Source organism: Acidaminococcus sp. HCP3S3_H5 (genome assembly GCF_052122235.1).
In the GTDB taxonomy this organism is placed as follows: Bacteria; Bacillota; Negativicutes; order Acidaminococcales; family Acidaminococcaceae; genus Acidaminococcus.
In genome coordinates, this window is record NZ_JBQKCS010000004.1 from 1 (window position 1) to 57,328 (window position 57,328).

Consider the following 57,328-nt stretch of genomic DNA (forward strand, 5'->3'; position numbering starts at 1 on the left):
CGATAGCTAAGGGGATCCACCTGTTCCCATGCCGAACACAGCAGTTAAGCCCTTATACGCCGAAAGTACTCGACTGGAAACGGTCCGGGAGGATAGGGAGCTGCCGGTTAGAAAAATTCCGCATCTGATGGATGCGGAATTTTTTTGTGTCAGCGGCGGATAGATACCAGATGCGGGGGCATCTGCTTTTGAAGTTGCGGTCCTTTGGGCGGCCGGGACGGGCTTGCCTGGGTTGAGCCTCTACATCGTTGGGGTCATTGATTTCAACGGAAACCACAGGAACGGGATTGTCGATGGATCCGTTCCTGGGACCAATGGTTCTACAGCCCGACACCAACGTGGTAGGGGCGTGCCGGAGGCCCGCCCGCCCCGGCCGCCTATTTTTTTCATTCAAAATCCATAGCCTGCAAGGACATTGGAAAAACAATAAATCACCTTTTATTTTATATATTATAATTATATCTTATTAAGTGTAAATACCACAGACAAATTAAAACAATATACCTCTTCAAGAAAACAACAGAATAAAAACTTTACAAAACTCTTGAAAAACAGAACGAAAAGTAGTATAACAATACACGTTACTTCCCATAGCAGGGTAGAAGAGTAGGAATGCAGGGAAGAGAAATCTGTTGATTGAAGTGGGGTTGGTATTATGTGGTATTACAACTTCGCCCTGGCTTTTGTAGCTTGTGGTGTAGCTTACATTATCGGTGAACTGGTGTCACATTGGTCCAGGGCATGGGTGCCTTCCGTATTCGTTACGGCCTGTGTGATGCTGCTGGGGTATTGGACCATTTTCCCGAAAGAACTGGTCACCAATTCCGGATTGATGCCTTTTGGCAATACCATTGGCATTTTCCTGCTGCTGGTCCATATCGGTACCATTATCAGTCTGCAACAGCTGATCAAGCAGTGGAGAACCGTCATCATCTGCCTGTTCGGCCTGTTGGGCATGTGTGTCATCGGGTACTATGCAGGCTCCCTGATGATGGACCGGACCTTGGTCATCGCCGGGATTCCTCCTCTTACCGGGGGAATCGTTTCCACCACCATCATGCAGAAGGCAGCCTTGAAAGCCGGTCTTACGGAAGCTTCCGTATTTGCCGTGGCCACCTACTGCATCCAGGGCTTTGCCGGATATCCTTTGACAGCCTTCTGCCTTCACATGGAAGGGAAACGGCTGCTGAAGCAATTGCGGTCCGGTGAAGTGGTGCTGACTCCGGAACAGATCGAAGCCAACTCCCATGTGGGCATGTCCGCCATGGCCAGTGAAAAGGAACAGCGGAAAACCCTGCTGCCTCCGCTTCCCAAGATGATGAACACCCCTGTGATGATTATGACCAAGATGGGTCTGGTGGCCTGACTGGCCATCATCATGGGGAAAGTCACTCCGGTGAACGGCGCTATCTGGGCACTGGTCCTCAGCGTGGCCTTTACCTACATCGGGTTCCTGGATCAGAATGCATTGACCCGGGCCGGCTCTTTCTGGATCACCACCTTTGCTCTGATGATGTTCGTGTTTGACGGACTGAAAAACTGCACTCCTGATATGCTTTCTTCCCTGATTGTTCCCATGATCATCCTGGTTGTGGTCGCTGTGGTGGGCATGGCGGTATTTGCTTATGTGATTTCCAAGCTTATGAAGGTTTCTTTCCCTCTGGCGTTTGCCAACGGTCTGACTGCATTGTACGGTTTCCCGGCAGATGCCCTGCTGACGGAAATGACCTGCAGCACCCTGGCTGCCAACAGCGAAGAACGAGGCTATCTGATGGCCAATATCTTTCCCAGCATGATCGTAGGGGGATTTACATCCGTGACCATTACTTCTGTAATGATCGCCGGATATTTTGCAACGCTGTTCTGATTGTCTGATTGATAGATGCATGTCCTGATGTATGAAAAATAAGGAGACGGTAAAGATGGATATGAAAACAGTTGCACAGAAATACAGTGATTATCAGGTTCAGATGAGACGGTATTTTCATCAGCATCCTGAACTCAGTGAAAAGGAATTCAATACCAGCAAGGTCATCAAGGAAGAGCTGGATAAGATCGGTGTATCCTGGGTTCCTTGCGGACTCCAGACCGGTATCCTGGCTACCATCAAAGGGGAAAAGCCCGGGAAAACCATCCTGCTCCGGGGCGATATTGATGCCCTGTCCGTTACGGAAGATACTGGTCTTCCTTTTACCAGCGAAAATACCGGTGTAATGCATGCCTGTGGTCATGACTGCCATATTTCCATGATGCTGACGGCTGCCCATATTCTCCAAGATATGAGAAAAGACTTGTGCGGCACGGTGAAACTGGCCTTCCAGCCGGCAGAAGAAGTGGCTACCGGTGCTCCTTCCATGATTGAACAGGGCGCCCTGGAAGGTGTGGACGGCTGCTTTGCCATCCATGTGTGGTTCGATGTGGATGCCGGCCATGTTTGCTGTGACGCAGGTCCCCGGATGGGCGGCGCCAACAAGTTCACCATTGACATCAAAGGCCGGGGCGGCCATGCAGCCACGCCTCAGGAATGCATTGATGCGGCAGTGGTCCAGGCCGCAGTGATCAGCAACCTGCAGACCCTGGTCAGCCGGAACTTCTCTCCCATGGATCCGGTCGTGGTTACGGTGGGTGAAGTCACCGCAGGGGAACGGTGGAACGTAGTGGCGGAAAACGCCCATCTGGCCGGTACCAGCCGCTGCTTCAGCAAGGAAATCAATGCCCAGCTGCCCAAGCTGATCGACCGGGTGGCCAGTGAAACGGCTGCCGCTTTTGGAGCCAAGGCAACCACCAAGAATATTGTCCTGTGCCCGCCGGTAATCAATGACCAGCATATGGCTCAGGTGGTCCAGGGCGCAGCCCGGGAAGTCATCGGATCCGATGCGCCGGTTTCCGAACCGGGGACCATGGGCGGCGAAGATTTCGCCTTCTTCATGGACAAAGTCCCTGGTGCCGTAGCACTGCTGGGTATCCGGAATCCCAAGTGCGGGGCTATCTATCCTCAGCATTCCTGCCATTATACGGTAGATGAAAGTGCTCTCTTGGGCGGTGCCATGCTGTATGCCAAGACGGCCATGGACTTTAATGCCGGGAAATAAGGAGGTTCGGCCATGCTCAATCTGTCTGATGAGGAAATCATTGAGGGAATCCTGAAAGAGTTCGCCGGTCTGGCTGCTCATCCCCGGAAGTCCGGCCATGAAAAGGCCGTCAGCGATTATCTGGCGTCCCGGCTCCGTGCGTTGGGAGCCCAGGTCCATCAGGACAAGGTCAACAACATCATTGCAGACGTGCCGGCTTCCAAAGGCTGTGAAACGGTGCCCCGTACCATTCTCCAGGGCCATATGGATATGGTCTGTGTGGCAAAACCGGGGGTGGCGTATGATCCATTGAAAGATCCCATCCGGATGATCCGGGAAGGGAATATCCTTCGGGCAGATGGCACCAGCCTGGGAGCTGATGACGGCATTGCCGCCGCCACCTTCCTGTTCCTGCTCCAGCAGGATTTTGCCCATGGGCCCCTGCGTCTCATCTTTACGGTGGATGAAGAAGTCCATATGACCGGATCCATGAATCTGGATCCCCGTTGGCTCCAGGATGCTCAGTATGTGATCAACTGCGACAGTGAAGCCGCAGATCAGATCGTGGTGGCGTCCGCCGGCAGTGTCCATGTGGATTTCACCCGGAAGCTGACGAAAGAAGACAATCCCTATGACGGGGCACTGGAAATTGCTGCCAATGGGTTTGTGGGCGGCCATTCCGGGGAAACTATCAACAAAGGGAAGAGCAATGCCATCAAGGCACTGGCCATGGCACTGGAACGGATGGAACAGGCGGGGATTCCATACCGTCTGGACGATCTTTCCGGGGGAGCGGCAGCCAATGCCATTCCGTCCCAGGCCCGGGCCCTGATTGCCCTGCCGGCGGACAAAATGGAACAGGCCGGCAGACTGGTGGCCGAAGAAAAGGCCAGCCAGCAGGCTGTTTATGGGGATGTGGAAAAGACGTTGGATCTTACGGCCCAGAAAGTGGAAAATCCCCGTCAGGTATGGTCTGAAGAAGATACGGCCCAGGTGACGGATCTTCTGGTGCTGCTCCATACGGGAGTCTTTGCCATGAACCAGCAGATGGCGGAACTTCCGGATCTTTCGGCCAATATGGGGACTGTCAAAGTACAGGATGGATCACTGGATCTGGAATACTTTCCCCGTTCTTCTTCCAATGAAAGACTGGAGGAATTTGTCCGGACCATGCCGGTCTTTGCCAAAGTCACCGGTTTTGCCGTAAAAGTGGGGACTATTTTCTCGGCCTGGACGGAAAATCGGAACAGTGTCCTGCGGCCGGCCATGGAACGGGTCCACGAAGAAGTCATGGGACGGAAATCCAAGATCGTGGCCATGCACGGAGGCCTGGAAACCGGATTCTTCTACAAGGCCAATCCCAAGCTGGATCTGGTTAGCGTGGGGCCCAATACTCACGCCATCCACAGCGCCGATGAATCGGTGGAACTGGAAAGTACTGCCAAGGTGGCCCGGATCATCGTCGGGACACTGACGGAATTGACGAAATAAAAAAGGGGCTGCTGCGTTCGCAACAGCCCCCTCTTCAGGTCTCGAGACTCGAAACCGAGCCGCTATGCGGCTCATGAGGCCGGGGTGTTGCACATAACGTGCAGCACCCTCTTATTTTCTATTGGCTATCTTCACCAGGCTCAGCATCACCGGCACTTCCGTCAGGACACCGACGGTGGTGGCCAGGGCGGCGGGACTGGTGACTCCGAACAGGGCAATGGCCACGGCTACGGCCAGTTCAAAGAAGTTGGAGGCACCGATCATGCCGGCAGGGGCCGCAATGCTGTGGGGCAGGTGGAGCAGATTGCTGGCTCCATAGGCAATGGCAAAGATCAGATAGGTCTGGAGCACCAGGGGAATGGAAATCAGCAGGATATGGAAGGGATTGGACAGGATCACCTGGGCTTGGGAACTGAAGATGATGCACAGGGTCAGCAGCAGGCCCCAGGTGGTGGCCTGATCGAATTTGTGGACAAAGACCTGGTTGAAATAGGCTTCCCCTTTCCGGTGGATCACTGTGATCCGGGTCAGGATCCCTCCCGCCAGGGGAATCACCACAAACAGGAAGATGCTCAGGAACAGCACACTGTAGGGCACCGTTACATGGGATACGCCAAGCAGATATTTGACAATGGGCACGAAGGCCACCAGGATGATCAGATCATTGGTAGCCACCTGGACTACCGTATAGGCCGGATCTCCTTTGGTCAGAGTACTCCAGACAAAGACCATGGCAGTGCAGGGGGCGGCCCCCAGGAGTACGGCTCCTGCCAGATACTGGGTAGCCAGGTCCCGGGGAATGAAAGCCTGGAACACCTGATAAAAGAAGAAGGCGGCCAGGCCGTACATGGTAAAGGGTTTGATCAGCCAGTTGGTGACCCAGGTGACAAAAAGTCCCTTGGGATGCCGGCCCACTTCCCGGATGCTCTGGAAATCCACCTTCATCATCATGGGGTAGATCATGATCCAGATCAGGATGGCAATGGGAATGGAAATCCCGTCAATCTGCATCCGGTCCAGGAACCGGGGCACAGCCGGCAGGAAATGGCCCACCAGTACACCGGCCACCATACAGAGAAATACCCACAGAGAAAGATATCTCTGGAACGGGCTGATGCCCATCTTGTTTTCCATTTGGCTCATAGTGTTTCCAACCCCTTTCCTTTTTACCGCTCTACTGGGATACTGTGTTTTTCCAGGGTGTCCAGTACGGCGGAAATCCGCAGCAGTTCCGGATCAATGGAAGGACCGCAAAGTCCTGTAGGGCAGCACATGGCCTGTTCAAAAATCTGCACCTGTTTTCTTTCCATAATAGCTTCCTCCCAAAAAAATAAATTTATAGATTGAAATTTATCAATTCATTAACGCAAAAAATTTTACTGGCATCTGGGACAGCTGCATTCTGCCGGCTTGAAGGACGGGGTTTCCCGGAACAGGTCCCGGATCAGGGCTTCCAGTTCCCGGGCTGTTTCCCGGTTCAGGGTATAGTAGACCCATTTGCCTTCTTTCCGGCCGGTGACCAGCCCTGCGTCACACAGGATCTTCATATGATGAGAAAGGGTGGGCTGGGACAGATGGAGATTTTCCAGCAGTACGCAGGCACACCGTTCCCCGCCCTGGAGCAGTTCCAGGATGTGGAGCCGGTTTTCATCGCCCAGGGCCTTGAACAAACGGGCTTTAAAAGCAAGATTTTCCATCTGACAGCCTCCTTTCATATTGATAAATTTAAATCTGTTATTTGCAGTATAGAGCTTTTCTTCAGAAGTGTCAAGATGCAGGAAGAGGATACTGCTTCCTTGTTGCTTTTTATTCTTTTGGTCAGTATACTGTTTTCGTATAAAATCCCATGACCATAAAGTATTTGTATTGTGGCGGCCATTCTTTTATGCTATAGACAGGCAAGTACAGAATTAAAGGAGTGAAAAGTACGGTGAAGAAGAACGTTTCCATAAAAAAGAGCCGGATCCTTATGGGGTTCCTGGCGCTGGCAGTGGCCCTGGTGGCCGGTGTCTGGCATTTTTCTCCCTGGTTCCGGACCTGGGCCCTGGGAAAAGTGGACCAGGCCCGGGGAGCGGCCATCCATTATGATCTGCTGGACCAGGTGGAGGCCCGGAACATCCGGCAGGTGATGACGGCGGATCCCTCCCGGAGCCGGGTGATCCAGTGGCAGTCGGATTATCCGGTGAAAGAAGAACCGGTGCTGGAATACCGGAAGGCCGGAGAAAGTTCCCTGACAGCCGATTCGGTGACAGAAGAAAAATTCACGGACGGAGACAAGGACACCTGGATCTATACGGCCCGGTTGGAACAGCTGGAACCGGGACAGGCCTATGAGTACCGGATCCGGGCGGGAAAGAAGGCCACGGAGTGGATGCCTCTGAAAGCCTTTGCCGGCAATACCTTCAAGGCCCTGATCTTCCCGGATTCCCAGTCGGCGGATTACAGCGTGTGGAAGGCTGCCGCCCAGCCTGCCTGGCAGCGGAACCCGGACGCCAGTTTCTTTGTGAACATGGGTGACCTGGTGGACAACGGGGAAGACAGCAGCCAGTGGAACGCCTGGTTCGGGGTGGTGGAACCCATGGCGGAAAAAATCCCGGTGGCGCCTTTGATGGGGAACCATGAAACCTACGACCTGAACTGGAAGGTACGGATGCCGGAAGGGTATCTCCACCGGTTCGCCCTGCCGGACAACGGACGGGAAAAATACCGGAACCAGTTCTATTCCTTTACCGTGGGGGATGTGCATTTTGTGGTGCTGAACACCCAGAACGAGGAACTGAAGGAATGGGAACCGGATCTGGCCCGGGACCAGGAGGCCTGGTTCCAGGAAGATATGGTACGGAACCGGGGCAAATGGAATATTGTGCTGATGCACAAGGACCCCCTCCAGTATGCCTTTGATCCGGCAACCCGGCCGGGACGGGACCGGGCGGAAGGGTTCTCTCCGGAAGGAAGGGAATGGATGCCCCTCTTTGACCGGTACGGGGTGGACCTGGTGCTCAGTGCCCATCTCCATACCTATCGGAATCGGGGAAAGATCTACGATTTCCAGCGGGCAGATCACGGACCTTCTTACATCATTACCGGCGTGGCTGGAGACGTGCGGTATCCCAGCCTCTGGAAGCGCCATGCCTTGGATGTGACCCTGGCCCCCCAGCCGGAAACGGACAACTACCTGGTACTGGAAAAACAGGAAGACCAGCTCCGGATCCAGTGCTTCCTGCCCGACGGGACCCTGGTGGATACGGTGACTATTGGGAAAAGTGAAGAGTGAAGAGTGAAAAAGGGGGTGCTGCACAGGCAGCACCCTCCTTTTTGTCAGCGGCCAATGGTCAGTAAACCGCTGACGGTACGGGAAAAAGTGCAGACCCGTGGCTTTCATGATATAATAGAGAATCAATAGAAAATGAGGGGGAAGACTCCATGAAAATGAAATTTACCAAAATGCACGGCTGCGGCAACGACTATGTTTATGTGGACTGCATGGACCGGATGCTGCCCAACCCGGGGAAAATCTCCGAATATGTGAGCCGCCGGCGGTTCGGCATCGGTTCTGATGGACTGATCTGCATCTGTCCTTCGGACAAGGCGGATTTCCGGATGCGGATGTTCAATGCGGATGCTTCCGAAGGGAAAATGTGCGGGAACGGGTCCCGATGCATTGCCAAATATGTCTATGACAAAGGGCTGACCCACAAGGATACCATCACCCTGGATACCCTGGGGGGTATCAAGACCATCCATATGACCGTGGAAAACGGCAAAGTGGTCCTGGCGGAAGTGGATATGGGAAAAGCGGAGACCCGGGTGGCCGCCATTCCCATGGACTGGCCCGGGGCAACCTGTGTGGACCAGCCGGTGACTTTTACCCGGCCTGACGGCATGGAACTGACTGTCCGTGGAACGGCTGTTTCCATGGGAAACCCTCATTTTGTCACCTTTGTGGATGATGTGGAAACGGCACCGGTGGAAGAAGTGGGCCGGATCATTGAAAATTCGCCGCTTTTCCCGGAGCGGACCAATGTGGAATTCGTCCAGGTGGTGGATGAAAACTATGTGAAGTTCCGGGTTTGGGAACGGGGCAGCGGGGAAACCTGGGCCTGCGGCACCGGGGCCTGTGCCGTAGGGTATGCCTGCGTGGCCCTGGACAAAGCCGGCAGACGGAATGAATTCCTGAAGGTGGAAGCCAAAGGGGGCCTGCTCCAGGTCCGCACCGGAGAGGGAGATGCCATGACCCTGAAAGGACCGGCTGTAACGGTCTATGAAGGGGAAATCGAAATCCCGGAAGAAATTTTGGAAGAAAGTTTGAAATAATTGACTTTCCTCCAGGGCTACTTTACAATAAATAAAGGTTCCTAAGAGGAATACATTCTTTTGCATTAAAGGAGAGTCAGATATGGCGTTAGTGAATGGGAATTTTGCGAAGTTAAAGGAAAGCTATCTGTTTTCAGATATTGCTGCACGGGTGAAGGCTTTTACCGAAGCCCATCCGGAAAAAAAGCTCATTAAAATGGGCATCGGGGATGTTACCCTGCCCCTGGCTCCTTCTGTGGTGGAAGCCATGACCAAGGCCGTCCAGGAAATGGGCCACAAGGAAACCTTCCGGGGCTATGGTCCCGAACAGGGTTATGAATTCCTTCACGAAGCCATTGCCAAATACTATGCCCGTCACGGGGTCCAGCTGGAAACCAAGGAAATCTTCGTCAGCGACGGAGCCAAAAGCGACTGCGGCAACATCACTGACCTGTTCGATGACAGCAATGTGATCCTGGTTCCGGATCCGGTGTACCCGGTATATGTGGACACCAACGTGATGCGGGACCGGAAGATCCTGTACATGAACGGGACTCCGGAAAACGACTTCCTGCCCATGCCGGATCCGGCTGTGAAGGCGGACATCATCTATCTGTGTTCCCCCAACAACCCCACCGGGGCTGCCTACAACAAGGAACAGCTGAAGGAATGGGTGGACTACGCTCTGAAGAACGACGCCATCATCCTGTATGATGCGGCTTACGAAGCCTTCATCACCAACCCGGATATGCCCCGGAGCATCTACACCATCCCTGGCGCCAAGGACTGTGCCATTGAATTCTGTTCCTTCTCCAAGACTGCAGGGTTCACCGGTACCCGCTGCGGCTACACGGTGGTGCCTCTCCAGCTGACCCGGAAATCTCCGGAAGGGAGGGAAATGAGCCTGAACAAAATGTGGCTCCGCCGGCAGACCACCAAGTTCAATGGTGTGAACTACATTGTCCAAAGAGGGGCGGAAGCTGCCATGTCCCCTGTGGGCGAAAAGGAATGCGGGGATATGCTGGCCTACTACCGGGAAAACGCCCGGATGATGATGGAAACCTTCGACAAGAAGGGCTACAAATACTATGGGGGTGTGTATTCTCCCTATGTATGGATGAAGTGCCCCAATGGCATGGGCAGCTGGGAATATTTTGACCACCTGCTGAACGACCTGGCCATTGTAGGGACCCCCGGCGCCGGTTTCGGCACCATGGGCGAAGGGTATCTGCGGCTCAGTGCTTTCGGTACTCACGAAGGCACCAAAGAAGCCATGGAACGGATCGAAAAAGACAATATCTGATAAAAAGAAGGGTTGGATCCAACATGAAAAAAATCATTCTAATGCTGACGGCAGTCCTGTCTCTGGGTATGGCCAGCCTGGGCTTTGCCAGCCCGGCCAGTGACCTGCTGGCTCAGGAAGAAACTACTACCAGCAATGTCATCAAACTGATTCAGGGGAAAGGCCAGCTGGCAGAAGTTTCCACCGGTTTCTCTCCGGCTCTCCAGAAGAACTTCAACGCTGCCGCACTGGACAACATGAAAAAAGGTGTAACGGAACAGCTGGGTGGCATCAGCAATCTGAAACTGGTCCGTCTGGACAAATTTGCTGACGCAGACCGTCTGGTGTATATCGGCGATGCCAAAAAGGCTCCCAATGTGCAGATGACCTTTGTGTTCAGCGTCAAAGGCAAAAAGGCCGAACTCCAGGGCCTGAACCTGATCCCTGTGGAAGTGAAACAGGTACAGAACAACCAGAAAGAACAGGCAAAATAATAGGTGCCGCACAAGAGACCAGTGACAAAAAGGGACTGTGAAAAAATGATTTCTCATTTTTTCACAGTCCCTTTTCCTTACCGTATCGTTTTCAGTTCTGTCCAGTACTTGTCATACAGGGTGATTCCGTCCCCCAGGTCGTGGAGCCATTCGCCCTCTTTCAGGTGGGTGATGGCGGTGTTCAACATGGGGTCTGCCAGGTATTCTTTGGAATGGTACTTCCGGGCATTGCTGTTGGGATCGTTGTAGCCGATGGCTTCGTAGTTTTTGGCACTGACCTCCGGATCAAACAGGAAGTTGATGAATTTCTCCGCCAGTTCCTTGTGTTTGGCCCCTTTGGGAATGGCCAGGGTATCCGCCCACACCAGGGTCCCTTCCTTGGGAATCACGAACCCCAGGTTGGGGTTCTCCCGGTAGCTGAAGGAGGCATCCCCGGACCACATGGTGCCGATCCAGCCTTCTTCGGCAATGAATTTCTGCTTCAGGCTGTCCGTATCGTAAGCCAGCACATCGGGGGCCAGGGCCTTCAAATCCTGGAAAGCCTTGGCCAGCTGGGCGGGATCCGTGGAGTTGTTGGACCAGCCGTTCTTCTTCAGGGCCATGCCGAACACTTCCCGGCTGTCGTTGAGCAGGATTACCCGGCCCTTGTAGGCGGGATCCCACAGATCGTTCCAGGAGGTGGGCGGGGTTTTGATGTATTTCTTGTTGTAGACGATTCCGGTCATACCCCAGGTGTAGACCACGGAATAGTCTCCCGTAGGATCGAACTGGGGATGCTGGAGGGTGTCCATCATGTTCCGGGTATTGGGGATGGCGTCCTTATCCAGCTTTTCCAGCATGTTCAGTTTGATCATGGTGGACACCATATAGTCGGAAGGCTGGATCAGATCGTACTGGGCGCCACCGGCCTGGAGTTTGGCCAGAAGCTCCTCGTTGTTGGCGAACACGTCGTAGTTCACCCTGCAGTTATATTTTTGTTCAAAGGCTTTGATCATGTCCGGGTCGAAATTGTCCGCCCAGCTGAAAATGTTCAGCACCTGTTTCCCGTCATCGGCGGGCTTTTTTTCACTGCTGCAGCCGGTAAGAGCAAGCACCAGGGGCACCAGACACAGGACCAGGAGCCAGGAAAGTTTTTTCACGCAGCATCAGTCCTTTCGGGAAGAATGGTAGCCCTTTTTCTGCAGCAGCTGGGAAATCACCACCAGGGAGACGGTAACCAGCATCATGCAGGTGGACAGGGCGTTAATCTGGGGAGAAATCCCCCGTTTGACCATGGCGTAAATGTACAGGGGCAGGGTGGTGGAATTGGGCCCGGCCACAAAGAAGCTGATCACGAAATCGTCGATGGACAGGGTGAAGGCCATCAGGGCACCGGCCACCACCCCGGGCAGGATCATGGGGAAGGTTATATACCGGAAGGCCTGCCAGGGAGTGGCATACAGATCGCTGGCCGCTTCTTCCAGGTCCTGCCGGCAGCCTTCCAGCCGGGCTCCCACGGTGATGATCACAAAGGAGAGGCAGAAGGTGATGTGGGCGATGATCAGGGTGGTTTTTCCCAGTGGGATCCCGGTCTGGGAGAACAGCACCAGCAGGGACAGCCCCATGACGATTTCCGGGATCAGGATGGGCAGGTACAGCAGGCTGTTGATGAGAAATTTGCATTTGTACTGGTACCGGTGGAGGGCCAGGGCCGCCAGGGTTCCCATGACGGTGGTGACCACTGTGGTGATGGAGGCGATGAGCAGGCTGTTTTCCAGGGCTTCCAGCACCCGGTCATTCTGGAGCAGGGATGCGTACCATTTCAGGGTGAACCCTGTCCACACCGCATTGATCCGGGAATCGTTGAAAGAGTACAGGGACAGGATCAGAAGGGGCAGGTACAAAAAGGCCAGGATGGCCAGGGAATAGGACAGGAGGGTGGCGTTACGCCAGCTTTTCTGCATGGGACTTCCCTCCTTTCTGGGCTTCCAGGGCTTTGTAGTACAGGGCAATCATCACCAGGGAGAGCAGCGCCAGGATAATGGACAGGGCGGATCCAAAAGGCCAGTCCCGGGCAGCCAGGAACTGGTTCTGGATCACGTTTCCCATCAGGGCGCTTTTGGCACCTCCCATAATGTCCGGCACCACGAACATCCCCAGGGAGGAAATGAACACCAGGATGGAACCGGCGGCCACCCCCGGCAGGGTGAGCGGCAGGGTGATCTTACGAAAAGCGGTGAAGGGAGCGGCCCCCAGGTCACTGGCGGCTTCCAGCAGCCGCTTGTCCATCTGTTCCAGAGAAACGTAGATGGGCAGTACCATAAAGGGCAGAAGGGCGTAGACCATTCCCAGCATCACGGCATAGTTGTTGTAGAGCAGGGTCATGGGCACCTGGATCACTCCCAGGTGGAGGAGGAAGGTGTTCACCAGCCCCTGGGCCCGGAGGATGATCACCCAGGAATAGGAACGGATCAGGAAGTTGATCCAGAAGGGGATCATTACCAGGATGATTCCGGCCTGCTGCCATTTTTTGGGCAGCACCATGGCGATGGTATAGGCCACCGGATAGCCCATGGCAAAGGTGAACAGAGTGGTGATGAGGGCTGTGGCCAGGGTGGAGACGAAAATCATCAGGTACAGAGGTTCCAGGAACCGGGTATAGTTGGCCAGGGTCCACTGGAACACCACCTGTCCGTAGGCTGTGCGGGAGGCAAAGGATACGCCCACCACGATCAAAAGGGGCAGGGCAAAGAACAGGGTCAGCCACCCCATGGCCGGCAGCACCAGCAGTTTCCCCCGCTTCATTTCGTCACCTGGACGCCGTCTTTGGCGTCCCAGCTGATGGCCACCCGGTCATCCACTTCCCATTTCCGGTATTCATCATAATATTGGTAGGCAGTGATGATTTCCCGGGTGGAATCCAGCCGGATGAACAGCTTGTCCAGGGTGCCGCAGAACTGGATCTGTTCCACCGTGCCGGTGTGGGCAGGCTGGGTTCCGGCAGCTGCGGCTTCTTCCAGGCTCCGGACATTGATGAACTGGGGCCGGACGGAAAGGAGACGGCTGTCATCCCCGGGCACCGGGAAGAAGTTGTTCTCCCCGATGAAGCTGGCGGCAAACCGGCTCCGGGGATACTGGTAGATCCGGGCCGGGGGATCGTCCTGTTCGATCTTCCCGCCGTTGACGATGATGACCCGGTCGCTCATGGTGAGAGCTTCCTCCTGGTCATGGGTCACATAGATGAAGGTGATGCCCAGCCGCTGCTGGAGGTTCTTCAGTTCCAGCTGCATGGTTTTCCGGAGCTTGTAGTCCAGGGCACCCAATGGTTCGTCCAAAAGGAGCACTTTGGGGTTGTTCACCAGGGCGCGGGCAATGGCCACCCGCTGCTGCTGACCGCCGCTCATCTGCTGGGGCCGGCGGTAGCGCAGCTCTTCCAGTTGAGTCAGCTGGAGCACTTCGGCCACCCGTTTCTGCTGTTCTTTCTGAGGGACTTTCTTCATCATCAGCCCGAAGCGGATATTTTCCTCCACGGTCATATGAGGGAACAGGGCATAGTGCTGGAACACCATATTCACGTTTCGTTTATAGGGAGCCAGACGGGTTACGTCTTCGTTGTCCAAAAAAATATGGCCCGCCGTAGGCGTCTCCAGACCGGCGATCATGCGCAGCATGGTGGTTTTCCCACAGCCGGAAGGGCCTAGAAGGGTCACGAATTCCCCGTCATAGATTGTCAGGTTCAGGGTAGGGATGATCAGGTTGTTTTCAAATTCCTTGGTGATTCCAACCAGACGAATCATTTCTTTCATCTTTGATTCTCACGACCTTTCTGCAGTTTGCAATCTAATAATTATAGCATGTTTCCTTTCTGAGGAATACAGGAAAAACAGGAAATTTCCCCGGAAAAAAACGGGGAGAAACGGGAAAAAACTTGCGTTTTTTTCCGTTTTGTAGTAAACTATCAAGGCTGAATGTGAATTTGGCACTACCGCCCGGAGAGGTTCCCAAAAACTCCGGAAGGAGTTACCGTATTCGGCGAGTCTTGGAATGAGGGAGGTGCAGAATATGTACGCTATTATCCGTACAGGTGGCAAACAGTACCGCGTCAGCGAAGGCGATGTACTGAACGTTGAAAAACTGAACGTTGAAGAAGGCCAGGAAGTCGTTTTTGACGAAGTTCTGACTGTTGTCAACGATGGCGATGTGAAAGTAGGGGCTCCTACCGTAGCCGGCGCCAAGGTAACCGCCAAGGTTGCCAAACAGGGCAAAGCTGATAAGATCTTTGTTTTCAAATACAGAGCTAAATCCAACTATCGGAAACGTCAGGGTCATCGTCAGCCGTTCACCCAGGTTGAAATCACTTCTATCGAAGCCTAAGCCATGATTGCCGTAGACATTTACTACAACAGCCGTGGCAGAATCAGACGGTACAGGGTATCGGGGCATGCGGAGTACAGCCCGGATGGGTTCGACGAAGTGTGCTATGCTGTATCGCTGAATACTCAGGTGGCCGCCAATGGCCTCAATGAAGTCCTCCATCGGAAGGTGGACTACTCCATTGACCAGGAAGACGGCAGCCTGGCTGTAAGACTGGTGGATGAGCCTGATGCGAAGACGGATGCAGTGCTGAAGACCATGGTCTGCGGCCTGCGCCATCTGCAGAAGACCTATTCCCAGGATTATCTCATGATCAAGGAACACAGGAGGTGAACATCGTGTTCGAATTAATCCTTCAATTACACGCTCATAAGAAAGGGTCCGGTTCTACCCACAACGGCCGTGATTCCAACGCACAGCGCATGGGGACCAAAGCCCATGACGGTCAGCTGGTAACCGCAGGTTCCATCATCGTCCGTCAGCGCGGCACCCGTTTCCATATGGGCCAGAACGTTGGCATGGGCAAGGACTACACCATCTATGCGAAAGTGGCCGGCAAGGTTGCTTTTGAAAGATGGGGCAAAGACCGCCGTACCATCAGCGTTTACCCGGTGGAAGCCGAAGCTTAAAGACCAGAAGGGCTGCCGCATTGCGGCAGCCCTTTTTTTCATGGAAGGACGGGAGAACATGGAGGAAGCCCTGCGGGAACAGGTCCGGGACTTTGCGGCCCGGGGCCTGAAAAGCCTGGAACAGGAAGACATGCCCGATGCCCGGGGAAATCTGGCATTCACCCGGGAAGCCCTCCGGGACCGGAAGGCGGCTGAAAGCAGCTGCAGCCGGGAGGAAATGGCAGTCCTGGACCGGGTGCTGAAGGAAGTGGAAGCCTTCCCCAAACTGGCGGCCAATGCCCGGGATTCCCTCCTGGACCTGGAAGGAGTCCGGTGCTTCGGGGCCGGCCGGTTCCTGATTTTCTACCGGTACAATTCCAATTACGGGCTGGTGACGGTGATCCGGCTGGCCCTGGACCGACCGGAGTGGAAGGAACTGATCCGGGACGGGAAAAAATTCCATTAAAAAAGTTTCACAAAAAAATCATAAATAAATTTGGCGATAGCCCTTATATTATGGTATAATTATCGTCCATGAAGTTTGCTAAAGCAGGATTATATAGGTTTCGCGAGTGCTCAGTGGTTGGACATCGCGTTCCCGCTCAAGTGAGGAGAGGAGCACGAAATGCTGACTGAGAGACATTGCAGGATACAAGGCTGATCAATCTTGATTGTGTTGACTGCCTTGTTTTTTTGTGTGTGATAGATTTCTTGGTACTTTCTTCGAAATACCTGCCTAGAGAAAAGGAGTGAGAGACCACATGTTTAAGCCGGTACATAATGGCGACCGCATCCGGTACAGTTATGCTCGGATCAAAGAAGTCCTGAAGATGCCGCATCTGATTGACCTGCAGAGAAAATCTTATGAGTGGTTCATAAGAGAAGGGCTGCACGACGTGTTCAAGGATGTTTCTCCCATCAAGGATTTTACGGACAACCTGGAACTGAGTTTTGAAAACTTCACCATCGGGGATCCCAAATACGATATCGAAACCTGCAAGGAAAAGGATGCCACCTATGCGGCGCCTCTGAACGTGGATGTACGGCTGCTGTACAAGGACACCGGGGAAATCAAGGAATCCACTGTGTTCATGGGGGATTTCCCTCTGATGACCGATACCGGCACCTTTGTGATCAACGGGGCGGAACGTGTCATTGTCAGCCAGCTGGTCCGGTCTCCCGGTGTCTATTACGCCAAGGACATGGATCCCATGGGGAAATTCCTCTACGGGACCACGGTGATCCCCAACCGGGGCGCCTGGATCGAATATGAAACCGATCTGAACGACATTATCTACGCCCGTGTGGACCGGACCCGGAAACTGCCGGCTACGGCACTGCTCCGTGTAATGGGCCTGCCCACCAACGACGACATCATCCAGACCTTCGGGGAACATCCTTTCCTGATGGCTACCCTGGCCAAGGATACCACCAAAAACGAAGAAGATGCCCTGCTGGAAATCTACCGGAAACTGCGTCCCGGCGAACCGGCCAACCTGGAAAACGCCGCCCAGCTGATCAAGAACATCTTCTCTGACAACCGGCGGTATGACCTGGCCAATGTGGGCCGTTACAAGGTCAACAAGAAACTGGGCTGGCGCCAGCGCCTGCTGGGCAAGGAACTGACTTCTCCCATTGCCTTCGAAAATCCCGACGGAACCCGGGGCGAAGTGGTCCTGCCGGCCGGCACCATCATCGGTGACGATGAAATCGATAAAATCGAACAAAGCGGCATTTACAGCGAACCGGGCTATGCGGAAGTCTGGGTGAAATACCAGGAAAAACCGGAACGGATCATCGTGACCAAGGACATCGACGCATCCGTACGGGTGATTACTCCCGCTGATGTAATCGCCTCCTTTGCGTACCTGCTGAACGTAATCGACGGCATGGAAGGCAAGGACGACATCGACCATCTGGGCAACCGGCGTGTCCGCTGCGTAGGGGAACTGCTCCAGAACCAGTTCCGGATCGGCCTGAGCCGTATGGAACGGGTGATCCGGGAACGGATGACTCTCCAGGATGCTGATGTGATCACGCCTCAGGCTCTGATTAACATCCGTCCTGTGGTGGCCGCTGTGAAGGAATTCTTCGGCAGCAGCCAGCTGTCCCAGTTCATGGACCAGAATAACCCTCTGGCTGAACTGACCCATAAACGCCGTCTGTCCGCTCTGGGGCCCGGCGGTCTGTCCCGGGAAAGAGCCGGTTACGAAGTCCGTGACGTGCACGTTTCCCACTACGGCCGTATGTGTCCTATTGAAACCCCTGAAGGCCCCAACATCGGTCTGATCGGATCTCTGGCCGCCTACGGGGTGGTAAACCGGTACGGCTTCATTGAAACTCCTTATCGGAAAGTGGACAAGAAGACCGGCAAGGTTACCAACGAAATCGTTTACATGACCGCCGACGAAGAAGACAACTACATCGTGGCACAGGCCAACGAACCTTTGAACGATGACGGGTCCTTCGTGAACAGCCATGTAACCTGCCGGGAACGGAACGACGTGCTGTCCATTCCTCCCACCCGGGTGGATTTCATGGACGTATCCCCGAAACAGGTTATGTCCATTGCAGCAGCCCTGATTCCTTTCCTGGAAAACGATGACGCCAACCGGGCTCTGATGGGTGCCAACATGCAGCGTCAGGCTGTGCCTCTGCTGAACCCCAAGGCTCCTGTAGTAGGGACCGGGATGGAATACAAAGTGGCCGTGGACTCCGGCGTGTGCATCCTGGCCAAACATGCCGGGACGGTGAAATACGTCAGCGGCGACAAGATCATCGTGACCCGGGCCGACGGTGCCGGCATCGATGAATATAACGTGCTGAAATTCAAACGTTCCAACCAGAGCACCTGCGTGAACCAGCGCCCCATCGTCTTCAAGGGAGACAAGGTGGAAGAAGGCCAGGTACTGGCTGACGGTCCTGCCACGGACCATGGCGAACTGGCTCTGGGCCGCAACGCCATTGCCGCCTACATGCCCTGGGAAGGCTACAACTACGAAGACGCCGTACTTCTCAGCGAAGACCTGGTGAAGGAAGATGTCTTCACCTCCATCCATATCGAAGAATACAACTGCGACGCCCGGGATACCAAACTGGGGCCTGAAGAAATCACCCGGGACATCCCCAACGTTTCTGAAGAAGCCCTGAAGGACCTGGACGAAGACGGGATCATCCGCATCGGTGCGGAAGTCCGCCCTGGGGATATCCTGGTAGGGAAAGTCACCCCCAAAGGGGAAACGGAACTGAGCGCAGAAGAACGGCTGATCCGGGCCATCTTTGCTGAAAAGGCACGGGAAGTCCGGGACAGCTCCCTGCGGGTACCCCATGGGGAATCCGGGATCATCGTCAGCGTACAGATCTTCACCCGTGAAAACGGGGATGAACTTCCCCCTGGCGTAAGCAAACAGGTCCGCGTCCATATTGTCCAGAAACGGAAGATCAGTGAAGGGGACAAGATGGCAGGCCGTCACGGGAACAAGGGTGTTGTTTCCCGGATCATGCCGAGAGAAGACATGCCGTTCCTGCCCAACGGGGAACCGGTCCAGATCGTGCTGAACCCTCTGGGCGTACCTTCCCGTATGAACATCGGGCAAATCCTGGAAGCCCATCTGGGCTGGGCTGCCTGCGCCCTGGGGATGCGGATCGAATCCGGAGACCCGAAACTGGCAGGCGAACTGAAGGAAGCCGGCTACGATGTGGATAAGTACGGCATGCCGGAAACCGTGGATCATGCAGTGCCGGTGGCTGTGCCCGTGTTCGATTCCGCCCGGGAAGACGACATGGAAAAGACCCTGAAGCTGGCTGGTGTGGATCCCAGCGGGAAGACCACCCTGTACGACGGCCGTACCGGGGAACCCTTCGACAACCCGGTTACCGTAGGCTGCATCTACTACCTGAAGCTCCACCATCTGGTTGCGGACAAGATCCATGCCCGTTCCACCGGTCCGTACTCCCTGGTTACCCAGCAGCCTCTGGGTGGTAAAGCCCAGTTCGGCGGCCAGAGATTCGGGGAAATGGAAGTGTGGGCCCTGGAAGCTTACGGGGCTGCCTACACCCTGCAGGAAATCCTCACCGTCAAGTCCGATGACGTGGTGGGCCGTGTGAAAGCCTATGAAGCCATCGTGAAGGGTGAAAACATCCCTGAACCGGGTGTGCCTGAATCCTTCAAGGTACTGGTGAAGGAAATGCAGAGCATCGGTCTGGACATCCAGGTGCTGGATGAAGACGATGATGAAATCGATCTGGATGATGAAGACGAAGATATCGGAATGGGCGACATCGCCAGAGAGCTGGATATGGATATGGCCAACAAGGCTCCCCATACCGCAGCCAATGTGGGCGAAGAGAACCCGGCCCAGTCCAGCGGCGAAGAACTGAGCCCTGACGAAGACCAGCCGGAAGGCAGCGACTTCGACGTGATTGCCGATATCGGGAACATGAATCTGGATGATTCCCATGACAACGGCGACGACAACGGGTCTGATGCAGAGTAGGAAGGAGTGAGTGCTCTTGTTGGACGTAAATAAATTTCATTCTATGAGAATCGGTCTGGCCTCTCCGGAGAAGATCAGAGCCTGGTCCCACGGGGAAGTGACCAAACCGGAAACCATCAACTATAGAACCCTGAAACCGGAACGGGACGGCCTGTTCTGTGAACGGATCTTTGGGCCCACCAAAGACTGGGAATGCCACTGCGGCAAGTACAAACGCATCCGCTACAAGGGTGTGGTCTGCGACAAATGCGGCGTGGAAGTCACCCGTTCCAAGGTCCGCCGTGACCGGATGGGATCCATCGAACTGGCCGCTCCTGTCTCTCACATCTGGTACTTCAAAGGGATTCCCTGCCGGATGGGCGCCATCCTGGACATCGGCCAGAGAGCTCTGGAAAAAGTCCTGTACTTTGCCAGCTACATCGTCCTGGATCCAGGGGATACCAACCTGACCAAGAAACAGCTGCTTACCGAAGCGGAATACCAGGAAAAACTGGATGAATACGGTCCCACTTTCCGGGTGGGCATGGGCGCAGAAGCCATTAAGGAACTGCTCCATGAAATCAACGTGGAAGAACTGACCAAGGAACTGCGGGCAGCTCTGAAGACGGAAACCAGCCTCCAGAAAAGACGGAACATCGTCCGCCGTCTGGACGTGTGTGAAGCCTTTCTGAAGAGCGGCAACAAGCCGGAATGGATGATCATGGATGTAATCCCGGTCATCCCTCCCGACCTGCGCCCCATGGTCCAGCTGGACGGTGGCCGGTTTGCCACCAGTGACCTGAACGACCTGTACCGTCGGGTAATCAACCGGAACAACCGTCTGAAACGGCTCCAGGAACTCCAGGCTCCGGACATCATCGTCCGGAACGAAAAACGGATGCTCCAGGAAGCCGTGGATGCCCTCATCGACAACGGCCGTCGGGGCCGTGCCGTAACGGGCCCTGGCACCCGTCCTCTGAAATCCCTGTCCGATATGCTGAAAGGGAAACAGGGCCGGTTCCGTCAGAACCTGCTGGGGAAACGGGTTGACTATTCCGGCCGTAGCGTAATCGTGGTAGGGCCTGAAATGAAAATGCACCAGTGCGGTCTGCCGAAAGAAATGGCACTGGAACTGTTCAAGCCCTTTGTGATGAAGCGCCTGGTGGAAACCGGCGCCGCCACCAACATCAAGAGCGCCAAACGGATGGTGGAACGGGCTACCAACGCTGTATGGGATGTACTGGAAGACGTAATCAAAGAACATCCCGTACTGCTGAACCGTGCCCCGACCCTGCACAGACTGGGTATCCAGGCTTTCGAACCGATCCTGTCCGAAGGCCGGGCCATCAAGCTGCATCCTCTGGTCTGCACTCCTTACAACGCCGACTTCGACGGGGACCAGATGGCTGTCCATCTGCCTCTGTCTGCGGAAGCCCAGGCTGAAGCACGGGTGCTGATGATGTCCGTCAACAACATCCTGGCACCCAAAGACGGGAAACCCATTACCGTTCCTACCCAGGATATGGTACTGGGGGCCTACTACCTGACCATCTTCAAGGATGGAGCCAAAGGGGAAGGCCGCCGGTTCATCAGCTTCGACGAAGCCCGTCTGGCTTACTTCAACCATGTGATCGACCTCCAGGCCCGGATCAAGGTGAAGGTTCCCAATGCGGAAATCTTCCCGGAACCCTCCGACAAGGGCGAAAGCCTGGTTACCACCTCCATGGGCAACATCATCTACAACTCTGAACTGCCTGTGGAAATGCGGTATTACTCCAAACAGGAAGACGGCACCTGGCTCCTGGGCAAACTGATCGACAAGAAGGAACTGGGCCGTCTGGTTGCCAAGGCCCACAAGCTGTACGGCAACTTCGGTACCGCCCGGGTACTGGATATCGTCAAGAAACTGGGCTATGACAACGCCTGCAAATCCGGTCTGTCCATTGCCGCTTCCGATATCAAGATCCCGAAAGAAAAAGCTTCCATCCTGGCTGCTGCTGAAAAGCAGGTAGACAAAGTGGAAACCATCTTCAACCGCGGTCTCATGAGCGATGACGAACGGTACCGCAAGGTTATCGCCATCTGGGACAAGGCTACCGAAGACGTGGCCAATGCCCTGATGAAACACACCATGGACCCCTTCAACCCTGTATATATGATGGCCAACTCCGGTGCCCGTGGTAACGTGCAGCAGATCCGTCAGCTGGCCGGTATGCGCGGTCTGATGGCTGACCCTTCCGGCCGGATCATCGACCGTCCTATCAAATCCAACTTCCGTGAAGGCCTGACCATTCTGGAATACTTCATTTCTTCCCACGGCGCCCGGAAAGGTCTGACCGATACCGCACTGCGTACCGCAGACTCCGGGTACCTGACCCGCCGTCTGGTAGACGTGGCCCAGGATGTTATCGTCCGGGAAGACGACTGCGACGTAACGGGTATGAACCTGGTACGGGAACGGGCACGGTTCTGCAAGGCTGTCCTGGGTTCCAGCCAGCACAAGCTGAAGGATTACGTGATCGGCCGCACCCTGGCTGCCGGCGTCATGAATCCGGAAGATGACTCCCTGCTGGCGGAAGCCGACACGGTGGTCACCGAAGAAGTCTACGACCGTCTCATGGCCGCTCATATCCTGGAAATCAGCCTGTATCCGGCTGATGAGGAAAGCGGCGAAGAACCGGAAACCGTGGCCATCAACGTGCCGGAAGAAAAGGTGAAAGCCGCCTTCCGGGAACACATGACCCATCATTTCCTGGATAAACAGGTGGAAGAAGACATTGTCAACGAAAAGGACGAAGTCCTGGCCAAGGCCGGAGACAAGTTCACCGCTGACGTGATCGAAAAGATCCTGGCTGACGGGACTGTAAAGGAACTGAAGATCCGGAACAACGAAGTGGACGGCGTCTATGTGGAAGCCATCACTTCCGGGAAGAACAAGAGCACGGTGCTGGAATCTCTCCGTGACCGTCTGGTGGGTCGTACCCTGGCGGAAGACATTGCTGACAAAGACGGCAAGGTCATTTACCACATCAACGACTACATCACCGAAGATATGGCTGATGTGATTGCCGATCTCCGGGAAAAAGTCAAGATCCGTTCCGTACTGACCTGCAAATCCCACTTCGGGGTGTGCCGTGCCTGCTATGGCCGGAACCTGGCTACCGCCAAGAAGGTGGAAGTGGGCGAAGCCGTCGGCACCATCGCTGCCCAGGCCATTGGCGAACCGGGTACCCAGCTGACCATGAGAACTTTCCACACCGGCGGTGTTGCCGGTGCTGACGATATCACCCAGGGTCTTCCCCGTGTAGAAGAACTGTTCGAAGCACGGAAACCGAAACACCCTGGCATCCTGACCGAAGTGGCCGGGACGGTAGAAATCCAGGAAAAGGACGAAGGTCGTTTCGTGGTGATCCACAAGGAAGACGGTACGGAAGAATCCTACCACATTCCTTACGGTGCCAAGATCCATGTGGCCGAAGGGGACAAAGTGGAAGTGGGCGACCGGCTCACCGAAGGGTCCCTGAATCCCCACGACATCCTGCGGATTTCCGGTCCTGCCGCTACCCGGCATTATCTGGTGCAGCAGGTACTGGGCGTCTACAAGTCCCAGGGCGTGGAAATCAACGACAAGCACGTGGAAGTCATGGTCCGTCAGATGATGCGGAAGTACAAGATCGACGAAGCCGGCGACACCAATATGCTGCCGGGCTCCGTAGTGGATATCGCCCAGTTTGAAGACGAAAACGATGAAGTCCTGGCCGAAGGGAAACAGCCGGCTACCGGCCATCCCATCCTGCTGGGGATCACCAAGGCTTCTCTGGCCACCGATTCCTTCCTGTCCGCCGCTTCCTTCCAGGAAACCACCCGGAACCTCACCGATGCCGCCATCAAAGGCAAGGTGGATCCGCTGCTGGGTCTGAAAGAAAACGTCATCATCGGGAAACTGATCCCTGCCGGGACTGGTATGCCCAAGTACCGGAACATCCAGCTGAAGATCCATCGTCCGGCAGAAGCCGCCGAGGAAACTCCCGCTGCGACCGAAGCACCTGCAGCAGACAACACTGCAGAAGCACCGGTGGAAGAATAAATAAAAATGGGGTGCTGCACATTTCGTGCAGCACCCTATTTTTAGTCGCGACCGGGGGTGTGAATCCTTTCACACCCCCTTTTATTTCATCCCCGCCAGGATCTCCTGGCGCTTTTTTTCTGTGATGGGCTCCAGGTTCCTTGTCCGGATCCACTTTTTCAGTTCCGGCAGGCTCAAGGCGTGGGCCCGGGAGGCTTCGTCCAGCTGGAACACCGGGTCTGCATAATTATCCGCTCCAATGATAAAAGTATGGATGGGTAAAAGGGGACTGTGGGCTGTTTCCAGCGATTTTGTCAGTTTTTCCCGTTCTTTCTCCAGAAGTGGCAGGGGATTGGGAATTTCGGTAATTCCAGAATTGTCTTTCAACTTCCATTGTTCGTCCCGTTCCGAACCTTGTATTCTGTATCCATGATACACTACCCGAAACAGCAGGATGTCATGGGGAAGGAGGATACAGATGGAATCTGGTGAAAAAGTGAATGAAAAAGGAGAAACTTCAATAAAATCATCCCGAGAACCAGATTTTACAGCTTTTAACACCCGTTTTCTTCCGCCTGCAAAAGTCCGGTTCTTCTTCATCTTCCGGATCCAAAAATAGAATACCAGGACCCCGGTCAGGAGCACAAGAAAGAAAATCAGGTATTCTTTCAGGGAATGTAGCTTCCATACGGTCATATTGGGGAAAATCTGTATCACAACTTCTTCCATTTTTTCTTTCAATCCTTTCCTGTTACAAAATCATAAGGTAAAACTTGTACAGATTATAACATATGGAAAGTATACACGTCCAGAGGAAAGAAAAACTGGACAAGGGTAGGAAAATAATGGTATTATATAAACAATTCCTTTGGAAAGAATGAGAATGTTTGATATTTTGGCTCCAATGCAGTTTTTGATATACTGCATTCAGCATACAATACTTTCTTTGAAGGGGGTTGTCATTCAATGGTCGCAAAAAACGCAGCAAAACAAACCTGGGTGGACCGTTTTCTGAACACCATCGAAACGGTGTGCAACAAATTGCCGCCGCCCGCCATTCTGTTCGTGGTCTTATTTCTTATTACTGCTGTGATTGGTGCCGGATTGACCAGCACGGGCTTCAGCCTGACCAACCCGGCAACGGGGAAGGCCGTTGTTTCTCAGAATCTGTTTTCCAAGGCAGGGGTCCAGTGGCTGCTGACCAATTTGGTGAAGAACTTCACCGGATTTGCTCCTCTGGGTCTGGTAATCACCATGACCATGGCCATCGGGTTCTGTGAAGAATCCGGTCTCCTGGTGGCTCTGCTGAGACGTTCTCTGAAGAATGTGCCTCCAGGGGTGGTTCCTTATCTGATTGCTTTCCTGGGGACTTGCGGGAACATTGCCTCTGATACGGCGATGATCGTGATTCCCCCTCTGGCCGCCATTGTGTACATCGGGGTCAAGAAACATCCGGTGGTAGGCATGATGGTAGGGTATGCCGGGGCACAGGCCGGGTTCACTGCCAACCTGATGGTGGCCGGGACTGACTCCCTGCTCCAGGGGCTCACCAACCAGGCCATCGATGCGTTCCTGGGCGCTCCTGGGCTGTTTGCAGTGGATGTGACCTGTAACTGGTACTTCCTGTTTGTATCCACCTTCCTCTGCGGTGCTGTCATCGGCTGGGTTTCCATCCACATCATCGAACCCCGGTTCCCGAAATATGAAGGATCCGAAGAAGAATCCCTGATGGAAGAAGTGACTCCCCTGGAAATCAAGGGGCTGCACAATGCCGGCCTGGCCTGCCTGGTCTACATTGCCATCGTTATCGTGGGCTTCAAGACCCAGGTCCTGTCCAAGGACGGTGTGACCGTGGTGGGATCCCTGATGCTGAAAGGCCTGATTCCGCTGCTGTTCTTCCTGTTCAGTATTGCGGGCATTGTATATGGGAAGACCACCGGAAAGTTCACCAATGTGAAGAGCATCAACTCCGCCATGGTGAAACAGATGAGCGGAATGGGTGCCTATGTGGTGTTCTGCTTCTTCTGCGGCCAGTTCCAGGGTCTGTTCAACTGGACCAAACTGGGCACCCTGCTGGCCATCAGCGGGGCAAATTTCCTGAAGGGTGTGGGCTTCACCGGGATTCCCATGTGTATCGCCTTCATCCTGATCTCCGCCATCGTGAACATCTTCGTGTCTTCCGGTTCTGCCAAGTGGGCCATTTTCGCCCCTATCTTCGTTCCCATGTTCATGCTGCTGGGTTACCATCCTGGCTTTACCCAGCTGCTGTATCGGTTGGGTGACTCTCCGGGCAACTGCTTCACGCCCATGAGCCCCTACATCTGGATGATCCTCAGTGTGGCTCAGGAAAAATACATGCCGGACTGCGCCATCGGGACCCTGATTTCCAACATGATCCCCATTGCCGTTGTCCTGCAGATAGCCTGGATCATCTTCCTGGTGATCTGGATGATGCTGGGTCTGCCTTTCGGACCGGGCGTGGGCATTGCCCTGCCGGCCGGAGTGCTGTAAGTTTTGTGTGCCGCCAGGCGGCACACGGTCTCGGGTCTCGGGCCATGAGTCTCGAGCCGATGGATAGAACCCGTCCCAAACGGACGGGTTCTTTTTTATTGGGGAATACGGCAGTTGAAAGGAGGGCATCCGAACGATACTTCTCATTGTCAGTGCCAGTAAGGAATCCGGATAGAAAGGGCAGGGACGGTGCAGGCGGATGGGGCTGTTCTGTTTTGGAGATGGGGGAATACACTTTAGTATGGAAAAGAAAGAATCTGCAATTTTCTGTTAAAATCAGCAAACTATGTTCTTGCTGCAGAACCAAGGAGACTGGAACGAATTGGAGTGGAAAGTCGGAACAAAAAATGAAAAATATCCCGAGAATGTCCGTATGAAATGGACTTTTCTTCAGAAAATTATTTTAAATTCAACAATTTTGTCCTGGTTTCTGATATAATATGGGAGAAATCTTGTAATATTCTTGACAATGTCTCTGAATTTCTTTTCAGAGAACATCCGGATCCTTTTGGAAAAAGAAAAATGTTGTCTCTTTCCAGTGGAACCGAAACAAAGGAGGACTCTCAATGGAAACCAAGAACGCAACAAAAGGCAGTCTGCTGGACCGTTTTCTCAACACCGTGGAACGGGTCTGCAACCGGCTGCCGCCCCCGGCCATCCTGTTCTGCATCCTGTTTGTGATCACAGCCGTGGTGGGGGCCATCTGCACCCAGGCGGGATTTGCTCTGGAAAATCCCGCTTCCCACAAAATCGTCACCTCCCAGAACTTTTTCACCAAGGCCGGCATCCAATGGCTGCTGACCACCCTGGTGAAGAACTTTACCGGGTTTGCTCCTTTGGGCCTGGTGATTACCATGACCCTGGCCATCGGGTTCTGTGAAGAATCCGGCATGCTGGCGGCTCTGCTCCGCCGGTGCATGAAAGGGGTACCGCCTTCCCTGGTGCCCTTCATCGTGGCGTTCCTGGGGGTCTGCGGCAACATCGCCTCCGATACGGCCATGGTGGTGATCCCGCCCCTGGCGGCCGTTGCCTACATCGGGGTGCGGAAACATCCTGTAGTGGGGATGATGGTGGGCTTTGCCGGGGCAGAAGCCGGCTTCGGGGCCAACCTGATGATCGCCGGTACTGATTCCCTGCTCCAGGGGCTGACCAACCAGGCCATTGACGGGTTCTTCGGCAAGGCCGGGGTCTTTGCGGTGGATGTAACCTGCAACTGGTACTTCATGTTCGCTTCCACCTTCCTCTGTGCTCTGATCATCGCCCTGGTGTCCATCAAGATCGTGGAACCCCGTTTCGGGGTCTATGACGGACCGGGGGCCGATGAAGAACTGGGAGAGGTGAAGCCCATCGAAGTGAAGGGGCTGAACCGGGCCGCTCTTGTGGTGGTGATTTATATCCTGATCCTGGCTGCCGGGTTCTTCACCGGTGTGTTGTCCAAGGACGGGCACACTTTTGTGGGTTCTCCGCTGCTGAAAGGCCTGATCCCCCTGCTGTTCGTCATGTTCAGCCTGGCCGGGCTCACCTATGGCTTCACCACCGGTTCCTTCACCTGCATCAAAGACGTGAACAAGGCCATGGTCCATCAGATGAGCGGCATGGGCGCCTTTGTGGTGTTCTGCTTCTTCTGCGGCCAGTTCCAGGCCCTGTTCAGCTGGACCCATCTGGGGACCCTGCTGGCCATCGGAGGCGCTGACTTCCTGAAGAACGTGGGCTTTACCGGACTGCCCATGTGCGTGCTGTTTGTGCTGATTACCAGCCTGGTGAATATCTTCATGTCCTCCGGGTCCGCCAAGTGGGCCATCTTCGCCCCCATTTTCATCCCCATGTTCATGCTGCTGGGGTATCATCCGGGCTTTACCCAGCTGCTGTACCGGCTGGGGGATTCTCCCACCAACTGCTTTACGCCCATGAACCCCTATCTGTGGATGATCCTCAGTGTGGCCCAGGAAAAATACATGCCCAAGGCCGCCATCGGGACCCTGGTCTCCAACCTGATCCCCATTGCCGTCTGCCTGCAGATTGCCTGGATCATCTTCCTGATTGGCTGGATGACCCTGGGGCTGCCCATCGGGCCGGGGGTGGAAATGGCCCTGCCGGCGGGAGTGCTGTAAGAATAGAAAAAATGCTGTACCGTTGATGGGGGCTGTTGCATGCGCAACAGCCCCTTAGTCTGAAGTATGAAGTCGGAAGTCTCAGGACAGGATCCGTCTGGCTGGACGGATCCTTTTGATTCTGTAAAACCAGAATTGCAATCAATCTGAGAGATCATTTCGTCCAAAGGTTCTACACATTCAAAAAATTTGCCTGCAAATTTAACCTTCGGCTCCAGACTTCAGACTCCAGACTTGAGCCGCTATGCGGCTCTACAGCTAAGGGGGTGTTGCACGGAACGTGCGACACCCCCCTTTATTATTGACTGATTCCGGTAAACAAAGCTATAATTTAACTTTATGGAGGATGTTATGGAACCGATCATTGAAACGAAAAATCTGACCCATACCTATGTGGATGGGCAAAATCAGGAAATGACGGCACTCCAGGGAATCGACCTGTCCATTGCTCCCGGCGAATTTGTGGCTATTATCGGGACCAACGGCAGTGGAAAATCCACCCTGGCCCGTCATTTCAACGGTCTCCTGACCCCTACCAGCGGACATTGTCTGGTGGGCGGTCTGGATACCGCCATAGAAGAAAATCTCTGGCCCGTGCGCCAGACCGTGGGCATGGTGTTCCAGAACCCGGACAACCAGATCGTGGCAGCCATTGTGGAGGAAGATGTGGCTTTCGGGCTGGAGAACATCGGTGTCCCCGGGCCGGAAATCCGTCCCCGGGTGGAAAAAGCCCTGGCGGCCGTGGATATGCTGGATTATGCCAAACGGGCCCCTCACCGGTTGTCCGGGGGCCAGAAACAGCGGGTGGCCATTGCCGGGGTACTGGCCCTGGAACCCCGGTGCATCGTCTTTGACGAGCCCACCGCCATGCTGGATCCCAAGGGACGGAAGGAAATCGTCTCCACGGTGCTGAAGCTGAACAAAGAAAAGCATATCACCATTGTGTACATTACCCATAAAATGGAAGAGGCCATCCTGGCCGACCGGATCATCGCCATGGAAAAAGGGAAGATCGTCCTGGAAGGGACACCCAAGGAAGTATTCACCCAGGTGGACCGGATCCGGGGCCTGGGGCTGGAATGCCCCCTGGCGGCGGAAGTGGCGGATGCCCTGGACAAACAGGGCCACCGGCTGCCGCCCATCATTACCCATAAGGAGTTGTGTGAAGCATTATGTCCATCCAAGTAGACCATATCTCCTATACCTATATGACCCATACCAGCCTGGAAAAGAAGGCCCTGGATGATGTGAGCTTCACCCTGGAAAAAGGGGAGTTCGTGGCTCTCATCGGCCATACCGGCAGCGGCAAATCCACCCTGGCGGAGCATCTCAACGGACTGCTCCATCCCATGGCGGGGAAGGTGCTGGTGGACGGGGTGGACCTGGCGGCAAAGACTCCGGAAGCCAAGACGGCCCGGAACCGGGTGGGCATGGTGTTCCAGTATCCGGAACACCAGCTGTTTGCGGAAACCATCTACGAAGACATCGCTTTCGGGCCCCGGAACCAGGGAAAGTCCGAACCGGAGGTGGAAGAAGCGGTGCGCAGCGCCATGGAATTCGTAGACCTGGATTTCGACACCTTCGCCCAGCGGTCACCCTTCCAGCTTTCCGGGGGGCAGATGCGCCGGGTGGCCATTGCCGGGGTGGTGGCCATGGAACCGGATTACCTGATCATGGACGAACCCAGTGCCGGGCTGGATCCCATCAGCCGGGACAGCATCTTCGGCCAGTTGCGGAAAATCTTCGAGAAACGGAAAATGGGGGTGCTGCTGATCACCCACAGCATGGAAGAAGCCGCCCAGTACGCCAGCCGGCTCCTGGTCATGAGTGACAGCCGTCTCCAGCTGGACGGTCCGGCCCGGGAGCTGTTCACCCATGAACGGGAAAAACTGGAATCCCTTTCCGTGGACGTGCCGGAAAGCGTGAAACTGGCGGAAGAACTCCGGAACCAGGGCCTGCCCATTGAAGGGACGCCCCTCACCAAAGAAGAACTGATCCGGGCCATTGACAAAGCAAAGGGGTGGAAAACATGCTGACAGACATTACCCTGGGACAGTACTATCCCGGGAATTCCTGCATCCACCGGCTGGATCCCCGGACCAAGATCCTGGCGGTGCTGTTCTATATGGTCATGGTGTTCCTGGCCAATTCGCCCCTTTCCTACGGGATCCTCATCGGGTTCATCGTGCTGGGGGCTGCCCTGGCAAAACTGCCGGCAGGACTGCTGCTCCGGTCCATCAAGCCCCTGTGGATCATCATCCTGCTGACTATGGTGATCCATTTTGTCACGGATCCGGGGGAAGCCCTGTGGCACTGGAAGTTCATCACCGTCACCAGAGAAGGGATCGTGCTGGGGGTGAAGATGTCCCTGCGGCTGGTCCTGCTGCTCCTGGTGTCTTCCCTGATGACCTTCACCACGTCTCCCATTGTGCTGACCGACGGCATTGAATCCCTGCTCCGTCCCTTCAAAAAAATCGGGGTGCCGGCCCACGAACTGGCCATGATGATGACCATCGCCCTCCGGTTCATTCCCACCCTGCTGGAGGAAACAGACCGGATCATGAAGGCCCAGATGTCCCGGGGGGCGGATTTTTCCTCCGGGAACATCATGAAGCGGGCCAAAAACATGCTGCCCATCCTGATTCCCCTGTTCATCTCCTCCTTCCGCCGGGCGGACGAACTGGCTCTGGCCATGGAAGCCCGGTGCTACCGGGGCGGGGAAGGACGGACCCGGATGCATGAACTGGTCTACGGCAAAGCCGATGCCCTGACCGGGCTGGTGATGCTGGCCCTGTTTGCCCTGCTGGCCTTCCTGCGCTGGGGGATCCCCGCATGATCCGGACCATTAAAGCCACAGTGGCCTATGACGGAACCCGTTACCAGGGGTTCCAGCGGCAGAAAAACGGGGTGGGGGTCCAGCAGGTGCTGGAAAAGGCCCTGACGGAAGTGCTGAAGGAACCCATCCTGATCAAGGCCGCCGGACGGACCGATGCAGGGGTCCACGCCCTGGGCCAGGTGATTTCCTTTGCCACCAGTTCCCGGATCCCGCCGGAAAACTACCGCCGGGCACTGGAACCCCATCTGCCGCCGGACATTGCCATCCGGGAAGCGGAAGTGGTCCGGGATGATTTCCACGCCCGGTTCGACGCGGTGGACAAGACCTACCAGTATAAAATCTATTATTCCCCCCTGCCGGATCCAACCCAGCGGAACACCACTTGGGAGATCCGGGAGAAACTGGATGTGGAGGCCATGAACCGGGCGGCGGCCCTGCTCCTGGGAAAGCATGACTTCACCTCCTTCAAGAACCAGGGAAGCCAGGATACCTCGCCGGTGCGGACCCTGACCGAAGCCCGGTGGGTCCAGGACGGAAATCTGTACACCTTCACCATTACCGGGGACGGGTTCCTGTACCGGATGGTCCGGAACATCGTGGGCTGCCTGGTCCGGGTGGGCACGGGCCAGTGGAATGAAGAAGATTTCGCCCGGGTGATGGCGGCCAAAAACCGGAAACAGGCCGGCATGGCCGCACCGGCCCAGGGGCTGTATCTGATGAGGGTGAGGTATTAGGGCGCTGTGAAAAAATCATCCACAGCGCCTTTATTTCGCTTGCGTCAGCTGGCTTCCATCGGCTAGTGACTAGAGACTAGTGACTAGTGACTAGTGACGGGGTGTGAAAAAGCATTTTTTCACACCCCCTTTTGCTATAGCCTTAATCTATATCACCCCATAACTCCCCCCTATTTGCCGAATTTCCTTTTTTACAGTACACTGTTAGGTGAACATTTTGTAAAGAGGAAAGGAAGTTTTAGGATGAAAAACGTGTGGAACAGGAAATTGACGGGGGCTGTGCTGACGGCAGTGGTCCTGGGGAGCCCTGCAGCAGCCTGGGCAGCGGATGCCCCTGTGGAAGGCAAAGACGAAACCATCGTGATCACCGCCAACCGGCTGAAGAACACCAAAGCGGATACGCCGGCGGATGTGACCGTGATCACCAGCCAGCAGATCTCCGACCGGGGCTACCGGACGGTCACCGATGCCCTGGAGGATGTGCCGGGGGCACGGGTACTTGATGCCGGAACCCCTGCTTTTGAACGGAAAGTCATGCTGAACGGGGACGAACGCGTCGTTGTTATGGTGGATGGCCGCCGGGTGAACAACAGCATGGGACCCACCAGCGGGAAGTCCACCCTGGATGCCAACACCCTTCCTGGGGTGAGCATGATCGAACGGATCGAAGTCGTCAAAGGCGGGGCTTCCACTCTGTATGGTGCAGATGCCGTAGGCGGCGTCATCAACGTCATCACCAAGACACCGGAAGAAACGACCGGCACGGTCCATGTGGGTTATGGCTCCTGGGGTACCCAGGACCTGGGGGCTTCCTTCGGGGGCAAGGTCAATAAAACCGGTTTCCAGGTGGGCTTCAACCGGAATAAGGCTTCTTATCTGAAATACAAAGACACCAACGGGGATACGAAAAAATGGAACGGTCAATCCAACTATACCCAGGATGCCCTTTCCCTGAAATTGACCCAGGATTTCACCAAGAGTGATAGACTGACCGTCAACTACGATTATTCCAATCTGGAAGGGAACCTGCTGGCTGGGCTGTATGATTATTCTTACCAGCCCAATGCAGACCAGCGTCATACCACTAAGAAAACCAATAACGTGGGCATCAAATATGACTGGAATCGGGATTCCAGAAACTCCGGTTACCTGCAGGCTTATAGAAATTACCTGAACTATTCCAACTTCGGCGCTCCTCTCTATTCTTCCAATGATGGGGAAATGAATGAAAGAGACTGGGGCATCGAAGGCCAGCAGAATTTCGCCCTGTCCGACACCAATACCCTGGTGGCTGGATTGGAATACCGGAATGCCAAAGTGACCCATAAGGGATTATACAACAGCGGAAGCTATAACAACAAAGCCGTGTTCCTGCAGGATCAGTGGAAATTTGCACCGACCTGGCAATTGAATACCGGCGTGCGCTATGACAACCACAGCGAGGCCGGCAGCCGGACCACCGGCAGCGTGGCGGTAAACAAAAAGTTCAGCCAGGACAGCAATGCTTACCTGTCCTGGAACTCCGTATTCAGAGCTCCTACTACGGACGATTTATATTATGAATATAAAAATGTAGGTCCTTGGGGAGATTACAGCGCGTATGGTAATAAAAATCTGAAACCGGAAACGGGGAACGTCTGGAGTGCCGGGTACAACTTCAAAATTGACGATAAAACAGAAGCTGGCGTCACTGCTTTCTACAGTAATCTGGATAATGCCATTAGATGGGATTATTCTTCTCATCCCATGTATGTAAGAAATATCGATAAGGAAAAGAGACGCGGCATGACCCTGTCCGTGGAACATCACCTGAACAAACTGTGGGATATCGATGCAGCTTATACCTACGTAAAGGTGAATACCGACAAGCAGGACGGTAATGGCTATGTAAGAGACCTGAACTACGCGCCCAACTACTTCCAGGCCGGTGTCCGGTACCATGACACCAAGTGGAACGTGTCCCTGACGGGCCGGGGCGGTTCCGGGCTGTCCGGCGAAAAGTATGGGGAACACAATTACTTCACCCTGGACCTGGCTGCCCGGTATAAGTTCACCAACAACTGGACCGGTTTTGCTAACATCTATAACCTGAACAACGCTGCGTATGCCGAATATGCCGGTGTCGTCAATGGGCAGGATAATTATCCCATGCCCGGACGCCGGATCATCGTAGGGGCGGAATACTCCTTCTGATTGCAGGAAAAAGGGAAGAGTGCAGAGTGAAGAACGGGATGGCTGGAATCCGATACCCCGTTGCGATCCTGTAGGGGCTGCACGCCGGGCAGCCCGCCAAACCGCTGCTTGTCCGTGCATCCAGCGGGCCGCCGGGCCTGCGGTTCGATATGAGCTTTTCAAGGCGCACCGCGCCGTATCTGGCTTCTTGCAATCCCATACAGATATGATATAATATTTCCGGAACAACATCATAAGTTTTGTCTTTGGGGAGGGGTGCGATTCCCTACCGGCGGTAAAGTCCGCGAGCCTTGGCACGAATCGGTGAAATTCCGATACCGACAGTACAGTCTGGATGAGAAAAGACAGGTTCGGAAAAGTATATTTGCCGTGCTATCCTCCCCGGATGGCACGGCTTTATATTTGGCAAATCATGAAAGCGGGTGAAACAGTGACAGACGAAGAATATATGCAGATGGCCCTGGACCTGGCGGAAAAAGCCCGGGGCTGCACCAGTCCCAATCCTCTGGTGGGCTGCGTCATCGTAAACCCGGAAGGGCAGATCGTTGGCAAAGGCTACCACCACAAAGCCGGCCAGCCCCATGCGGAAATCATGGCCATGGCGGATGCCGGGAACCAGGTGGAAGGCTGCACCGCCTATGTGACCCTGGAGCCCTGCTCCCATTACGGCCGTACGGGCCCCTGCTGTGAGGCCCTGATCCGGGCCGGCATCAAAAAAGTGGTGGCGGCGGCGGACGATCCCAACCCGAAAGTGGCCGGACGGGGCTTTGCCCGGCTCCAGGAAGCGGGGGTGGAAGTGGTCCGGGGGGTACTGGCGGACAAAGCCAACCGGCAGAACGAAGTGTTCATGCACTGGATGAAGACGGGCCGTCCTTTTGTGGCCCTGAAATACGCCATGACCCTGGACGGGAAAATCGCCACGGCCTCCGGAGATTCCAAATGGATCTCCAATGAGCAGTCCCGGACTTATGCCCACAAGCTCCGGAGCATCTACGACTGCATCCTGGTGGGAAAGAACACGGTCCTCAACGACGATCCGTCCCTGACCTGCCGGCTGGTGGAAGGAAAGAATCCCCTGCGGATCGTCCTGGACAGCCACTGTCAGCTGCCCATGGACCGGAAGGTGTTCACCGACGGGGAAGCCAGGACCCTCCTGGTCACCTCCCTGAAAGCGGACCGGGACAAAGCGGCAGCCTTCCAGGCCCTGGACCAGGTGACCGTATGGCAGATCCCGGAAAAGAACGGGGCCCTGGATCTGGGCATCCTGCTGGACAGACTGGGACAGCAGGAAAAGACCAGCGTGCTGGTGGAAGGAGGCAGCCAGGTCCATGGTGCCTTCTTTGATGGCAAGCTGGCCCAGCGGGTCTATGCCTTTATCGCTCCCTGCCTGATCGGGGGCAAGCGGAACCTGGGTGCCATCGGGGGCCGGGGGGCCCGGAACATGGACCTGCGGGTGACCCTCCAGGAACCTCAGTACGAAGCCTTCGGCACGGACCTGATGGTCACGGGCCTGTTGGAAAGGAGCTGAGGCCATGTTTACGGGACTCATTGCGGAACTGGGCAAGGTGGAGGACCTGCGCCGGGAACAGAATTCCTACCGGCTCACCATTGCCGCCCAGACCATTCCGCCCCTGCTGAAAATCGGGGAAAGCGTCTGCTGCAACGGGGCCTGCCTGACGGTGACGAAGTTTGACAGCCAGCGCTTCACCGTGGATGTGATGCCGGAAACCGCCCGCCGGACCACCATCGGTTCCCTGGAGAAGGGGGACCGGATCAACCTGGAACGGACCCTCCATGTGGGAGACGGTCTGGACGGCCATATTGTCAGCGGCCATGTGGACGGGGTGGGAACCATTGTGAAGATCCGCCCGGAAGGCATTGCCAAAGTCACCACCATCAGCTGCAGTCCGGAGCTGCTCCGGGGGATGGTCACCAAGGGATCCATTGCCATCGACGGCATTAGCCTGACCATCACGGAAGTGACGGACACCACCTTTTCCGTCTCCCTGATCCCCCTTACCGTCCAGTTCACCACCCTGGGCTTCAAAAAGACCGGAGACAAGGTGAACCTGGAAACGGACATTCTGGGGAAATATGTGGAACGGATGCTGGAAACCAGAAAATCCGGGGGGCTGACCAAAGCCACCCTTTTCGAAAATGGATTTATGTAAGGAGAGAAAATCATGGATAAAAAATTTCAGTTTGCCCCCATTGAACAGGCCATTGCGGACATCCGTGCCGGCAAAATGGTTCTGGTCACCGATGACCCCGACCGGGAAAACGAAGGGGATCTGATCATGAGCGCGGAGTATGTGACTCCCGACGACATCAACTTCATGGCCACCCATGCCAAGGGCCTGATCTGCATGCCCTGTGACGGGGCCATCCTGGACCGGCTCCAGATGGAACCCATGGTGGCCAACAACACGGACAACCATGAAACCGCCTTTACCGTATCCATCGATCACAAGGACACCACCACCGGGATCTCCGCCGTGGAACGGGCCTACACCATCAAGAAATGCGCCGACGAAAGCGCCAAACCGGAAGACTTCCGGCGGCCGGGACATGTATTCCCCCTCCGCAGCCGGGAAGGCGGGGTGCTCCGGCGTACGGGCCATACGGAAACCACCACGGACCTGTGCCGTCTGGCAGGGCTGAAACCGGTGGGCATCTGCTGCGAAATCATGAGCGATGACGGCACCATGGCCCGGACTCCGGAACTGATGGAATTTGCCAAGAAGTTCAATCTGACCTTCATCACCGTGGCGGATCTGATCGCCTATCGGAAAAAAACGGAAAAAATGGTCCACCGGATCGCCAATGTGGCCCTGCCCAGCAAATACGGCACCTTCCGGGCCATCGGCTATGAAAACGACCTGGACGACAAATGCCATGTGGCCATCATCAAAGGGGATGTGGCCGGCAAGAAGAATGTGCTGGTCCGGGTCCATTCCGAATGCCTCACCGGGGACGCCCTGGGATCCCTCCGCTGCGACTGCGGGGACCAGCTGGCCACCAGCCTGAAGATGATCGAAAAGGAAGGCTGCGGGGTAGTGCTGTACATGCAGCAGGAAGGCCGGGGCATCGGCCTGGCCAACAAGCTCCGGGCCTATGAACTCCAGGATCAGGGACTGGATACGGTGGACGCCAATGTGAAGTTGGGCTTCAAACCGGATATGCGGGATTACGGCATCGGGGCACAGATCCTGGCGGACCTGGGGCTCACCAGCATCCGGCTGATGACCAACAACCCGGCCAAACGGGCAGGCCTTTCCGGCTATGGAATCACCATTACGGAAACAGTGCCCATCATCATGAAAGACAACTGCTACAACCATCGGTACATGGTCACCAAACAGGTGCGTATGGGCCATGAATTACATGAAGATGTGGAGGATGTAAAATGAAAATTCTGGAAGGACAACTGTTAGCGGAAGGTCTGAAAATCGGGATCGTGGTATCCCGTTTCAACGAATTCATCACCAGCAAGCTGCTCAGCGGTGCGGAAGACACCCTGCGCCGGCATGGGGCCAATGGGGATGACATTACCGTGGCCTGGGTGCCCGGGGCTTTTGAAATCCCTCTGATCGCCAAGAAAATGGCCAAAAGCGGCAAGTATGACGGAATCATCGCCCTGGGGGCTGTGATCCGGGGTGCCACCAGCCATTACGACTATGTGTGCAACGAAGTATCCAAGGGGATTGCCCTGGTGAACATGGAAACGGAAGTGCCCACTGCCTTCGGGGTGGTCACTACGGAAAACATCGAACAGGCCGTGGAACGGGCCGGCACCAAAGCCGGGAACAAGGGCTCCGATGCGGCCATGGCCGTGATCGAAATGGTCAACCTGGCCAAACAGCTGTAAGAGGTGCCTATGGAAGATGTGTTAGTCAAGGCCACTGCCGGGGATGCCCGGATCTATGCCGTGACCACCACCCACCTGACCCAGCACATGAATGAGATCCACCACTGCAGCCCTCTGGCAGCGGCGGCCCTGGGCCGTACCGCCGCCGGAGCCCTGCTGCTGGCGGCCACCATGAAGGCCGGGGAAGCGGTGACGGTCCGGTTCAAGGGGGACGGCCCCCTGGGCCAGGTGATGGCCGATGCCCGGGATTATCAGGTCCGGGGTTTTGTGATGCACCCGGAAGTGATGCTGCCTCTGAAAAACGGCAAGCTGGATGTAGGCGGCGGGGTAGGCCATTACGGGGTGGTCACCGTTACCCGGTGCCCTCTCCAGGGAGAACCTTTCACCGGGGTCTCCACCCTGAAAAGCGGGGAAATCGCCGCGGATCTTACCCGGTACCTGGCGGTATCGGAACAGACCCCTTCCAGCGTGGCCCTGGGGGTACTCATTGAGAAGGACGGCTCCGTGGCTGTTTCCGGCGGATACTTTGTCCAGCTGCTCCCTGATGCTTCAGAAGAGACCATCAAGACCCTGGAAGACAACATCCTGACCCTGCCCTATGTGACGGAACTGCTCCAGACCGGTCTGGATGCCGAAGGAATGATCCGGAAGGTGGCCAAGGGACTGCCTGTGGAGATCCTGGAATCCCATCCGGTTTCCTTCCACTGCGGCTGCAGCCGGGACAAAGTGGCGGGCATGCTCTGCGGCCTGCCCAAAAAGGATTTCGAAGAAATCCTCCAGGACCCTCAGACCGAGGTCCACTGCCAGTACTGCAACAAATCCTACGTGTTTACCCAGCAGGAATTGAAAGATCTCCCCAGAAAACCTTGACTTTACGAACAAATGTTTATATACTAAATAGAAGCAACTGCAGTACAAGGAGATGATACCATGAGTTTGGATGCGGATAAGAATAAAGCGTTGGATGCGGCTCTGAAACAGATTGAAAAGGACTTTGGCAAAGGGTCCATCATGAAGCTGGGGGCTGCCAGCGCCAAAATGAACATTGAAACCATTCCCACCGGGGCCCTGTCCCTGGATATTGCGCTGGGGGTAGGGGGGATTCCCCGGGGCCGGATCATCGAGATCTACGGACCGGAATCTTCCGGCAAGACCACCGTGGCCCTGCACATGATCGCCGAGGCCCAGAAACGGGGCGGCTACGCGGCTTTCATTGACGCGGAACATGCCCTGGATCCGGAATATGCCCGGCACCTGGGCGTGGATATCGACAACCTGCTGATTTCCCAACCGGATACCGGGGAACAGGCCCTGGAAATCTGTGACGCACTGGTGCGCAGCGGTGCCATCGACATTATCGTCATCGACTCCGTAGCGGCCCTGGTGCCCAAAGCGGAAATCGAAGGGGATATGGGGGATTCCCATGTAGGGCTCCAGGCCCGGCTTATGAGCCAGGCCCTCCGGAAGCTCACCGGGGTCATTGCCAAGTCCCGTACAGCGACCGTGTTCATCAACCAGATCCGTGAAAAGGTGGGGGTCATGTTCGGGAATCCGGAAGTGACCACCGGGGGCCGTGCCCTGAAGTTCTACTCCACCATCCGGATGGATGTGCGCCGGGTGGAAAGCCTGAAGAGCGGCAACGACATCATCGGGAACCATACCCGGGTGAAAGTGGTGAAAAACAAGGTGGCGCCTCCCTTTAAACAGGCGGAATTCGACATTATGTATGGGGAAGGGATTTCTCATGAAGGATGCCTGGTGGACCTGGGTGTCCAGTACAACATCCTGAACAAGAGCGGTGCCTGGTATTCCTACGGAGACCAGCGGATCGGTCAGGGGCGGGAAAACACCAAGACCTTCCTGAAGGAACATCCGGATATGGCTGCTGAAGTGGAAGCCCGGATCCGGGCAGCAGCCGGCCTGCCGGCGGACGGGAAACCGGTCCAGGCACAGGATGGCGCCCAGGAACCGGATGAATTGGTCATGACTCCGGAAACGGACGGAGACCATGTGGAGTAAATCCAAAAAGCTGCTGACCACCCATGCGGAAGCCTACAACTTCTGCCTGGACAAGCTGGCCCTCCGGGACCACAGTACCCGGGAACTGCGGCAGAAGCTGGGGGAACGGGGCTGCCCGGAAGAACTCCAGGACCAGGTGCTCCAGAAACTGGCGGACCATCACTTTGTGGATGATGCTCGGTGTGCCCGGTCGGTGCTGGATGCCTGGCGGCGGAAGAAGTTCTACGGAAAGCAGTATCTCCGGCTGATGCTCACCCGCCGGTGCCTGTCCGGAGAGGACGCCCGGGAGGCATTGGGGGAAGTCACCGAAGAGGAAGAAACGGACCGGGCTCTGGCCCTGGCCCAGGCCCAGGGGGACAAGATCCGGCGGAAATATCCGGAAGACCCCAGAAAGGCCAAAGCCGCTCTGGCCCGGATGCTGGCCAGCCGGGGCTTCGGCACCGGCCCCATCGCCATGGCCCTGGAAGATTTTTCAATGGAATTCCAGGAACCCGAGACCGGGTTCCCTCCACTGGCTAGAGACTAGGGACTAGTGATTAGAGACTAAAAAGGGACTGTTGCCCAGGCAACAGCCCCTTTTTATTGACACCTCTGTGAAAATACTATAAAATATTTCTGTCCAATCGCGTTCATTGGGTGTTAAGGCGACCTCTGGTTGCCTTATTTGTTGTATGAGTAGGGTTTTATGAAAAATTCGCAAAAGAGGAGGTGCTCATCATAGATCCCATGAGTGTAGTTATTGCTGTAGTCCTTTGTTTATTAGGCGTTGGAGGGGGATATCTGGCTCGTAAAAATGTAGCTGAAGGGAAAATCGGCTCTGCAGAAGAGACAGCCAAACAGATCCTGGAAGATGCCAAGAAAGCAGGCGATGCCAAGAAGAAGGAAGCGCTGCTGGAAGCCAAGGAAGAAATCCACCGTCTCCGGTCCGAAATGGAACGGGAAAATAAAGAAAGAAGAGCGGAACTCAGCAAAAATGAACGGCGTCTGGTCCAGAAGGAAGAAAACGTCGACAAAAAAATGGATGCTTATGAAAAGAAGGAAGAAAAACTTCTGGAACAAAGCAACCGCCTGCGGGAAGCCCAGGCCAAAGTCGATGCCCTGTACGACCAGCAGATGGTGGAACTGGAACGGATTTCCGGTCTCACCAGTGAAGAAGCCAAGCAGGAACTCCTGGACAATGTCCGGGAGGAAGTCAAACATGACAAAGCCCGCCTGATCAAGGAAATGGAACAGGAAGCCAAGGATACCGCGGACCAGAAGGCCCGGGAAATCATTTCCCTGGCCATCCAGCGGTGCGCTGCCGACCAGGTGGCGGAAACCACGGTCACTGTGGTGCCTCTGCCCAACGATGAGATGAAAGGCCGGATCATCGGCCGGGAAGGCCGGAACATCCGGACCCTGGAAACTCTCACCGGTATCGATCTGATCATCGACGACACGCCGGAAGCGGTGATCATTTCCGGCTTCGACCCGGTACGCCGGGAAGTGGCCCGGATCGCTCTGGAGAAACTGATCAACGACGGCCGGATCCATCCGGCCCGGATCGAGGAAATGGTGGAAAAAGCCCAGAAGGAACTGGATCAGAAGATCAAGGAAGCCGGGGAACAGGCTACCTTCGAAGTGGGTGTCCACGGCATCCATCCGGAACTGATCAAGCTGCTGGGCCGTCTGAAATACCGGACCAGCTACGGACAGAACGTGCTGAAACATTCCACCGAAGTGGCTCATCTGGCCGGCCTGATGGCCGCCGAACTGGGGGTGGACGTGAACTCGGCCAAACGGGCCGGGCTGCTCCACGATATCGGCAAGGCCGTGGACCACGAAGTGGAAGGGTCCCATGTGGACCTGGGGGCGGAAGTGGCCAAACGGTATCACGAATCCGATATCGTCATCAACACCATCATGTCCCACCACGGAGACTGCGAACCCACATCCGTCCAGGCAGTGCTGGTTTCCGCCGCCGATGCCATTTCTGCGGCACGGCCGGGAGCCCGTCGGGAGACCCTGGAAACCTATCTGAAACGGCTGACGCGGTTGGAAGAAATCGCCGAATCCTTCGACGGCGTGGAGAAATGCTATGCTGTCCAGGCCGGACGGGAAATCCGCATCATGGTGAAACCGGAAAAGGTGGACGACGATGCCGCCACCATCCTGGCCCACGATGTGGCCAAGAAGATCGAAGAGGATATGGAATATCCGGGACAGATCAAAGTGGTCATCGTCCGGGAAACCCGGGCAGTGGATTATGCGAAGTAGAAATAAAAAAGGGCTGTTGCATGGGCAACAGTCCTTTTTTATTTGTGGGTCACAGCCCTATGCTTTTCTCCATCACCCGATACAGCACCACTGCCAGCACCACGGACACCACATTGCTCACCGCCATGCTGACGGCGCAGTTTATGGCGCTTACGTAAGCGATTGGTTGGGGCAGGCCCAGGATGAACACTTTGAAACTGTAGCGGATCAGGGGCTCGGTGATCACGTTCACCATGGAACCGAAGATGGAGGCCAGGGCCGCGGCCCGGAGCCGGGCTCTGTCTTCCGTGAGCCGGTCCAGTTGGCACAGGTGCTGAGCCGCCCAGGCAGTGGACCAGCCCAGGAGAAACTTGGCCAGGAAGGTGGGTGGGGCGGAAGTGGTGTACCCGGCCAGCAGGTCCGCCAGAGCCAGGCCAATGGCCCCGGACAGGGCTCCGTATCTGGCCCCCAGCACCAGGGCGGACAGCAGGATGAAGGCGTGGCCCACATAGATCTTCCCGGTAAGCCCCATTCCCATGGGGATCTCGATCCGGAGATAGGAGAAGCAGGCGAAGGCCAGTGCGGCGAACATCCCTGCCAGTGTCAGGTTGCGTATTTGCTGTTCCTGCAATTTCATCAACTCCCTTATAGCTTTTTATTATAGCGCCGGCCCTCCTGTGAAAAAATACACGGTTTGAACGTTTTTGAAAGAAAAATGTGCTTCTTCCGGAACTTTTGTTTCTCCTTTCTCCACCCCTTGTGGTATACTGGGGATAATGACGTTGGAAGGAGAGACAGAAATGGCCAATACGCGCGAAGAAGCTTGGGAACTGCTGAAAGAATACAACCAGGAACCCTTCCATCTCCAGCATGGACTGACGGTGGAAGGCTGCCTGCGGTACTTTGCCCGGGAACTGGGCTATGGGGATGAGGAAGACTTCTGGGGCATGGTGGGCCTGCTCCATGACCTGGATTTTGAGAAATATCCGGAAAAGCACTGCCGGAAGGAAGCGGAGATCCTGAAGGAAAAAGGCTGGGACGACCGGCTGATCCATGCGGTGGCCAGCCACGGATGGCCCCGGTGCAGCGATGTGGAACCCAGGGAGGAAATGGAAAAGGTTCTCTATGCGGTGGACGAACTGTCCGGGCTCATCGGGGCAGCGGCCCTTATGCGCCCCAGCAAAAGCGTCCAGGATATGGAAGTGAAGTCCCTGAAGAAAAAATTCAAGGACAAGCATTTTGCTGCCGGATGCAGCCGGGACGTGATCCAGCAGGGAGCGGATATGCTGGGCTGGGATCTGAACAAACTGTTCGAACAGAGCATCCTGGCCATGCGGTCCTGTGAGGAAACCGTGCGGGAAACCATGGAAAAAGAAGAAGGAAAGGCCTGAAGGGCCAAAAACAGGGGGAGCGGGGCCTTGAACAGGGGTCCTGCTCTTTCGTATAATAAAGGGTAAGAGAACTGCAACCAAGGAAGTGATACCATGGATCGTCATTATGCGGAACCTCATGAAGTCATGTATCATACCCAGCTGTCCCGGGAACGGCTGATGGGAGCGGATACGGCCCTGCTGCCCGGGGATCCGGGACGGGTCCGGTCCCTGGCGGAAGCCATGGGCCCTACGGTGGATCTGACCAGCCACCGGGAATACACCAGCTGTCTCACCCAGGTCCAGAACCGGCCGGTACTGGTGTGCTCCACCGGCATGGGAGGCCCTTCCACCGCCATCTGCCTGGAAGAACTGGCCCGGCTGGGGATCAGACGGGTGATCCGGGTGGGGACCACCGGCTCCATCCAGGACGGCCTGGAACTGGGAGATGTGGTGATCATCAAGGCAGCGGTCCGGCTGGAGGGCACCAGCTCCCACTATGCCCCCCTGGAATTCCCGGCGGTGGCGGATTTTGAACTGACCCAGCTGCTGGCCTATGCGGCCCTGGTGGAAAACGTGCCCCATCAGGTGGGCATCTGCTGCAGCTCGGATACCTTCTGGCCCGGCCAGGAACGGTACGACAGCTTCACCGGCTATGTACTCCGCCGGTTCCAGGGGAGCATGAAGGAATGGCAGCAGCTGGGGGTCACCAATTACGAAATGGAAACCGCTCCGGTGTTCGTCACCTCCCAGGCCCTGGGCCTGAAGGCGGCCAGCCTGTGCGGGGTGGTGGCCAAACGGACGGAAAGCGAAAGCATTGCCTCGCCGGAAATCTACCGGCTGGCGGAGAACCGGTTCCAGACCATTGTCCGCCGGGCATTGAACGAGTTGTTGGGAAGGGAGGAAAAGAAATGAAACGGTGCATCATCCTGATGATGGATTCCTTTGGCATCGGGGGCGCCCCTGATGGGGCAAAATTCGGAGACGCCGGAGCGGATACCCTGGGCCACATTGCCCGCTGGTTTGCCCGGCAGAAGGAGCAGGCCCCGGGAGCGTCCTTCCTGGCCCTGCCCAACCTGGCCCGGTATGGGCTGGAACTGGCCCACAAAAGGAGTACTGGAGAGGACCTGGCCCATTCCATCGGCAGTCCGGAACCCCTGGCCGGGGCCTATACCTATGCCAAAGAGATCAGCAGCGGCAAGGATACCCTCAGCGGCCACTGGGAACTGACAGGAGTGCCGGTGATGTTCAACTGGGGCTATTTTCCCGACAAGCCCCACTGCTTCCCGAAGGACATCATTGACGGGCTGATCCGGGAAGGCCATCTCCCCGGTGTGCTGGGGGAAAAGCACGCTTCCGGCACGGTGATCATCCAGGAACTGGGAGAAGAGCACATGCGTACCGGCAAGCCCATTGTCTACACTTCCGCTGATTCGGTGCTCCAGATTGCCGCTCATGAACGGACCTTCGGACTGGAGAATCTGTACAAACTCTGTGAGATTGCCTACAGACTTGTCCAGCCCTACCACATCGCCCGGGTCATCGCCCGTCCCTTTGTAGGGGAAAAGGCCGGGGAATTCACCCGTACCGGGAACCGCCACGACTATGCAGTACCGGCGCCGGAAAAGACCCTGCTGGATGAAGTGTACGAAAAAGCCGGTGGGGTCTATGCGGTGGGGAAAATCGCAGATATTTTCGCCCACAGGGGGATAACCCGGGCCTGGCATGCCACCGGCTTGGACGCCCTGTTCGACGCCACCCTGGAGGCCCTGGACGCTGCCGGAGACCGGAGCCTGGTGTTCACCAACTTCGTGGATTTCGATTCCACCTACGGCCACCGGCGGGACGCCAAAGGCTACGGGGAAGGGCTTATGACCGTGGACCGGCGTCTGCCGGAACTGGCGGCCCGGCTCCAGCCCGGAGACCTGGTGCTGGTCACTGCGGACCACGGGTGCGACCCCACCTGGAAAGGGACGGACCACACCCGGGAACACGTGCCCATGCTGTTCTTCGGGCCGGAAGTGAAGCCCGGGCCCCTGGAACCCATGGATACCTACAGTGATGCAGGGCAGATCCTGGCCCATCATCTGGGACTGGAACTGGCCCGGGGGAAAGCCCAGGAGGTGCTGAAATGAAAAGAGTCCAAAAGCTGCTGCTGACCCTTTGTTTCGTCCTTACGGGACTGTTCCTGATGGTGCCGGCAGAGGCGGCAGAACAGGCGGCCGCCCCTGACCTGCTGGATCGGAAGACCATTGCCTTTGTGGTCTATGACCATACGGGAGAAGCCACAACCTCCATGAAGGAAGTGTGGAAGCGCCAGGTTCGCCAGGCCTATCCCCGGGCGAAGTTCGTCTTCCTCCCTGATGCCCAGGCGGCGGAAGAGGCCAATGAGGTGCTGCTCCAGTTCGGAGGAGACGGGTACCCTATTGAAAAGGAAGTCCTGGATAAGATTGCCGACAAAACGGGAGCCACCGTGGTGTCCCTCCTGGTGGTCCGGGCCATGGACGAATTCTACATCCAGCCCATGTTCCTGGGAGGCTGGGACGATGACGGACCGGATACCCTGCTCCGGGTGGTGTCCGGGGCGGATATGTACATTTATCGGAAGGATACGGGGAAGTACATGAAGAAAAAGCTCCGGAAGGTGGAAACTACGGATATCGCCCTGGCGGTCCATCCGGAAAAAGAAATCCAGTACGCCCTCAGCAACCTGGCCATGACCATGGAGGGGAAAGATTTGATTTGAAGGAGGTGAATGATGATCAGTCCTGAAGTTTGGAAAGGGATCCTGATCCCTTTTGCCGGAACCAGTCTGGGGGCCGGCTGCGTGTATTTTATGAAGGAACAGCTCCACCGGAATGTCCAGCGGGGGCTCACCGGCTTTGCCGCCGGTGTCATGGTGGCAGCATCCATCTGGAGCCTTTTGATCCCGGCCCTGGAGGAAAGTGCCGGGCTGGGGAATTTCGCCTTTGTACCGGCGGTGGTGGGCTTCTGGGCGGGAATCCTGTTCCTGCTGCTGCTGGATGTGGTGATCCCCCATCTCCACATGAACACCGATGAACCGGAAGGGCCCCGGAGCCATCTGGCCCGGACCACCATGATGCTGCTGGCGGTGACCCTCCACAACATCCCGGAAGGGATGGCGGTGGGGATGATCTACGCAGGGTTCCTCACTGATCCCGGATCCATTTCCCTGGGCAGCGCCATTGCCCTGTCCCTGGGGATCGCCATCCAGAATTTCCCGGAAGGGGCCATCATTTCTCTGCCTCTCAAGGCGGCAGGGATGAACCGGCACCGGGCGTTTTTGGGCGGGGTACTGTCCGGCATCGTGGAGCCCATTGCGGCGGTGGGGACCATCCTGGCCTCCGGGGTCATCGGCCACCTGCTGCCCTATTTCCTCAGTTTCGCCGCCGGGGCCATGCTCTATGTGGTGGTGGAGGAAATGATTCCGGAAATGTCCGAAGGAGAACATTCCAATATTGGAGTCCTCACCTTCGCCCTGGGGTTCACAGTGATGATGACCCTGGATGTGGCACTGGGGTAGAGAAAATCATAAAATTTTCTATGCGTTGTTTAAACAACGGATTCTTTTCCTGCTCCGGACTATAATAAAGCCATCGAGTGAGAAAACAATCTGTTGAAGTTTTTATAAGAAAAGGGGAGTATACCTATGGAAAACAAGATGTTCTGTTATCAGTGTCAGGAAACTGCCGGCTGCAAAGGCTGCACCGTTGTCGGGGTCTGCGGCAAGAAGCCGGAAGTGGCTGCCATGCAGGATCTGCTGATCTACGCCACCAAGGGTCTGTCCGCTGTGACTACCGCCCTGCGTGCCGCCGGCAAATCCGTCAGCCGGAACGTGAACCATCTGGTGACCGTGAACCTGTTCACCACCATCACCAACGCCAACTTCGACCGGGAATCCATTATTGCCCGGATCAAAGAAACCCTGGCTGTGAAAGCTGATCTGCTGACCCAGCTGGATGACACTTCCAGCCTGCCTGCTGCAGCTCTGTGGAACGGGGACGAAAGCGAATTCGACGCCAAAGCCAAAACCGTAGGCGTCCTGGCCACCGAAAACGAAGACATCCGGTCCCTGCGGGAACTGATCACCTATGGCCTGAAAGGCCTGTCTGCCTACAGCAAGCATGCCAACGTGCTGGCTCAGGACGACGAAGAAGTGGATGCTTTCATCCAGCGGGCCCTGGCTGCCACTCTGGACGACAGCAAGAGCGTGGATGACCTGGTGGCTCTGACTCTGGAAACCGGGAAATACGGCGTACAGGGCATGGCTCTCCTGGACAAAGCCAACACCACCGCTTACGGCAACCCTGAAATCACTACTGTAGACATCGGCGTCCGGAAGAACCCGGGCATCCTGATCTCCGGCCATGACCTGAAAGACCTGGAAATGCTTCTGGATCAGACCGAAGGCACCGGCGTGGATGTATACACCCATTCTGAAATGCTCCCTGCCCACTACTATCCGTTCTTCAAGAAATACAAGAACTTCGCCGGCAACTACGGCAACGCCTGGTGGAAACAGAAGGAAGAATTCGAAAGCTTCAACGGGCCCATCCTGATGACCACCAACTGCATCGTTCCTCCCAAAGACAGCTACAAGGGCCGTCTGTGGACCACCGGTGCCACCGGCTTCCCCGGCTGCCGTCACATTGACGCTGACGAAAACGGCCACAAGGATTTCAGCGAACTGATCGCCCAGGCCAAGACCTGCCCGGCTCCCACTGAAATCGAAACCGGCAGCATCGTAGGCGGCTTCGCCCATGAACAGGTCTTTGCCCTGGCTGATAAAGTGGTGGATGCTGTGAAATCCGGCGCCATCAAGAAGTTCGTGGTCATGGCTGGCTGCGACGGCCGGATGAAGAGCCGTGAATACTATACGGAATTTGCCAAGGCTCTGCCGAAAGATACGGTGATCCTCACCGCCGGCTGCGCCAAATACAAATACAACAAACTGAATCTGGGTGACATCGGCGGGATTCCCCGGGTGCTGGATGCCGGTCAGTGCAACGACTCCTACTCCCTGGCTCTGATCGCCCTGAAACTGAAGGAAGTCTTCGGCCTGAAAGATGTCAACGAACTGCCCCTGATCTTCAACATTGCCTGGTACGAACAGAAAGCCGTCATCGTCCTGCTGGCCCTGCTGTACCTGGGTGTGAAGAACATCCATCTGGGACCCACCCTGCCTGCCTTCCTGTCCCCCAACGTGGCCAATGTGCTGGTGAAGAACTTCGGCATTGCCGGGATCACCAACGTGGAAGACGACATGAAACTGTTCTTCGGAGCCTGATCAGCCATGATCAAACTGTACGATCCGGATACCTGCCCCTGCAGCCATACCCACTGCCCCCGGTACAAGGACTGTGAGCCCTGCATCGAATTCCACCACAATTCGGAGGAATATCCCCTGACCGCCTGTGAGCAGGTGGCTGAGAGGGAAAAACGGCAGGCCCGCTGACAAGAAAGAAGGCTTTTCCATGGGAAAGCTGCAAGTAAAACGGATTTACGAAGACCCCGCTGAGACGGACGGCAGCCGGTTCCTGGTGGACCGGCTGTGGCCCCGGGGCATTAAAAAGGAAAACGCAGCCCTTACCGGTTGGGACAAGGAGATTGCTCCCACCAACGGACTGCGTCGGTCCTTCGGCCACGATCCGGAAAAGTTCCCGGAATTCGCCGCCGGCTACCAACAGGAGCTGGAAGCCAATCTGGAAGCGGGACCCTTTGTGGAAAAAATAAAAAAAGCCCTGGCCCAGGGCAACGTAACCTTGCTGTACGGAGCCAAAGACCAGGAGCATAACAATGCGGGTGTGTTGAAAAAGTGGATAGAGAAAAAAGAGACTGGTGCCTGAGCATCAGTCTCTTTTTCTCTGTCAGCGGTCAATGGTCTCCTCGATCCACTTCCCGATCACCCGGGCCAGTTCCAGCCGGGCGGTGTCCAGGGCGTGGTTGCTGGGGAGGATCACTTTTTTGTGATGGCCGGTGCCCGGAAGGGCTTCCAGCTCTTTCCACAGGGGCTCCACCATCCATTCCGGAGGGGCCACTGTATCCCGGCTGCCTCCGATCAGCAGCAGGTTCCGGTCCTGGAACCGGTGGGCGTTCTGGACGAAGCTCCATTGCCGGGCGTGCTGGACGCTGTCCTGCCACAAATCCTCAAACCGCCCCACATGGAGCACGGCGGCCGCCTGGGCAAACAGCTCCTTCAGCTGGCTGTGGGGCACGTGTTCCAGCCCCGCCTGGTGGTCGTAGGGACAGAAGGCCACGGTGCCCCGGAGAAAGGGCAGGACCCGGGAAGCGTTCAGCACCGTGTTCCCCCCATTGGAATGGCCCACCAGGAAGATGTTGGCCGGATCGATGGCGTAGGCTTTGGCTACCTCTTCCCGGGCCCACCGGGCCAGGGCCACTGCGTCTTCGATGCAGTGGGAGAAGGAATAGGTACCTTCGCTGCCCCAGGCTCCCCGGTGGTAGGGGCGGATCACCACACAGCCCATCCGGCGCAGGCACTGGGCCAGGTCGTCATTGTTGTTGGTGCCCGGGATCCCGTGGCACAGGACCACCGCCGGGTGGGGTGCCTCATAGATCCCCGAGGGCAGGTAGATTTCCCCCAGCACCCGGTCCCCGTCAATGGGCAGGTCCAGTTCCAGGGAATCCGGCAGGGGAGCATCCTGGTAATCGGGCTCTTCCAGCACATAACGGGCATTAATTTTCATAAGTCAAAGCTTCCTTTCCAGCAGCGTCTCCGTTGAGATTCTTTTTGTACCAGTCTTTTCCGTGGAAGATCCGGGTAATCAGCATGGATACCACCGTGTCCCCGCAGGAGTTCAGCAGGGTGCACCCGGGGTCAAACAGTTCGATGACCATCAGCAGGATGGGGAAGGCGCTTTCCGGCAGGTGGAATACGGAAACGATCATGGTTTCCCCGGCAGCCCCGCCTCCCGGTACGGAAGAAGTGGCCACGGAAGCGGCAACCCCCAGGAACAGGGCCAGGATGAAGTCAAACCCGGCCAGAGGATGGCCGAACAGAGTGGTGGCCAGCACTTCCGAATAGACCACGGCGATGCAGGCACCGTCCATATGGCAGGTGGCTCCCATGGAGACCACCACGGAAGAAATGTCCCGGGGTACCCCCAGCTTGTCACAGGCTTCCATCTGGAGCGGGATGGTGGCGGCGGAAGAACGGGTGCCCAGAGCCGTCAGGGCCGGAGCCAGGATCACCCGGAAATAGTTCTTCACGCCCCAGGTGCCGGCGGCCAGCCAGGCATAGAATCCCAGGAACACGAAGAAGTATACAAAGACCACGGTGTAGAACACCACCATGGCACTGCCGTAGGTCTTCAGCAGGTCGATGCCGTAGGTGCCGGTGAGATCCGCAAAATAGGCGCCCAGGCCGATGGGAGCCGCCTTCATGAGAATGGCCACCATTTTATAGCACACCAGGCTCATGGCGTTCATCCATTCCACCACCGGTTTGGCAGGTTCCCCGATCAGGGAAACGCAGATGCCGAAGAAAATGGTCAGGATGATGAGGGGCAGCACATGGAACCGGGAAATAAGGAGCGGCAGATCTCCCACCGTAAGGGTGTTGACGATCTGGTCCGCAATGGTCACCGGTTTGGCCGCTGCCTGGGTTGCTGCCGCCGCAGGAGCTGTAAAGGAGGTGGGCACTCCGGTGAAATGGGTCACCAGCAGGATCAGGCCACCGGAAATGGTGGCCGTGAGAACGAAAATGATCAGGGTATAGCCGATCATTTTCCCCACCTTACCAGTATCTTTGGTAGCGGCAATGGAGCCGGCAATGGAGAAAAAGATCAGCGGTACGATGAGACAGAACAGCAGGTTCAGGAAAATCTGTCCAATGGGCTTCAGGAAGGAAGCCTTGTCTCCCAGTACCAGGCCCAGGATGGCCCCCAGGATGCAGAAGGTGATCAGGATGATGGGATCCCGATAGTTGGCCAGGGCGGAACGGCCCGACCGGTTTGCGGTTGTCATAAAAAGTCCCCCTAACAAAGTATGAATAAGAACATGAACAAATTATAGAACGTTCCTCTTTAAAATACAAGAAAGAGTCAGATTCTTTATCAAGTGTCCCTCCAGGACGCATGAAGTTCTGCTTCATGGAATTTACGTTAACCTATATATAAAAGAGGTTGAACAATCTGCCCAAATCCGGTACACTGGAACCATTATGGAAGAATACACCGAAGGATACATCAGAGCCCTGGGCCAGTTCCAGGGCAGCCGCTATGACCACAGCTTCATTGCCCGGATCCAGTATGCCAGGGTCCGGCAAGCCGGGCCGGACTGCCGGTTCCGGTGTATATGCCTGCGAGACCGGCCCCGGAGCCAGCTGCTCCAGGCGGAAGCCTGGGAGGGAGACTGCCAGGTGGGGACCCTCCAGGTAGAACTGCTTTTTGCCGGCTCAAAGGTAAACCATATAGAAAAAATAGGTTTACTGAAACGAGACTCCGGACCTCCGGAAGGGTACCGGCACTGGCGGGCCTTTTCCCCGGAAGAAGTGAGGGAGTTTTCCCGGCGCACCGGAGATACCAATTCCATCCATCTGGAAGGCCGGCCGGTGGTCCAGGGGCTGCTCCTGTGGCAGAGCCTGTTCCGGCACCTGGGAGAACCGGAAACCATCCATATGTTGTTCAAAGCCCCCGTCCACGGGGGAGAGATGATTTACTGCAGGGAGGAAATAATCAATGAGCGAAATGAGAGAGAATTTGCATCCGTCTATGGCCGCAACCGGCAGCCGGGAACAGATCCGGTTCATGACCGGCAGCGCCGTCTGTGTCGCGCTGCTGGCGGTTTCGGCGTACATTTCTTTTCCGCTGCCTTTTACACCGGCCATGGTGACGGCTCTGACCATTATGGTGAACCTGGTGGCCTTTATCATGAAGCCGAAACAGGCAGCGATCATCCTGGGAATCTATCTGCTGCTGGGAGCCGTGGGGGTTCCGGTGTTCGTGGGAGGTACCTCCGGAATGATGAAGCTGGTCGGGCCCACCGGGGGCTTCAACCTGGGATTTTGGGCAGCGGCAGTGATCATGAGCGCCGTCCGGGGGAACACCCGGTCCTTTAAAAAGCTGGTGGCCATCGGCATCTGTGTGGGCATGCCCATCATTTATGTGGGGGGCTGCCTGAGCATGTACCTGGTGGCTAAAGTGGGGGTCTGGAAGACCCTGGTGATGGCCGTGTTCCCCTTCCTGATCGGGGATACCCTGAAAGTGGTCCTGGCTGCCTTCCTGGCCAACCGGCTCCAGCGCTATGGGTTCTGAGAGACGGGTCCAGGACGTGTTCCTGGTGGGAGGCCTTCGGAGCCATCTGGGCCTCCAGAACGGAATCTTTAAAAATGTACCGCCGGAGAAACTGGGCGCTGCCCTTCTCCGGCAGCTTTGTATCCGCTGCCCGGCAGCCCGGGAAGCCCAGCTGATCCTGGGAGGCAATGCCGTAGGCAGCGGAGGGAACCTGACCCGGCTTATGGCCCTTACAGCCGGCTTCCCGGTGGAGACTCCGGCCCTCACCCTGGACATGCAGTGCGCTTCCGCTCTGGGGGCCCTGTCCCTGGCCTGGGGGAAGATTGCCAGCGGCCAGCTGGACGTGGTCCTGTGCGGTGGGGTGGAATCTTCTTCCCTGCAGCCCCGGCGGGTGTACCAGCCCTGGGACAGCCGGTACACCCCGGAAGGCTACATGACCGCCCAGTTCTCCCCGGATACCCACAGCCCCCGGGCCATGCTGGAAGGAGCGGAACGGACGGCCCAGGTGTATGGAGTGCCCCGGGAGGAACTGGACATCTGGGCCGTGCGCAGCCACCGGAAGGCGGCTCAGGCAGCGGAAGATGGCCGGCTGGAACCCTGGGTGGTGTCCCTGTTCGGCAGCACAAGAGATGAAAGCATCCGGCCCCGGATGAACGGAAAACTGGCCCGGCGGATGCCTACCCTGTTCACCCGGGAGGAAACGGCGGCCCTGCTGACCCCGGAAGAACGGAACCTGGCGGGAGACTGCACCCCCACCCTGACGGCGGCCAATGCCTGCCTGACCCAGGACGGGGCGGCTTTCCTGGTGCTGGCCTCCGGACGGAAGCTGGCTGCCTGGCGCCGGGATGGGAAACCGGTGCGACCTCTGGCCCGAATCCTCCACGGTACGGAAGCGGGCGTGGATCCCCGGTTCAGCCCCCTGGGTGCCCTGACCGTGGGAGAAAAGATTCTGGAAGAAACCGGACTTCCGGTGGAAGCCATCGACGATTTTGAATACAATGAAGCCTTCGGGGTGATCTCCGCCCTGTTTGCCCGGCAGTATCCCACCTGTACCGACCGGTACCTGCCTCTGGGGGGTGCTCTGGCCTACGGCCATCCCTACGGGTGCAGCGGGGCTGTGCTGGTGCTCCATGCCCTGGCGTCCCTGGAGGGACAGGAAGGGAAAAGGGCCCTGTGCGCCATTGCCGGGGCCGGAGGCACAGGAGCCGGAGTGCTCCTGGAAACTTTGTAGCAGAAAGAAGAATCAGCCATGGATTATGGAACGATACTGGAACAATGGGCCCGGGTCCAGCCGGATAAAGCCTGCCTGGTGGAAGAGGAGCAGGTCTTTTCCTATGGGGAAATGGCCCGGAAGGCCCGGGTGTACAGGGACAGCCTGAAGCAGCTGGGGATTCCCCGGCAAACTGTTCTGATCATCCGGCCCAGACCGGCGGCTCAGCTGGAAGCCTTTTTGGGCGCGGAACTGGCAGGCTGGGTGCCGGTGTTGGGCCATCCGGACCTGTCAAAAGAGGCGGCGGACGAACTGGCCCGGGTCCGGCAGATCGGGTGGATCGACGACGGAACCCTGCGGCCCGGGTGCCCGGAAGCTCCGGTGCCGGCCAGGGAACTGTGCATGGGGGTCCTGAGCAGCGGCTCCACCGGGCTGCCCAAGCTGATGTTCCGGACCTATGGCAGCTGGGGGGATTTCTTTCCGGAGCAGGACCGGAAATTCCAGGTGGACCGGGACACGGTGGGCTTTTGCGAAGGGAGCATGAGCTTTACCGGGAACCTGAATGTGTGGGCCCAGCTGCTCCATGCCGGTGCCACCCTGGTGATGGCCTCCAGTCTCCGGAGCACCCGGTGGAAGGCTCTGTTGGACCGGTACCCGGTGACCCTGCTGTACCTGGTGCCGGTGAAGCTGAAGCTGCTGTTCCAGGTGCTGGAGCGGTCCTATCCGGCTATGAAGACGGTGCTGGCAGGGTCCCAGCTGCTGGATGGGGAAACAGCCCGGACCCTGAAAGCGCATTTTCCTTCCAGCCAGGTCCTGCTGTATTACGGGGCCAGCGAACTGGACTATATCACCTGGCTCACCTATGAGGAGCTGTTGGCCCATCCCCAGAGCGTGGGAAAGCCCTGCCCCGGGGTGAAGGTGGAGCTCCGGGAGGGGATGATCTGGATTGATACCCCTTACAGGGTGGCTGGTCTGCCCCGGCCCTGTACCCTGGAGGATATGGGATATTTCGATAAGGACGGATATTTGATCTTCCTGGGCCGCCGGGGTCAAGTGATCAACAAGGGAGGCCTTACCATCAGCTGCAGCCGGGTGGAACAGGCCCTGCTGAAAGTTCCCGGAGTCCGGGATGCCAGTGTGGTGCCCGTCCGGGACGAAAAGCGGGGAGAAGACCTGGGCGCTGGTGTGGTGCTGGAACCGGGGATCACCCTGCCCCAAGTACGAAAAGCCCTCCGGAAAACCCTGCTCCCGGGAGAGATTCCCGGCCGGTGGACAGAAATGGAAGCCCTGCCCCTTACGGGAGTGGGGAAGGTGGATTACAAGAAGGTGAAGGAGAGTCTGGCGTTCTCATACCCTCATTCGTGACAAAAGGGTGCCATCGTTTACGGTGGCACCCTTTTGCGGTATACTATATTATGTATAAGTATATACAGGAAAGTAGGGATTCCCATGAAAAATTCCAAGATTTTAACATTGGCCATCCTGGCCTCTTTGCTGTCCACCCCTTGCGCCTGGGCAGCCCATAAGACCACGGCGGCTGCTGCCGCCACTTCTGCCCAGACGGAAACGGCGAAACCGGCCAAGGCCGAAAAAGCCGCTGCCAAGGCGGAAAAAACGGCTGAAAAGGCTGCTCCGGCGGAAACGGCGGGGGAAACCACCGCTGCTGAACCTCTGCCGGCGGACAGCTACAGCGCTGCCAAAGTGGTCAGCGGAGAAAAGACCGCCCTGGCCGACAGCTATGCGGCTCTGGTGGCGGACGAAAGCGCCCTGCTGGTAAAGAACGGGGCGGACGTGACCCTGTCCCACGGAGCCATTACCAAAAGCGGCGCCACTACTGACGTGCTGGGCAGCAAGTTCCACGGCCAGAATGCGGCAGTGCTGGCTGCAGACGGAGCCCTTGCCATGGACGGGTGCACCATCCGGACGGAAGCGGACGGGGCCAACGCCGTGTTCGCCACCGGGTCCAAAGGCAGCGTGAAGCTCCACGATTCCAACATCCGCACCACCGGGGCCTCTTCCCGGGGCCTGGATGCCACCGAAGGGGGTACCATCACGGCGGACAACATCAACATCGGTACCACCGGTATCCGGTCTGCGGCCCTGGCCACGGAACCTTCCGGAGCCAGCGTGACAGTGAGCAAGAGCACCATCAACACTTCCGGAGAAGGCTCTCCCCTGGTGTATTCCAAGGGAACCATCAAGGTCAGCGAAGTAAAGGGCACCGCCGGAGCCAGTGAAATCGCCGTGGTGGAAGGAAACAACTCCATCCACCTGGAATATGTGGATCTGTCCGGCAACGGCAGTCACGGGGTGATGCTGTACCAGAACAAGACCCGGGACAACGGCTCTGACGGCAAGGCCCTGGGCCGGTTCGCCGCCAAAGGGTCCGCTCTCCGGAGCCTGAAGGAAGGCCCCCTGTTCTACGTGACCAATACCGCAGCCCGGATCTATTCGGAAATGACCACCATGCAGTATCTGGGGGGCACCCTGATCCGGGTGGAAGCCAACCAGTTCGGGGACGCCGGGACCAACGGCGGTGACCTGACCTTCATGGCCAACAACCAGGGGCTTTACGGCAATGTGTCCGTGGACGCCAGCAGCACCATCCTGATGGACCTCCAGAACGGCAGCCACTGGTCCGGAGCCATTAATACGGATAACACCGGCAAGAAGGTGGACGTGAACCTGGACGCCTCCTCCAGCTGGTCTCTGACCGCTGACAGCCATGTGGACGGGTTCACCGACGGAACCACGGCCCTGACCAACCTGAAGGGCAACGGGCACACCCTGTACTACAACAGCAGCAGTGCCGCCAACGCCTGGCTGGGCGGCAAGA

At 56.5% G+C, this 57,328-nt stretch carries 51 protein-coding genes, 1 rRNA gene, 1 pseudogene and 1 riboswitch (1 of these 54 cut by a window edge); of the genes and pseudogenes, 42 read left to right on the top strand and 11 right to left on the bottom strand.

Annotated elements, in window-relative coordinates; translation table 11 throughout:
* The 5 genes from rrf to pepD all read left to right on the top strand — a co-directional run.
* A 5S ribosomal RNA gene (gene rrf / locus ACTQY5_RS05695) occupies nt 1-109 on the top strand; the annotation flags it as partial.
* A 546-nt stretch (nt 110-655) separates the two neighbouring features.
* A complete protein-coding gene (locus ACTQY5_RS05700) occupies nt 656-1,366 on the top strand; it encodes a hypothetical protein (RefSeq protein WP_441368919.1) in 711 nt (236 codons plus the stop codon).
* A gap of 12 nt (nt 1,367-1,378) precedes the next feature.
* Complete coding sequence (locus ACTQY5_RS05705) at nt 1,379-1,867, top strand: hypothetical protein (protein ID WP_441368920.1); 489 nt, start codon at nt 1,379-1,381, stop codon at nt 1,865-1,867.
* 55 nt (nt 1,868-1,922) lie between these two features.
* Nucleotides 1,923-3,092, top strand: coding sequence for an amidohydrolase (locus tag ACTQY5_RS05710; RefSeq protein ID WP_022487134.1), 1,170 nt, complete (start codon nt 1,923-1,925; stop codon nt 3,090-3,092).
* A gap of 12 nt (nt 3,093-3,104) precedes the next feature.
* The gene (pepD, locus tag ACTQY5_RS05715; protein ID WP_441368921.1) at nt 3,105-4,562 is read left to right on the top strand and encodes a beta-Ala-His dipeptidase; all 1,458 of its coding nucleotides are present in this window, start codon (nt 3,105-3,107) and stop codon (nt 4,560-4,562) included.
* Between the two features lie 111 nt (nt 4,563-4,673).
* Here the strand turns inward: pepD and arsB are convergent, their stop codons facing one another.
* The 3 genes and pseudogenes from arsB to ACTQY5_RS05730 all read right to left on the bottom strand — a co-directional run bounded on the left by arsB (nt 4,674) and on the right by ACTQY5_RS05730 (nt 6,259).
* Nucleotides 4,674-5,705, bottom strand: coding sequence for an ACR3 family arsenite efflux transporter (arsB, locus tag ACTQY5_RS05720; RefSeq protein ID WP_441368922.1), 1,032 nt, complete (start codon nt 5,703-5,705; stop codon nt 4,674-4,676).
* 26 nt (nt 5,706-5,731) lie between these two features.
* Nucleotides 5,732-5,872: pseudogene (locus ACTQY5_RS05725) on the bottom strand (arsenic metallochaperone ArsD family protein); the annotation flags it as partial.
* A gap of 66 nt (nt 5,873-5,938) precedes the next feature.
* A complete protein-coding gene (locus ACTQY5_RS05730; RefSeq protein ID WP_441368923.1) occupies nt 5,939-6,259 on the bottom strand; it encodes an ArsR/SmtB family transcription factor in 321 nt (106 codons plus the stop codon).
* A 233-nt stretch (nt 6,260-6,492) separates the two neighbouring features.
* Here ACTQY5_RS05730 and ACTQY5_RS05735 point away from each other — a divergent pair, with 233 nt between their 5' ends.
* The 4 genes from ACTQY5_RS05735 (at nt 6,493) to ACTQY5_RS05750 (ending at nt 10,631) form a co-directional block, all read left to right on the top strand.
* The gene (locus ACTQY5_RS05735) at nt 6,493-7,836 is read left to right on the top strand and encodes a metallophosphoesterase (RefSeq protein ID WP_441368924.1); all 1,344 of its coding nucleotides are present in this window, start codon (nt 6,493-6,495) and stop codon (nt 7,834-7,836) included.
* Nucleotides 7,837-7,991: 155 nt separating this feature from the next.
* Nucleotides 7,992-8,876, top strand: a complete 885-nt coding sequence (gene dapF, locus ACTQY5_RS05740; RefSeq protein ID WP_441368980.1) for a diaminopimelate epimerase — start codon at nt 7,992-7,994, stop codon at nt 8,874-8,876.
* Nucleotides 8,877-8,958: 82 nt separating this feature from the next.
* Complete coding sequence (locus tag ACTQY5_RS05745; RefSeq protein WP_441368925.1) at nt 8,959-10,158, top strand: LL-diaminopimelate aminotransferase; 1,200 nt, start codon at nt 8,959-8,961, stop codon at nt 10,156-10,158.
* 23 nt (nt 10,159-10,181) lie between these two features.
* Entirely contained in the window at nt 10,182-10,631 is a 450-nt protein-coding gene (locus ACTQY5_RS05750; protein ID WP_154488683.1) for a hypothetical protein, read from the top strand.
* 77 nt (nt 10,632-10,708) lie between these two features.
* Here the strand turns inward: ACTQY5_RS05750 and ACTQY5_RS05755 are convergent, their stop codons facing one another.
* Genes ACTQY5_RS05755 through ACTQY5_RS05770 form a run of 4 tightly spaced genes read right to left on the bottom strand, consistent with a single transcriptional unit; the run spans nt 10,709 to nt 14,416 of the window.
* Nucleotides 10,709-11,770 carry a polyamine ABC transporter substrate-binding protein gene (locus ACTQY5_RS05755; protein ID WP_279126692.1) on the bottom strand — a complete coding sequence of 354 codons (1,062 nt, stop codon included), beginning with the start codon at nt 11,768-11,770 and terminating at the stop codon, nt 10,709-10,711.
* Nucleotides 11,771-11,776: 6 nt separating this feature from the next.
* Nucleotides 11,777-12,574 carry an ABC transporter permease gene (locus ACTQY5_RS05760; RefSeq protein ID WP_022487146.1) on the bottom strand — a complete coding sequence of 266 codons (798 nt, stop codon included), beginning with the start codon at nt 12,572-12,574 and terminating at the stop codon, nt 11,777-11,779.
* On the bottom strand, nt 12,555-13,415 hold the full coding sequence (locus ACTQY5_RS05765; protein WP_154488684.1) for an ABC transporter permease: 861 nt from the start codon (nt 13,413-13,415) through the stop codon (nt 12,555-12,557). The genes ACTQY5_RS05760 and ACTQY5_RS05765 overlap by 20 nt, the downstream gene beginning before the upstream one ends.
* Nucleotides 13,412-14,416: an ABC transporter ATP-binding protein gene (locus ACTQY5_RS05770; protein WP_022487148.1), complete on the bottom strand. Its 1,005-nt coding sequence runs from the start codon at nt 14,414-14,416 to the stop codon at nt 13,412-13,414. The genes ACTQY5_RS05765 and ACTQY5_RS05770 overlap by 4 nt, the downstream gene beginning before the upstream one ends.
* Before the next feature lie 256 nt (nt 14,417-14,672).
* Between ACTQY5_RS05770 and rplU the strand changes: the two genes are divergently transcribed.
* From rplU to rpoC, 6 genes are all read left to right on the top strand, one after another.
* Nucleotides 14,673-14,984: a 50S ribosomal protein L21 gene (rplU, locus tag ACTQY5_RS05775; RefSeq protein ID WP_012937735.1), complete on the top strand. Its 312-nt coding sequence runs from the start codon at nt 14,673-14,675 to the stop codon at nt 14,982-14,984.
* Between the two features lie 3 nt (nt 14,985-14,987).
* Entirely contained in the window at nt 14,988-15,317 is a 330-nt protein-coding gene (locus ACTQY5_RS05780; RefSeq protein ID WP_022487149.1) for a ribosomal-processing cysteine protease Prp, read from the top strand.
* Nucleotides 15,318-15,322: 5 nt separating this feature from the next.
* The gene (gene rpmA, locus ACTQY5_RS05785; protein WP_012937737.1) at nt 15,323-15,613 is read left to right on the top strand and encodes a 50S ribosomal protein L27; all 291 of its coding nucleotides are present in this window, start codon (nt 15,323-15,325) and stop codon (nt 15,611-15,613) included.
* Between the two features lie 58 nt (nt 15,614-15,671).
* Nucleotides 15,672-16,058, top strand: coding sequence for a hypothetical protein (locus ACTQY5_RS05790; RefSeq protein ID WP_022487150.1), 387 nt, complete (start codon nt 15,672-15,674; stop codon nt 16,056-16,058).
* A 295-nt stretch (nt 16,059-16,353) separates the two neighbouring features.
* Nucleotides 16,354-20,088 carry a DNA-directed RNA polymerase subunit beta gene (gene rpoB, locus ACTQY5_RS05795; protein WP_022487151.1) on the top strand — a complete coding sequence of 1,245 codons (3,735 nt, stop codon included), beginning with the start codon at nt 16,354-16,356 and terminating at the stop codon, nt 20,086-20,088.
* 16 nt (nt 20,089-20,104) lie between these two features.
* Nucleotides 20,105-24,154, top strand: coding sequence for a DNA-directed RNA polymerase subunit beta' (rpoC, locus tag ACTQY5_RS05800; protein WP_288311019.1), 4,050 nt, complete (start codon nt 20,105-20,107; stop codon nt 24,152-24,154).
* 81 nt (nt 24,155-24,235) lie between these two features.
* On the opposite strand, the gene ACTQY5_RS05805 is transcribed toward rpoC, so the two are convergent.
* Nucleotides 24,236-24,874: a hypothetical protein gene (locus ACTQY5_RS05805; protein WP_441368926.1), complete on the bottom strand. Its 639-nt coding sequence runs from the start codon at nt 24,872-24,874 to the stop codon at nt 24,236-24,238.
* 225 nt (nt 24,875-25,099) lie between these two features.
* Here ACTQY5_RS05805 and ACTQY5_RS05810 point away from each other — a divergent pair, with 225 nt between their 5' ends.
* The 15 genes from ACTQY5_RS05810 to rny all read left to right on the top strand — a co-directional run bounded on the left by ACTQY5_RS05810 (nt 25,100) and on the right by rny (nt 42,661).
* The gene (locus ACTQY5_RS05810) at nt 25,100-26,644 is read left to right on the top strand and encodes an AbgT family transporter (RefSeq protein ID WP_441368927.1); all 1,545 of its coding nucleotides are present in this window, start codon (nt 25,100-25,102) and stop codon (nt 26,642-26,644) included.
* A 566-nt stretch (nt 26,645-27,210) separates the two neighbouring features.
* On the top strand, nt 27,211-28,755 hold the full coding sequence (locus tag ACTQY5_RS05815; RefSeq protein WP_441368928.1) for an AbgT family transporter: 1,545 nt from the start codon (nt 27,211-27,213) through the stop codon (nt 28,753-28,755).
* A 351-nt stretch (nt 28,756-29,106) separates the two neighbouring features.
* Entirely contained in the window at nt 29,107-29,943 is an 837-nt protein-coding gene (locus ACTQY5_RS05820) for an energy-coupling factor transporter ATPase (RefSeq protein ID WP_012937744.1), read from the top strand.
* Nucleotides 29,928-30,791, top strand: coding sequence for an energy-coupling factor transporter ATPase (locus ACTQY5_RS05825; RefSeq protein WP_012937745.1), 864 nt, complete (start codon nt 29,928-29,930; stop codon nt 30,789-30,791). The genes ACTQY5_RS05820 and ACTQY5_RS05825 overlap by 16 nt, the downstream gene beginning before the upstream one ends.
* Complete coding sequence (locus ACTQY5_RS05830; RefSeq protein WP_427774485.1) at nt 30,785-31,591, top strand: energy-coupling factor transporter transmembrane component T family protein; 807 nt, start codon at nt 30,785-30,787, stop codon at nt 31,589-31,591. The genes ACTQY5_RS05825 and ACTQY5_RS05830 overlap by 7 nt, the downstream gene beginning before the upstream one ends.
* Nucleotides 31,588-32,325, top strand: a complete 738-nt coding sequence (gene truA, locus ACTQY5_RS05835; protein WP_441368929.1) for a tRNA pseudouridine(38-40) synthase TruA — start codon at nt 31,588-31,590, stop codon at nt 32,323-32,325. Before ACTQY5_RS05830 ends, truA begins: the two co-directional genes overlap by 4 nt.
* 243 nt (nt 32,326-32,568) lie before the next feature.
* Nucleotides 32,569-34,518 carry a TonB-dependent receptor plug domain-containing protein gene (locus ACTQY5_RS05840; protein ID WP_441368930.1) on the top strand — a complete coding sequence of 650 codons (1,950 nt, stop codon included), beginning with the start codon at nt 32,569-32,571 and terminating at the stop codon, nt 34,516-34,518.
* 237 nt (nt 34,519-34,755) lie between these two features.
* Nucleotides 34,756-34,868, top strand: a riboswitch (FMN riboswitch).
* 62 nt (nt 34,869-34,930) lie between these two features.
* Nucleotides 34,931-36,046 (top strand): bifunctional diaminohydroxyphosphoribosylaminopyrimidine deaminase/5-amino-6-(5-phosphoribosylamino)uracil reductase RibD, encoded by a 1,116-nt coding sequence (gene ribD / locus ACTQY5_RS05845; RefSeq protein WP_423776545.1) that lies wholly within the window; start codon nt 34,931-34,933, stop codon nt 36,044-36,046.
* A 4-nt stretch (nt 36,047-36,050) separates the two neighbouring features.
* Nucleotides 36,051-36,689 (top strand): riboflavin synthase, encoded by a 639-nt coding sequence (locus ACTQY5_RS05850; protein WP_441368931.1) that lies wholly within the window; start codon nt 36,051-36,053, stop codon nt 36,687-36,689.
* Between the two features lie 12 nt (nt 36,690-36,701).
* On the top strand, nt 36,702-37,928 hold the full coding sequence (locus tag ACTQY5_RS05855) for a bifunctional 3,4-dihydroxy-2-butanone-4-phosphate synthase/GTP cyclohydrolase II (RefSeq protein ID WP_441368932.1): 1,227 nt from the start codon (nt 36,702-36,704) through the stop codon (nt 37,926-37,928).
* Nucleotides 37,925-38,386, top strand: coding sequence for a 6,7-dimethyl-8-ribityllumazine synthase (gene ribH, locus ACTQY5_RS05860; RefSeq protein ID WP_022487164.1), 462 nt, complete (start codon nt 37,925-37,927; stop codon nt 38,384-38,386). Before ACTQY5_RS05855 ends, ribH begins: the two co-directional genes overlap by 4 nt.
* Before the next feature lie 9 nt (nt 38,387-38,395).
* Nucleotides 38,396-39,256: an Hsp33 family molecular chaperone HslO gene (hslO, locus tag ACTQY5_RS05865; protein WP_302157024.1), complete on the top strand. Its 861-nt coding sequence runs from the start codon at nt 38,396-38,398 to the stop codon at nt 39,254-39,256.
* Between the two features lie 60 nt (nt 39,257-39,316).
* Nucleotides 39,317-40,405, top strand: coding sequence for a recombinase RecA (gene recA / locus ACTQY5_RS05870; RefSeq protein WP_022487166.1), 1,089 nt, complete (start codon nt 39,317-39,319; stop codon nt 40,403-40,405).
* Nucleotides 40,395-40,931, top strand: a complete 537-nt coding sequence (locus ACTQY5_RS05875; RefSeq protein WP_154487701.1) for a regulatory protein RecX — start codon at nt 40,395-40,397, stop codon at nt 40,929-40,931. Before recA ends, ACTQY5_RS05875 begins: the two co-directional genes overlap by 11 nt.
* A 200-nt stretch (nt 40,932-41,131) precedes the next feature.
* The gene (gene rny / locus ACTQY5_RS05880) at nt 41,132-42,661 is read left to right on the top strand and encodes a ribonuclease Y (RefSeq protein WP_022487168.1); all 1,530 of its coding nucleotides are present in this window, start codon (nt 41,132-41,134) and stop codon (nt 42,659-42,661) included.
* A gap of 49 nt (nt 42,662-42,710) precedes the next feature.
* On the opposite strand, the gene ACTQY5_RS05885 is transcribed toward rny, so the two are convergent.
* Nucleotides 42,711-43,277 carry an ECF transporter S component gene (locus ACTQY5_RS05885; RefSeq protein ID WP_441368933.1) on the bottom strand — a complete coding sequence of 189 codons (567 nt, stop codon included), beginning with the start codon at nt 43,275-43,277 and terminating at the stop codon, nt 42,711-42,713.
* 163 nt (nt 43,278-43,440) lie between these two features.
* Between ACTQY5_RS05885 and ACTQY5_RS05890 the strand changes: the two genes are divergently transcribed.
* The 8 genes from ACTQY5_RS05890 (at nt 43,441) to ACTQY5_RS05925 (ending at nt 49,877) form a co-directional block, all read left to right on the top strand.
* Complete coding sequence (locus ACTQY5_RS05890; RefSeq protein WP_441368934.1) at nt 43,441-44,031, top strand: hydrolase; 591 nt, start codon at nt 43,441-43,443, stop codon at nt 44,029-44,031.
* 93 nt (nt 44,032-44,124) lie between these two features.
* A complete protein-coding gene (gene udp / locus ACTQY5_RS05895) occupies nt 44,125-44,925 on the top strand; it encodes a uridine phosphorylase (protein WP_022487171.1) in 801 nt (266 codons plus the stop codon).
* Nucleotides 44,922-46,145 (top strand): phosphopentomutase, encoded by a 1,224-nt coding sequence (locus ACTQY5_RS05900; RefSeq protein WP_441368935.1) that lies wholly within the window; start codon nt 44,922-44,924, stop codon nt 46,143-46,145. The genes udp and ACTQY5_RS05900 overlap by 4 nt, the downstream gene beginning before the upstream one ends.
* Nucleotides 46,142-46,756 carry a hypothetical protein gene (locus ACTQY5_RS05905; protein WP_288311007.1) on the top strand — a complete coding sequence of 205 codons (615 nt, stop codon included), beginning with the start codon at nt 46,142-46,144 and terminating at the stop codon, nt 46,754-46,756. Before ACTQY5_RS05900 ends, ACTQY5_RS05905 begins: the two co-directional genes overlap by 4 nt.
* Before the next feature lie 12 nt (nt 46,757-46,768).
* Complete coding sequence (locus tag ACTQY5_RS05910) at nt 46,769-47,554, top strand: ZIP family metal transporter (RefSeq protein WP_154487706.1); 786 nt, start codon at nt 46,769-46,771, stop codon at nt 47,552-47,554.
* Between the two features lie 126 nt (nt 47,555-47,680).
* Nucleotides 47,681-49,318: a hydroxylamine reductase gene (gene hcp / locus ACTQY5_RS05915; protein ID WP_022487175.1), complete on the top strand. Its 1,638-nt coding sequence runs from the start codon at nt 47,681-47,683 to the stop codon at nt 49,316-49,318.
* Between the two features lie 6 nt (nt 49,319-49,324).
* Nucleotides 49,325-49,486, top strand: coding sequence for a hypothetical protein (locus ACTQY5_RS05920; RefSeq protein WP_022487176.1), 162 nt, complete (start codon nt 49,325-49,327; stop codon nt 49,484-49,486).
* Between the two features lie 19 nt (nt 49,487-49,505).
* Nucleotides 49,506-49,877 carry a DUF488 domain-containing protein gene (locus tag ACTQY5_RS05925; protein WP_441368936.1) on the top strand — a complete coding sequence of 124 codons (372 nt, stop codon included), beginning with the start codon at nt 49,506-49,508 and terminating at the stop codon, nt 49,875-49,877.
* A 21-nt stretch (nt 49,878-49,898) separates the two neighbouring features.
* Here the strand turns inward: ACTQY5_RS05925 and ACTQY5_RS05930 are convergent, their stop codons facing one another.
* Entirely contained in the window at nt 49,899-50,735 is an 837-nt protein-coding gene (locus ACTQY5_RS05930) for an alpha/beta hydrolase family protein (protein ID WP_441368937.1), read from the bottom strand.
* Nucleotides 50,725-52,014 carry a dicarboxylate/amino acid:cation symporter gene (locus ACTQY5_RS05935; RefSeq protein WP_302157009.1) on the bottom strand — a complete coding sequence of 430 codons (1,290 nt, stop codon included), beginning with the start codon at nt 52,012-52,014 and terminating at the stop codon, nt 50,725-50,727. Before ACTQY5_RS05935 ends, ACTQY5_RS05930 begins: the two co-directional genes overlap by 11 nt.
* A gap of 713 nt (nt 52,015-52,727) precedes the next feature.
* Here ACTQY5_RS05935 and ACTQY5_RS05940 point away from each other — a divergent pair.
* The 4 genes from ACTQY5_RS05940 to ACTQY5_RS05955 all read left to right on the top strand — a co-directional run.
* Nucleotides 52,728-53,303 carry a biotin transporter BioY gene (locus tag ACTQY5_RS05940; protein WP_303225314.1) on the top strand — a complete coding sequence of 192 codons (576 nt, stop codon included), beginning with the start codon at nt 52,728-52,730 and terminating at the stop codon, nt 53,301-53,303.
* Entirely contained in the window at nt 53,293-54,513 is a 1,221-nt protein-coding gene (locus ACTQY5_RS05945; protein WP_441368938.1) for a thiolase family protein, read from the top strand. The genes ACTQY5_RS05940 and ACTQY5_RS05945 overlap by 11 nt, the downstream gene beginning before the upstream one ends.
* A gap of 18 nt (nt 54,514-54,531) precedes the next feature.
* Complete coding sequence (locus tag ACTQY5_RS05950; RefSeq protein ID WP_441368939.1) at nt 54,532-55,857, top strand: AMP-binding protein; 1,326 nt, start codon at nt 54,532-54,534, stop codon at nt 55,855-55,857.
* An 84-nt stretch (nt 55,858-55,941) separates the two neighbouring features.
* Nucleotides 55,942-57,328, top strand: partial view of a hypothetical protein gene (locus tag ACTQY5_RS05955; RefSeq protein WP_329777848.1) — the 5' portion only. The gene runs 44 nt beyond the window's last position; the window shows 1,387 of its 1,431 coding nt (coding positions 1-1,387); it begins with the start codon at nt 55,942-55,944; its stop codon lies beyond the right edge, outside the window.

Coding starts and splice junctions, on each gene's coding strand:
- ACTQY5_RS05700 (WP_441368919.1), top strand. CDS start 656: ATGTGGTATTACAACTTCGCCCTGGCTTTTGTAGCTTGTGGTGTAGCT.
- ACTQY5_RS05705 (WP_441368920.1), top strand. CDS start 1,379: ATGGGGAAAGTCACTCCGGTGAACGGCGCTATCTGGGCACTGGTCCTC.
- ACTQY5_RS05710 (WP_022487134.1), top strand. CDS start 1,923: ATGGATATGAAAACAGTTGCACAGAAATACAGTGATTATCAGGTTCAG.
- pepD (WP_441368921.1), top strand. CDS start 3,105: ATGCTCAATCTGTCTGATGAGGAAATCATTGAGGGAATCCTGAAAGAG.
- arsB (WP_441368922.1), bottom strand. CDS start 5,705: ATGAGCCAAATGGAAAACAAGATGGGCATCAGCCCGTTCCAGAGATAT.
- ACTQY5_RS05730 (WP_441368923.1), bottom strand. CDS start 6,259: ATGGAAAATCTTGCTTTTAAAGCCCGTTTGTTCAAGGCCCTGGGCGAT.
- dapF (WP_441368980.1), top strand. CDS start 7,992: ATGAAATTTACCAAAATGCACGGCTGCGGCAACGACTATGTTTATGTG.
- ACTQY5_RS05745 (WP_441368925.1), top strand. CDS start 8,959: ATGGCGTTAGTGAATGGGAATTTTGCGAAGTTAAAGGAAAGCTATCTG.
- ACTQY5_RS05750 (WP_154488683.1), top strand. CDS start 10,182: ATGAAAAAAATCATTCTAATGCTGACGGCAGTCCTGTCTCTGGGTATG.
- ACTQY5_RS05760 (WP_022487146.1), bottom strand. CDS start 12,574: ATGCAGAAAAGCTGGCGTAACGCCACCCTCCTGTCCTATTCCCTGGCC.
- ACTQY5_RS05765 (WP_154488684.1), bottom strand. CDS start 13,415: ATGAAGCGGGGGAAACTGCTGGTGCTGCCGGCCATGGGGTGGCTGACC.
- ACTQY5_RS05770 (WP_022487148.1), bottom strand. CDS start 14,416: ATGAAAGAAATGATTCGTCTGGTTGGAATCACCAAGGAATTTGAAAAC.
- rplU (WP_012937735.1), top strand. CDS start 14,673: ATGTACGCTATTATCCGTACAGGTGGCAAACAGTACCGCGTCAGCGAA.
- ACTQY5_RS05780 (WP_022487149.1), top strand. CDS start 14,988: ATGATTGCCGTAGACATTTACTACAACAGCCGTGGCAGAATCAGACGG.
- ACTQY5_RS05790 (WP_022487150.1), top strand. CDS start 15,672: ATGGAGGAAGCCCTGCGGGAACAGGTCCGGGACTTTGCGGCCCGGGGC.
- rpoB (WP_022487151.1), top strand. CDS start 16,354: ATGTTTAAGCCGGTACATAATGGCGACCGCATCCGGTACAGTTATGCT.
- ACTQY5_RS05810 (WP_441368927.1), top strand. CDS start 25,100: ATGGTCGCAAAAAACGCAGCAAAACAAACCTGGGTGGACCGTTTTCTG.
- ACTQY5_RS05815 (WP_441368928.1), top strand. CDS start 27,211: ATGGAAACCAAGAACGCAACAAAAGGCAGTCTGCTGGACCGTTTTCTC.
- ACTQY5_RS05820 (WP_012937744.1), top strand. CDS start 29,107: ATGGAACCGATCATTGAAACGAAAAATCTGACCCATACCTATGTGGAT.
- ACTQY5_RS05825 (WP_012937745.1), top strand. CDS start 29,928: ATGTCCATCCAAGTAGACCATATCTCCTATACCTATATGACCCATACC.
- ACTQY5_RS05830 (WP_427774485.1), top strand. CDS start 30,785: ATGCTGACAGACATTACCCTGGGACAGTACTATCCCGGGAATTCCTGC.
- truA (WP_441368929.1), top strand. CDS start 31,588: ATGATCCGGACCATTAAAGCCACAGTGGCCTATGACGGAACCCGTTAC.
- ACTQY5_RS05840 (WP_441368930.1), top strand. CDS start 32,569: ATGAAAAACGTGTGGAACAGGAAATTGACGGGGGCTGTGCTGACGGCA.
- ribD (WP_423776545.1), top strand. CDS start 34,931: ATGAAAGCGGGTGAAACAGTGACAGACGAAGAATATATGCAGATGGCC.
- ACTQY5_RS05850 (WP_441368931.1), top strand. CDS start 36,051: ATGTTTACGGGACTCATTGCGGAACTGGGCAAGGTGGAGGACCTGCGC.
- ACTQY5_RS05855 (WP_441368932.1), top strand. CDS start 36,702: ATGGATAAAAAATTTCAGTTTGCCCCCATTGAACAGGCCATTGCGGAC.
- ribH (WP_022487164.1), top strand. CDS start 37,925: ATGAAAATTCTGGAAGGACAACTGTTAGCGGAAGGTCTGAAAATCGGG.
- hslO (WP_302157024.1), top strand. CDS start 38,396: ATGGAAGATGTGTTAGTCAAGGCCACTGCCGGGGATGCCCGGATCTAT.
- recA (WP_022487166.1), top strand. CDS start 39,317: ATGAGTTTGGATGCGGATAAGAATAAAGCGTTGGATGCGGCTCTGAAA.
- ACTQY5_RS05875 (WP_154487701.1), top strand. CDS start 40,395: ATGTGGAGTAAATCCAAAAAGCTGCTGACCACCCATGCGGAAGCCTAC.
- rny (WP_022487168.1), top strand. CDS start 41,132: ATGAGTGTAGTTATTGCTGTAGTCCTTTGTTTATTAGGCGTTGGAGGG.
- ACTQY5_RS05885 (WP_441368933.1), bottom strand. CDS start 43,277: ATGAAATTGCAGGAACAGCAAATACGCAACCTGACACTGGCAGGGATG.
- ACTQY5_RS05890 (WP_441368934.1), top strand. CDS start 43,441: ATGGCCAATACGCGCGAAGAAGCTTGGGAACTGCTGAAAGAATACAAC.
- udp (WP_022487171.1), top strand. CDS start 44,125: ATGGATCGTCATTATGCGGAACCTCATGAAGTCATGTATCATACCCAG.
- ACTQY5_RS05900 (WP_441368935.1), top strand. CDS start 44,922: ATGAAACGGTGCATCATCCTGATGATGGATTCCTTTGGCATCGGGGGC.
- ACTQY5_RS05905 (WP_288311007.1), top strand. CDS start 46,142: ATGAAAAGAGTCCAAAAGCTGCTGCTGACCCTTTGTTTCGTCCTTACG.
- ACTQY5_RS05910 (WP_154487706.1), top strand. CDS start 46,769: ATGATCAGTCCTGAAGTTTGGAAAGGGATCCTGATCCCTTTTGCCGGA.
- hcp (WP_022487175.1), top strand. CDS start 47,681: ATGGAAAACAAGATGTTCTGTTATCAGTGTCAGGAAACTGCCGGCTGC.
- ACTQY5_RS05920 (WP_022487176.1), top strand. CDS start 49,325: ATGATCAAACTGTACGATCCGGATACCTGCCCCTGCAGCCATACCCAC.
- ACTQY5_RS05925 (WP_441368936.1), top strand. CDS start 49,506: ATGGGAAAGCTGCAAGTAAAACGGATTTACGAAGACCCCGCTGAGACG.
- ACTQY5_RS05930 (WP_441368937.1), bottom strand. CDS start 50,735: ATGAAAATTAATGCCCGTTATGTGCTGGAAGAGCCCGATTACCAGGAT.
- ACTQY5_RS05935 (WP_302157009.1), bottom strand. CDS start 52,014: ATGACAACCGCAAACCGGTCGGGCCGTTCCGCCCTGGCCAACTATCGG.
- ACTQY5_RS05940 (WP_303225314.1), top strand. CDS start 52,728: ATGAGCGAAATGAGAGAGAATTTGCATCCGTCTATGGCCGCAACCGGC.
- ACTQY5_RS05945 (WP_441368938.1), top strand. CDS start 53,293: ATGGGTTCTGAGAGACGGGTCCAGGACGTGTTCCTGGTGGGAGGCCTT.
- ACTQY5_RS05950 (WP_441368939.1), top strand. CDS start 54,532: ATGGATTATGGAACGATACTGGAACAATGGGCCCGGGTCCAGCCGGAT.